This is a genomic window from Cellulomonas pakistanensis (assembly GCF_016862755.1).
GTDB lineage: Bacteria > Actinomycetota > Actinomycetes > Actinomycetales > Cellulomonadaceae > Cellulomonas > Cellulomonas pakistanensis.
Genome location: NZ_BONO01000022.1, coordinates 1 through 55,196 on the forward strand (window position 1 = coordinate 1; position 55,196 = coordinate 55,196).

Below are 55,196 nucleotides of genomic sequence, written 5' to 3' on the forward strand. Positions count from 1 at the left end.
GGCGGGCTGCGACAAGTCGCTGCCGGGCATGCTCATGGCGGCCGCCCGCCTCGACCTGTCGAGCGTGTTCCTGTACGCGGGGTCGATCATGCCGGGCTGGGTGAAGCTCGAGGACGGCACCGAGAAGGACGTCACGCTGATCGACGCGTTCGAGGCGGTCGGCGCGTGCTCCCGCGGCCTGATGTCGAAGGGCGACCTGGACCGCATCGAGCGCGCGATCTGCCCGGGCGAGGGCGCCTGCGGCGGCATGTACACCGCGAACACGATGGCGTCGGTCGCCGAGGCGATGGGCATGTCCCTGCCCGGCTCTGCCGCCCCGCCGAGCGCCGACCGCCGCCGGGACAACTTCGCCATGCGGTCCGGCGAGGCCGTCGTCGAGCTGCTCCGGAAGGGCATCACCGCCCGGCAGATCATGACCAAGGAGGCGTTCGAGAACGCCATCGCCGTGGTCATGGCGTTCGGCGGCTCGACCAACGCCGTGCTGCACCTGCTGGCCATCGCGCACGAGGCCGAGGTCGACCTCACGCTCGACGACTTCAAGCGGGTGGCCGCGAAGGTGCCGCACCTGGGCGACCTCAAGCCGTTCGGCCGGTACGTCATGGCGGACGTCGACCGGATCGGCGGCGTGCCCGTCATCATGAAGGCGCTGCTCGACGCGGGCCTGCTGCACGGCGACTGCCTCACCGTCACCGGGAAGACGGTGGCGGAGAACCTGGCCGACATCGCGCCGCCCGACCCGGACGGCAAGATCCTGCGCGCGCTCGACAACCCGATCCACCGCACCGGCGGGATCACGATCCTCGACGGGTCGCTGGCCCCCGAGGGCGCCGTGGTGAAGTCGGCCGGCTTCGACACCGACGTGTTCGAGGGCACCGCCCGGGTGTTCGAGCGCGAGCGCGCCGCCCTGGACGCGCTGGAGGACGGCACGATCCAGGCGGGCGACGTCGTGGTGATCCGGTACGAGGGCCCCAAGGGCGGCCCCGGCATGCGCGAGATGCTCGCCATCACCGGCGCGATCAAGGGCGCGGGGCTGGGCAAGGACGTCCTGCTGCTCACGGACGGCCGGTTCTCCGGCGGCACGACCGGCCTGTGCGTGGGGCACGTCGCGCCGGAGGCGGTCGACGCCGGGCCGATCGCGTTCGTGCGGGACGGCGACCGGATCCGGCTGGACGTCGCGAACGCGACGCTCGACCTGCTGGTGCCGGAGGAGGAGCTCGCGGCGCGCCGGGTCGGCTGGCAGCCGATGCCCCCGCGGTACACCCGCGGCGTGCTGGCGAAGTACGCCAAGCTGGTCCAGTCCGCGTCGACGGGCGCCGTGCTGATCTGACGCGCCGCCACTCACCTGCGCGAACGCGCACCCCGGCGGGCCCCGGCCGCTAGGGTCGCGTGGGGTGCCGGCCGGGCGCCCCGACGCGAGGGGGACGAGCGTGACCGAGCTGCCGCCGGCGGGGACCACCGCCGTCAGCACCCGCGGCCTGCGGAAGACCTACCGGCACCGCGGCCGGCAGGTCGTCGCCGTGGGTGGCCTGGACCTCGACGTGCCGCTGGGCGGCGTGCACGGGTTCCTGGGGCCGAACGGCGCGGGGAAGACGACGACGATCCGGATGCTGCTCGGGCTGATCCGCCCGGACTCCGGCGTCGTGCGCGTCCTGGACCGGCCGGTGCCGCAGGAGCTGCCCGAGGTGGTGGGCCGGGTCGGCGCCATCGTCGAGTCGCCGAAGTTCTTCCCCGCGTTCTCCGGCCGGCGGAACCTCGAGCTGCTCGCCGCCGCCATCGGGACGCCGCCGGCCCGGGTGGACCGCGTGCTCGCCGACGTGGGCCTGGCCGACCGGGCGTCGAGCCCGTTCCGGACCTACTCGCTCGGGATGAAGCAGCGGCTGGCGATCGCGTCGACGCTGCTCAAGGACCCGGACCTGGTGATCTTCGACGAGCCCACCAACGGCCTCGACCCGGCGGGCATCCACGAGGTGCGGCAGACGATGCGCGGCCTCGCGGCGGCCGGGAAGACGGTGCTCGTGTCCAGCCACATCCTGGCCGAGGTCGAGCAGGTGGCGGACACGGTGTCGATCGTGACGCAGGGCCGGCTGGTCGCGAGCGGCCGGGTCGCCGACCTGCTCGCGGCGGCCGGGGCGGGCGAGGCCCGGGTGGGCGTCGAGCGTCCGGACGAGGCGGCGGTGCTGCTCGCGGCGCGGGGCTGGGCCGTGCGCCCCGACGGCGCGGGCGGGCTGCTCGTCGGCGGCGCCGCCCCCGCCGACATCACGCGCGCGCTCGCGGACGCGGGGCTGTACCTGCACGAGCTCGCCCCGGGGCGCGCGGACCTGGAGCAGGTGTTCCTCGCGCTGACCGGCACGGGCGCGCAGGGCACCGCCGCCGCGCACCAGGGCCGGCCGGCGCCGCACGGACGGAGGGCCCGGGCGTGAGCGCCGTCGGGACGGCCGGGCTGATCCGGGTCGAGGCGCGACGGTTCCGCGCCCGCGCCGCGGTGCGCTGGCTGGCACTGCTCGCGGTGGTGGCCGCGCTCGTCGTGGTGACGACGGTGTTCGTCTCCGCGCGCCCGCCCTCGGAGCGGGCGATCGCCGATGCGGAGCAGCAGTACGCGTTCGCCCAGGAGGACTGGGCCGAGAACGGCGAGCAGTACGTCGAGGACTGCCGCGACGGCGAGGCCCTCGAGCGGGAGACGAACCCGGACGCCGACTGGGGCTGCGACGACATGGAGCCGCGCCCGGAGCTCTACCTGCCGGTCCAGCCCACCCTGGCCGACTCCGGCCCCGCCTGGCTGTCGGGGGCGACGACCTTCCTGATGCTGCTCGCGTTCGCCGCGGGGGTCACGTCCGTGACCGCCGAGATCGGCTCGGGCTCGCTCGGGACGTGGCTGACCTTCGTGCCGCGGCGCGGGCGCGTCTACGCGAGCAAGGTGGCGGTGGCCGCCCTGGGCGTGCTGCCGCCGACGGCGCTCGCGCTGGCGCTCACCGTCGGCGGGTCCTGGGCCGCGGCCACGGTGAACGACGCCGTCGGCGAGCTCACCACCGCCTGGTGGGCCGACCTCGGGTGGCAGGCGCTGCGCGCGCTGGCGGCCGCAGCGGTGCTGGGGGCGGTGGGCGCGGCCCTGGGCTTCCTCGCCCGCAGTGCCGCGGGCGCCCTGGGCATCGGGATCGGCTGGCTGCTGCTGGTCGACGGCGTGCTGACCGGGTTCCTGCCGCAGCTGACGCCGTGGACCGTGCGCGCCTCGCTGACCGCGTGGCTCGACGACGGCTACCTGTACTGGGTGCAGGTGCCGTGCGGGCCGGTCGACGGCGTCCCGCAGGTCGGCATCTGCTCCGCGGAGCGCACCGTGTCCATGCTGCACGGCGGCGTGCTGCTCGCAGTGGTCGCCACGGTGCTGGTCGCCCTCGGTGCGCTGGTGTTCCGGCGCCGCGACGTGGACTGACGTCCCCTGCGCGGGACGTTTCCCCGTGACAGGGTGGAGCGCATGGGCTGGACCGTCGAAGATGCGCCGTGGTGGACCCGAGCCGTCGTCTACCAGATCTACCCGAGGTCGTTCCAGGACTCGGACGGCGACGGGGTCGGCGACCTCCGCGGGATCATCTCCCGTCTCGACCACCTCAGCGCGCTGGGCGTGGACGTCGTGTGGCTGTCGCCGATCTACCGCTCGCCGCAGGACGACAACGGCTACGACATCAGCGACTACCAGGACGTCGACCCGTCGTTCGGCACGCTCGCGGACCTGGACGAGCTGATCGCCGGCCTGCACGAGCGCGGCATGAAGCTGCTCATGGACCTGGTCGTGAACCACACCTCCGACGAGCACCCGTGGTTCACCGAGAGCCGCAGCGGACCGGACAGCCCGAAGCGCGACTGGTACTGGTGGCGGCCGCCGCGCGCAGGGATGGCCCCCGGGCAGCCGGGCGCGGAGCCGACCAACTGGCACTCGTTCTTCTCGGGGTCGACCTGGGAGCTCGACGAGGCGTCCGGCGAGTACTACCTGCACCTGTTCAGCCGGAAGCAGCCGGACCTCAACTGGGAGAACCCGGAGGTCCGGCAGGCCGTCTACGCGATGATGCGCTGGTGGCTGGACCGCGGGGTCGACGGCTTCCGGATGGACGTCATCAACCTCATCTCCAAGGACACCACGCTGCCCGACGGGCCCGTGGTCGCGGGCGTGTGGGGCGACGGCAGCCCGCACTACACCGACGGCCCGCGGGTGCACGAGTACCTGCAGGAGATGCACCGCGAGGTGTTCGAGGGCCGCGCCGACCGGCTGCTGACCGTGGGGGAGACCCCGGGGGTCACGCTGGAGGAGGCGCGGAAGTACACCGACCCGGCGCGGCGCGAGGTCGACATGGTGTTCCAGTTCGAGCACGTCGGCCTGGACCACGGCCCCGGCGGCAAGTTCGACCCGAAGCCGCTGCGGCTCACCGACCTGAAGGCGACGTTCGGGCGCTGGCAGGCCGGGCTCGCGGACGCCGGGTGGAACAGCCTCTACTGGGACAACCACGACCAGCCGCGCGTGGTCTCGCGGTTCGGCGACGACGGCGAGCACCGCCGGGCGTCGGCGAAGGCCCTCGCCACGCTGCTGCACCTGCACCGCGGGACGCCGTACGTCTACCAGGGCGAGGAGCTCGGGATGACGAACGCGCACTTCACGCGGTTCGACCAGTACCGGGACATCGAGTCGGTCAACCACGTCGCGCAGGCCCGGACGCTGACGTCGGCGACGGACGAGCAGCTGCTCGCGGGGCTGGCGGCGATGAGCCGGGACAACGCCCGGACCCCGGTCCAGTGGGACGCCTCGCCGCACGCCGGGTTCACCACCGGCACGCCGTGGCTGGCGGTGAACCCGAACCACGTCGAGGTCAACGCCGAGGCCGAGCGCGCCGACCCGGACTCGGTGTTCCACCACCACCGGCGGCTGATCGAGCTCCGGCACGCCGACCCCGTCGTGGCGCTCGGCGACTTCACCATGCTGCTGCCCGAGGACGAGCAGGTGTACGCGTACACCCGCGCGCTGGACGGCGACGCGCTGCTGGTCGTCGTCAACGTGTCGGGGGAGGAGCGGGCCGTCGACCTCGGCGACGCGTGGCCGCTCGCCCACGACGGCGGCTGGGGCGACCTGGTGCTCGGCACGCACGCGGACGCCGGCGGGCCGACGACGCTGCGGCCGTGGGAGGCGCGGGTGGTGCGGCGGCGCTGAGGGCGCCAACCGGCGCGGGGCGGCTCGGCCCCGCGCCGGCGGCGACCCGGGTCAGCCCTGCACGTCCACCACGACGCGCACCGGGTCCTGCAGCAGGTACGCGCGGAACGGCCGCGGCTCGCCGGTCACGCCGACCAGCGCCTGCGACTGCCCCTCGAACGCGCCCAGGTACACGGCCTCCGCGACGGCGGTGCTTCCCGCGGCGGACAGCGGCTCGCCGATCGGCGCCTCGGTCAGCCCGGTCTCGTACGGCAGGACGGTGCCCTCGACGGTCACGCGCAGCACGGCGTCGCCGGCCACCTCGACGACCTCGTCGCTCGGGTCCGCCACGGCGGCGTCGGTGTACTCGACCCGCCACCCAGGGGTGCCGGTGCCGCCGAGCTCGAGCACGACGCGGTCGAAGCCGTCGTGGTGCCCGACGCGGACGTCGGTCACGGTCAGCGCGGCGTCGGCGGAGGCGTCCGCGGTGTCGGTGCTCGTGTCCGCGGGGAACGGCGGCGCGGCGGCGTCGGCCTGGGCGTCGTCGGCGCCGGTGCCGGGGGCCGCGGACGGGTCCGGCGACGCGGTCGTCGTCGGCTCGGGCTCCGGCGAGGCGGTCACGGTCGTCGTGGTGTCGTCCGAGGCCTCGTCGGCAGTGCCGCCGCAGGCGGCGACGAGGGCGAGCACCGCGACGGCGGTACCGGCGAGCAGCGGGCGGCGGACGGTGCGGGATCGCGTCATGGGCAGCACGCTAAGAGCGAGGGCCGCGCTGGACGGGGACGCGCGCGGCGCGCCCGGTCACGACTCGGTACCGATCACTTGCTGGACGCGTGCACCACGATGTGAGACGGCACCCCTCGGGCGTGACACCGCGGCAGGGGCGGCGTAGTGTCGCTCGCATGCGGACGAACCTCCTCCTCGTAGTACTTCCCGAGCGCGCCGGCTAGAGCCACGCACGGAAGGCTCGTCAGCGCGCGCACCCCTCGACCGGCCCGGATCCTCGGGCCCGAGGGGTTTTTTCGTGCCGACGCAGGCCTCGCGCGGCACCACGCGGCACCAGCCGCCGCAGCAGCACCCGCTCCACCCGCACAGACGCAGGAGACACCGATGGTCCAGGGCCCCCACCCGGCACCGCCCCGCAGGCCGGCCACGCCCGCAGCGCCCGCCGGCGCCCCCGAGCCGCGCGAGCCCGCGCGCCTCGCGGAGGCGGCCGCCGTGCGCGACGCGGCCCGCCCCCGTCCCGTCGTCACCGAGCAGGTCACCGGCGCGCAGTCGATCGTCCGTTCGCTCGAGGAGGCCGGCGCCGAGGTCGTCTTCGGCATCCCCGGCGGCGCGATCCTGCCGACGTACGACCCGCTGATGGACTCCACGAAGCTGCGGCACATCCTCGTGCGGCACGAGCAGGGTGGCGGCCACGCGGCGACGGGCTACGCGCAGGCCACCGGCAAGGTCGGCGTCACGATGGCCACGTCCGGCCCGGGCGCGACCAACCTGGTGACCCCGATCGCCGACGCCAACATGGACTCGATCCCGCTGGTGGCGATCACCGGCCAGGTCGGCGCGTCGCTGATCGGCACGGACGCGTTCCAGGAGGCCGACATCGTCGGCATCACGCTGCCGATCACCAAGCACAACTTCCTGGTGACCGACCCGGACGACATCCCGCGGACCATCGCGGAGGCGTTCCACATCGCCTCGACCGGCCGCCCGGGTCCGGTGCTCGTGGACATCGCGAAGTCGGCGATGCAGACGGACACCACGTTCACCTGGCCGCAGCAGCTGGACCTGCCCGGCTACCACCCGGTGACCAAGCCGCACGGCAAGCAGATCCGCGAGGCCGCCCGGCTGCTGGCCACGGCCCGCCGGCCGGTGCTGATGATCGGCGGCGGCGTGATCCGCTCCGGGGCGTCCACCGAGCTGCGCCGCCTGGTCGACGCGTCCGGCGCCGCCGCGGTCACCACGCTGATGGCCCGCGGCGCGCTGCCCGACACGCACCCGCAGCACCTCGGCATGCCCGGCATGCACGGCACGGTGGCCGCGGTCGCCGCGCTGCAGAAGGCCGACCTGGTCGTGGCGCTCGGCGCGCGGTTCGACGACCGCGTGACCGGCAAGCTGTCGTCGTTCGCGCCGAACGCGACGATCGTGCACGCCGACATCGACCCCGCGGAGATCGGCAAGAACCGCGCGGTGGACGTGCCGATCGTCGGCGACCTGCGCGAGGTCATCGCGGACCTGCTGCCCGAGCTCGCCCGCGAGCAGGCCCACCACGGCAAGCCGGACCTCGAGGCGTGGTGGAAGCAGATCGACTCGTGGCGCGAGACGTTCCCGCTCGGCTACGACGAGCCGACCGACGGTCACCTGGCGCCGCAGCACGTGATCTCCCGGATCGGCGAGATCTCCGGGCCGGAGTCGATCTTCGCCTCCGGCGTGGGCCAGCACCAGATGTGGGCCGCGCAGTTCATCAAGTACGAGCGCCCGAACTCCTGGCTGAACTCGGGCGGCCTCGGGACCATGGGCTTCTCGGTGCCGGCGGCGATGGGCGCGAAGGTCGGCGCCCCGGACCGCACGGTGTGGGCGATCGACGGCGACGGCTGCTTCCAGATGACCAACCAGGAGCTCGCCACCTGCACGATCAACGAGATCCCGATCAAGGTCGCGGTGATCAACAACTCCTCGCTCGGCATGGTCCGGCAGTGGCAGACGCTGTTCTACGAGTCCCGGTACTCGAACACCGACCTGCACACCGGCCACGGCACCATCCACGTCCCCGACTTCGTGAAGCTCGCCGACGCCTACGGCGCGGTCGGCCTGCGCTGCGAGACCGCCGCCGACGTGGACGCGACGATCAAGCGGGCGATGGAGATCGACGACCAGCCCGTCGTCGTGGACTTCACGGTGTCGCGCGACTCGATGGTGTGGCCGATGGTCGCCGCCGGCGTGAGCAACGACGACATCCAGTACGCCCGGGGCATCAGCCCGGCGTGGGACCGCGAAGACTGAAGCGGAGAGAGCAGATCATGAGCCGTCACACCCTCTCCGTCCTCGTGGAGAACAAGCCCGGCGTGCTGACCCGCGTCGCCGGCCTGTTCGCCCGCCGGTCGTTCAACATCCACTCCCTCGCGGTGGGCCCGACCGAGCACGACGAGATCTCGCGCATCACGGTCGTGGTCGACGTCGACGCCCTGCCGCTCGAGCAGGTCACCAAGCAGCTGAACAAGCTGATCAACGTGATCAAGATCGTCGAGCTCGAGGACGCCGCCTCCGTGCAGCGCGAGCTGCTCCTGGTCAAGGTCCGCGCCGAGGGCGCCGTCCGCACCCAGGTGCTCGAGGTCGTCGACCTGTTCCGCGCGCACGTCGTCGACGTCGTGCCGGACACCGTCACCATCGAGGCCACCGGGTCGCCGTCGAAGCTCACCGCGCTGCTCGCGGCGCTGGAGCCGTTCGGCGTCCGGGAGATCGTCCAGTCCGGCATCGTGGCCATCGGCCGCGGGCCCCGCTCCATCACGGACCGCGCGCTCGAGCGCGTCAGCCGGTCCGCCTGACCCCGGCTGCACCCCGCAGCGACCCGCACCACCCCGCACGACTCGCACACACAAGGAGAACCATCGTGGCTGAGCTGTTCTACGACGACGACGCCGACCTGTCGATCATCCAGGGCAAGAAGGTCGCCGTCATCGGCTACGGCAGCCAGGGGCACGCGCACGCGCTGAACCTGCGCGACTCGGGCGTGGACGTCACCGTCGGCCTCCGCGAGGGCTCGGCCTCCCGCGCCAAGGCGGAGAACGAGGGCCTCGCGGTCGCGACCGTGGCCGAGGCCGTCCAGGGCGCCGACGTCGTCGTCATCCTCGCGCCGGACCAGGTGCAGCGGCACATCTACCGCGACGAGATCGCCCCGAACCTGGCCGAGGGTGCGGCCCTGGTGTTCGGCCACGGCTTCAACATCCGGTTCGGCTACATCAAGCCCGAGGCCGGCCACGACATCGTCATGGTCGCGCCGAAGGGCCCGGGCCACCTCGTGCGCCGCGAGTACGTCGACGGCCGCGGCGTGCCGGTGATCGTCGCCGTGGAGCAGGACGCGTCCGGCTCGGCCTGGGACCTCGCGCTGTCCTACGCCAAGGGCATCGGCGGCCTGCGCGCCGCCGGCATCAAGACCACGTTCACCGAGGAGACCGAGACCGACCTGTTCGGCGAGCAGGCGGTGCTGTGCGGCGGCGTCTCCCAGCTGATCCAGTACGGCTTCGAGACCCTGACCGAGGCCGGCTACCAGCCCGAGGTCGCGTACTTCGAGGTGCTGCACGAGCTGAAGCTGATCGTCGACCTCATCTGGGAGGGCGGCATCACCAAGCAGCGCTGGTCCGTCTCCGACACGGCGGAGTACGGCGACTACGTCTCCGGTCCGCGGGTCATCACGCCCGACGTGAAGGAGAACATGAAGGCCGTCCTCGCGGACATCCAGAACGGCGCGTTCGCGGAGCGCTTCATCGCCGACCAGGACGCCGGCGCCCCGGAGTTCAAGGAGCTCCGCGAGAAGGGCCAGAACCACCCGATCGAGCCCGTGGGCCGCGAGCTGCGCAAGCTGTTCGCCTGGGTGAAGCCGTCCGACACGGACTACGTCGAGGGCTCCGCCGCGCGCTGACCTCACGCACGTCGCTCGGGCGCCGAGATAGGGCCTCCGCGCCGAGGTAGGACCGTTCCACGTCCTACCTCGGCGGAACGGACCTATCTCGGCGTCGTCGTTTCCCCGCACGTCCGGGAGGATGGGCCGCATGACCGACGACGCGACCGCCGCCGACAGCACGCACCCCGACGAGATCCTCGCGTTCTGGGAGGTCGCCCGGGTGCGCGCCGGGGTCGTCCGGTTCGCCGCGGTCACCGGGCCCGGCGTGGCGGGCACGCTGGTGCCGCCCTCGTGGTCGTTCGGGGACGACCCGGCCCTCGCCGACGAGCTGCTCGGCCTCGTGCTCGACGGCACCAAGACCGCCACGTCGACGGCGCTGGCGGAGTACGAGGCCGCCGACGAGCCGCTGCCGGTGAAGGGCGACCTGTCGATCGTCACCGACGGCGCCGGCCGCCCGGGCGCGCTCATCCGCACCACCCGCGTCGAGACGCTGCCGTTCGACCAGGTCGACGGCGGCTTCGCCGCCGCGGAGGGGGAGGGCGACCGCACGCTCGCGTCCTGGCGCGCGGAGCACGAGCGGTACTGGCGCCGGGTGCTCGCGCCGCTGGGCGCGGAGTTCGCCGCGACCATGCCGGTCGTGACGGAGCGGTTCGAGCTGCTCTACCCGCGGCCCGGCGACCGGTCGGCCGCACCTGCGCCGTCCGAGGCCTGAGACGACCGTCCCGGTTCGTAAGACGAGCACCTAGGGTGGCGGGCATGGCGCAGCGGATCAACCTGGCGGTCGTCGCGGGTGACGGCATCGGCACGGAGGTCGTGGAGCAGGGGCTCCTCGCCCTCGACGCGGCCCTGTCCGGCTCGGGCAGCACGGTCACCACGACCGACTACGACCTGGGCGCGCGCCGCTGGCACGCGACCGGCGAGACGCTGACCGACGCGGACCTCGAGGCGATCCGCTCGCACGACGCGATCCTGCTCGGCGCGATCGGCGACCCGAGCGTCCCGTCCGGCGTGCTGGAGCGCGGCCTGCTGCTCAAGCTGCGGTTCGCGCTGGACCACTACGTGAACCTGCGCCCCGCCAAGCTGTTCCCGGGGGTGGCCTCGCCGCTCGCGAACCCGGGGGAGGTCGACTTCGTGGTCGTCCGCGAGGGCACCGAGGGCCCGTACGTCGGCAACGGCGGCGCGATCCGCGTCGGCACCCCGCACGAGGTCGCCAACGAGGTCAGCGTCAACACCGCCTTCGGCGTCGAGCGGGTCGTGCGCGACGCGTTCGCCCGCGCGAACGCCCGGCCCCGCCGCAAGCTCACGCTCGTGCACAAGCACAACGTCCTCGTGCACGCCGGCCACCTGTGGCGCCGCACCGTCGAGGCCGTGAACGCCGAGTTCCCGGACGTGACGGTCGACTACCTGCACGTCGACGCCGCGACGATCTTCCTGGTCACCGACCCGGCCCGGTTCGACGTCATCGTGACCGACAACCTGTTCGGCGACATCCTCACCGACCTCGCCGGCGCGATCGTCGGCGGCATCGGCCTGGCCGCGTCCGCGAACATCAACCCGGACCGCACCGCGCCGAGCATGTTCGAGCCGGTGCACGGGTCCGCCCCGGACATCGCCGGGCAGGGCAAGGCCGACCCCACCGCGACGGTGCTGTCCGTCGCCCTGCTGCTCGACCACCTGGGCGAGCGCGACGCCGCCGCCCGGGTCGAGGCCGCCGTCGCGGCCGACGTGGCGGAGCGCGCCGGCCGAGTACGGTCGACGGCCGAGGTGGGCAAGGACCTCGCCGCGCGCATCGCCGGCTAGACCCGCCCGCGCGGAGCGCAGTGCCGCGCTACCCGCCGACCCACCGAAGGCCGTCGCCCAGGTACCGTCAGATCAGACTCCTGGTGAAAGGCCGCAACTCATGAGCACCTCCGACACGACCGACCTCGCCGCGACGTTCGAGGTCCGTCCCACCGACGCCCCGACGCCCGACGCCGAGCGGGAGTCGCTGCTCGCCACGCCGAAGTTCGGCACCGTGTTCACCGACCACATGGCGCGCGTCTCCTGGACGCAGGGCCTCGGCTGGCACGACCGCCGGGTCGAGAAGTACGGCCCGCTGCTGATGGACCCCGCGACCGCGGTGCTGCACTACGCCCAGGAGATCTTCGAGGGGCTCAAGGCGTACCGGCACGAGGACGGGTCCGTCTGGACGTTCCGCCCGTGGGCCAACGCCGAGCGCCTGCAGCGCTCCGCCCGCCGGCTCGCGCTGCCCGAGCTGTCGACCGAGGACTTCCTCGCGTCGGTGACCGCGCTCGTGCGGACCGACGAGGCCTGGGTGCCGTCGGGGGAGGAGACCAGCCTCTACCTGCGGCCGTTCATGTACGCGTCGGAGGCGTTCCTGGGCGTGCGGCCGTCGCTGCAGGCCGAGTACCTCGTGATCGCGTCGCCGGTCGGCTCGTACTTCGCGGGCGGCGTGAAGCCCGTGTCGATCTGGGTGTCCGAGGACTACGCGCGCGCCGCGGCCGGCGGCACGGGCGCGGCCAAGTGCGGCGGCAACTACGCCGCGAGCCTGCTCCCGCAGCAGGAGGCGCACGCGCACGGCTGCGAGCAGGTGTGCTTCCTCGACGCGGCCACCGGCACGCTGCTCGAGGAGCTCGGCGGGATGAACGTGTTCGTGGTGCACGCCGACGGCTCCGTGGCGACCCCGCGGCTGACCGGCTCGATCCTCGAGGGCGTGACGCGCTCCTCGATCCTGCAGCTGCTGACCGAGGACGGCCGCGAGGTCTCCGAGCGGGACATCCCGCTGGCCGAGCTGCTCGCCGGCCTGCGCGACGGCAGCGTCGCCGAGGTGTTCGCCTGCGGCACCGCCGCGGTCGTGACCCCGATCGGCCGCCTCGCGGGCGGCGACTTCGACGAGACGGTGGGCGACGGCAGCGCCGGCCCGGTCATGCAGAGCATCCGGCAGCGCCTCACCGACATCCAGTACGGCCGCGCCGCCGACCCGCACGGCTGGATGCACCGCCTGGTGTGACCCCGGGCGTCGGCCCCGTCCCGCACGGTGGACGGGGCTGACGCCGGGCGTGACGTGTGCCACGATGAGGCCATGTCCGCCCCGCGACCGATCGTCATCGCCTAGCGCGTCCGCCCCACCCCCGCGGACGCGCCGACCTCCCGAACCCGGGGGGTCTTTTTGTTGCTCGACCCTGCCCGCCCACCCGGCGCGCACCACCGGCAGCTCGCCTCGTCCCCTCGCCGAGAGAAGCACCCCCGTGACCGAGCCCACCGCCCCCGACGCCCCCGCCACGCTGCCCCGCGGCGGAGCGGCCCACCCCGCCGCCGGCGGGCCCGCGGCGTTCGACGTCTACGACACCACGCTGCGCGACGGCGCCCAGCAGGAGGGCATGAACCTGTCGGTCGCCGACAAGCTCGCGATCGCCCCGCTGCTGGACGAGCTCGGCGTCGGCTACATCGAGGGCGGCTGGCCGGGCGCGATCCCCAAGGACACCGAGTTCTTCGCCCGCGCGGCCAAGGAGCTCGACCTTCGGCACGCCGTGCTCGCGGCGTTCGGCGCGACCCGCAAGCCCGGCGTGCGCGCGTGGGACGACCCGCAGCTCCGGGCGCTGCTCGACTCCGAGGCGCCCGTCGTCACGCTCGTCGCCAAGTCCGACTCCCGGCACGTCGAGCGCGCGCTGCGCACCACCCGCGAGGAGAACCTCGCGATGGTGGCCGACTCCGTGCGGCTGCTCGCGGGCGAGGGCCGCCGGGTCGTCGTGGACGCCGAGCACTTCTTCGACGGGTTCCGGTTCGACCCGGCGTACGCGCGGGACGTCGTGCTCGCGGCGGTCGAGGCGGGCGCGGAGACGGTCGTGCTGTGCGACACCAACGGCGGCATGCTGCCGTCCCACGTCACCGAGGTCGTCCGCGACCTTCGCGCCGCGCTCGGCACCGCCGACCCGCTGACCCGGCTCGGCGTGCACGCGCACAACGACTCCGGCTGCGCGGTCGCGAACTCGCTCGCCGCCGTCGAGGCCGGCGCCGTGCACGTCCAGGGGACCGTCAACGGCTACGGCGAGCGCACCGGCAACGCCGAGCTGCTGTCCGTCGTCGCGAACCTCGAGCTGAAGACCGGCCGCAGCGTGCTGGTGCCCCCGGCGGACGGGGGCGGGCTCGCGGAGATGAGCCGGATCGCCCACCAGATCAGCGAGATCACCAACATCGCGCCCTTCGCCCGCCAGCCGTACGTCGGCGTCAGCGCGTTCGCGCACAAGGCCGGCCTGCACGCCTCGGCGATCCGGGTGGACCCCGACCTGTACCAGCACATCGACCCGCAGCAGGTCGGCAACGACATGCGGATGCTGGTGTCCGAGATGGCCGGCCGCGCGTCGATCGAGCTCAAGGGCCGCGAGCTCGGCTTCGACCTGGCCGGCCAGGACGAGGTGCTGACCCGGGTCACCAACCGGGTCAAGGACGCCGAGGCGCAGGGCTACACGTACGACGCCGCCGACGCGTCGTTCGAGCTGCTGCTCGCCGAGGAGGTCGACGGCGCCCGGCCGGCGTACTTCCGGGTCGAGTCGTGGCGGACGATCGTCGAGCGCGCGGGCTCCCGCGGCACGCCCGCCACCGCCGAGGCCACGGTCAAGCTGCACGCGGGCGGCGAGCGGATCGTCGCGACCGGCGAGGGCAACGGGCCGGTCAACGCCCTCGACCACGCCCTCCGGCTCGCGCTGCAGCGGGTGTACCCGGAGCTGGCCGCGTTCGAGCTCATCGACTTCAAGGTGCGCATCCTCGACGCGATGCACGGCACCGACGCGGTGACCCGGGTGCTGATCGAGACCTCCGACGGGCAGACCGCGTGGAGCACCGTCGGTGTGGGGCCGAACCTCATCGAGGCGTCGTGGGAGGCGCTGACGGACTCGGCGATCTGGGGCCTGCGGAACCGGGGGATCGCGCCGCGCTGACGGGGCGGACCCCGCCGAGTCTCCCTTCCGCGACTGCGCGACCGTCTCCCGCGAGAGGCGCGTCGTGCAGGCTCGCCGCCGCCGCCGCCCGCCACCGCCGCCGCCGTGCGCCGCCGCCGCCCGCCACCGCCTCGCGCCCGGGCGCGTCCCGCAATAGCGTGACCGCCACGGGACGTCCCGGGGGAGGGAGGCGCCGATGTCGGGGCCCGCACCTGCGCGGACGCCCGCGGCCGACCGCTCGCCGGCGTGGCCGTGGCTGCTGGTCCTCGTGCTCGCGGTGGCGGCCGGCGTGCTGCTCGCCTGGCGCCCGTGGGCCGCGTCCGGCGGCCCACGGCCCGACGTGACCCCGGCCGCGGCCACCTCCTCGCCGAGCCCGGCGGCCGAGCCGTCGCCGCCGGGCGGGACGACGGCGCCCGGGGCGTTCGACGGCGCCACCGCCGCCGCGCTGTTCCTCACCGACGCCGAGCTCGCCGAGGCGGTGCCGATGGCGGACGGCATGAGCCTGACCGACGTCGACGGGGCGCAGTGGGGCCTGCCCGTGCTGTCCACCGTGGACCCGCCGTCCTGCACGCCGGCCGTCACGATCGTCGACGAGGAACCCGCGGCCTACCTGCGCCGGTTCGCCAGCGACGACACCGTCACGGTGGTCCAGTCGGTCGCCGTGCTGCCGGACGCGGCGACGGCGCAGGAGGCGTTCGATGCGCTGGTGGAGACCCTCGGGTCGTGCGGCACGTACCAGCAGTCGAGCCCGGGGACCGACGGCGGTGCCTGGACGGCGGGACCGCCGACGACCGAGCGCGGGGCCGTGTCGACGGTGGTGCGCCGGCTGACCCTCACCGCCGAGGGCGCGTCGAGCCCCGAGGTCGAGGTGACCGCGCTCGCGGGCAACGCCCTCGTGACGACCAGCGCGTCGGGCGTCGACCCGGGCACCGACCCGGCGGACCCGACCGCGCTGGCTGGCGTGGCGCGGAGCAGCGCCGAGCGGGCGCTGGCCGGGCTGGGCTGAGCGCCCGCCCACCGGGCGCGCCCGCGCGACCGGGGTGGGCCGACCCGGCGCCCGCGGGCGAGGATGGCGCCATGAGCGAGACACGGACGGTGGCGGTGCTCGGCACCGGGATCATGGGCGCGGCGATGGCGCGGAACCTGCTCCGGGCGGGGCACGCGGTGCGGGTCTGGAACCGCAGCCGGGACAAGGCGGAGCCGCTGGCCGCCGACGGCGCCGCGGTCGCGGGCACGCCGGCCGAGGCGGTCGAGGGCGCCGAGGTGGTCCTGACGATGCTGCACGACGGGCCCGCCGTGGCCGAGGTGATCCGGCAGGCGGGTCCCGGGCTGCGCCCCGGCGTCGTGTGGCTGCAGTCGACGACCGTCGGGGTCGACGACACCCCGGCGCTCGCGGCCCTCGCCGGCGAGCTCGGCGTCACGTTCGTCGAGGCGCCGGTGTCCGGCACCCGGCAGCCCGCCGAGGCGGGGACGCTCGTGGTGATCGCGGCGGGGCCGACGGACGTCCGGGACGTGGTCGCGCCGGTGCTCGACGCGATCGGCGCGCGCACCGTGTGGACGGGCGAGGACGCCGCCGCCGGCTCCGCGACCCGGCTCAAGCTCGTGGTGAACAGCTGGGTGATCACGGTCGCGAACGCGGCGGGCGAGGTGCTCGCCCTCGCCGAGGCGCTCGGCGTCGAGCCGGACCGGTTCTTCGAGGTGCTCGACGGCGGCCCGCTCGACACGCCGTTCCTGCGGGTCAAGACCGACCTGGTCCGCGAGAACCGGCTCAGCCCGGCCGCGTTCGCCGTGGGCACGTCGGGCAAGGACGCGCGGCTCATCGTCGCGGCGGCGCGGGAGCGCGGGCTGCGGCTCGACGGGGCGGAGGCGTTCGCGGCGCGGCTGGACCGCGCGGCGGCGCAGGGGCGCACCGACGAGGACATGGCGGCGACGTACTACACGTCGACGGAGGGCTGAGCGGCTGCCCCCCCGGACGAGTGGAAGATCCGGCCCGACACGCCCCGGCGTGTCGGGCCGGATCTTCCACTCGACGGTTCCAAGGGGAGAAATCCGCGTGCACCTGCGCACCGCCGCCCCGTACCGTCGCCCGCATGGGAACGCTGATCAGCGCGGCCGCCGCGGCCGCCGCACGCCCCCGGTCCGCCTGAGCGCGGCCGGACGTCCGACCGGTCGCCGCCTCTGGATGCCCCGAGCACCCGGAGCCGGGCCGCACCCCACCCCGCCCCTCCGGGTGCTCCGTCCTGCCATGCGACTGGAGCACCTCCCGTGCGACACCCCCACGGCGGCCGGCACGAGCTCGGCCAGAACCTCCTGCACCACGCCCCGACCGTCGACGCCGTCGTCCGCCTGGTCGGTGCGACCGACGGACCCGTCCTGGAGATCGGCGCGGGCGAGGGCGCGCTGACCCGGCCCCTGGCGGGCCTCGGCCGCGACCTGCTCGCGGTCGAGGTCGACCCGCGGCGCGCCGATCGGCTCCGCGCCCGGGCGCCCGGCGTCGCCGTGCTGTGCGCGGACGCGCTGCGCGTGCCGCTCGACCGGCCCGTGGTGGTCGGCAACATCCCGTTCCACCTGACCACCCCGCTGCTGCGCCGGCTGCTGCACCACGGCCGGTGGCGGCACGCCGTGCTGCTCACCCAGTGGGAGGTCGCCCGCAAGCGGGCCGGTGTCGGCGGCCGCACGCTGCTCACGGCGCAGACCGACCCGTGGTTCGAGGTCGCCCTGCACGGCCGCGTGCCCGCGGACGCGTTCCGCCCGCGGCCGTCCGTCGACGGCGGGCTGCTGACCGTGGCCCGGCGTGAGCGGCCGCTCGTCGACCCGGAGCAGCGGCCGGCGTACCAGCGGTTCGTCGCCGCCGTGTTCACCGGCCCGGGGCGCGGCCTGGACCAGGTGCTCGCCCGCGCCGCAGGCGTGCCGGTCGGGACGGCCCGGCGGGCGCTGGCGGCCGCGGGCGTGCCGGCCCGCGCGCTGCCCCGGGACGTGCGGCCGGAGCAGTGGGCGCGGCTGTGGCAGGCGCTGGGTGGGGTCGAACCCCGGCGACCGCGCCGGTGAGGGGCCTAGGATCGGGATCGTGCGTGGCGAGTACAAGGTCCCCGGCGGCAAGCTCGTGGCAGCGGACGTGGAGGTGGCAGGCGGCGCGCTCACCGAGGTGAGCGTCAGCGGCGACTTCTTCCTCGAACCCGACGCCGCCCTCGCGGTCATCGACGAGTCCCTGCGCGGCCGGCCCGCCGACGCGCGGGTCGCCGACCTGACGACGGCGATCGAGGACGGCCTGCGCCGCGCCGAGGCCGACGGCCGGTTCGACGCGCCGGTGCAGATGGTCGGGTTCAGCGCGGAGGCGGTCGCGATCGCGGTGCGCCGCGCGCTGGGCCACGCGACGTCCTGGCAGGACCACACGTTCGAGGTCATCCACCCCGGCCCGCTGCCGCCCGCGGTGCTGGGTGCGCTCGACCAGGTGCTGACCGAGGAGCTCGCCGCGGGCCGCCGGGGGCCGACGCTGCGGTTCTGGGAGTGGGACGAGCGCGCCGTGTTCATCGGCTCGTTCCAGTCGCTGCGCAACGAGGTCGACCCGGAGGGCGTCGCGAAGCACGACGTCACCGTCGTCCGGCGGATCTCCGGCGGCGGCGCCATGTTCATGGAGGCCGGCAACTGCATCACGTTCTCGCTCGTGGTGCCGGCGTCGCTCGTCGACGGGCTGTCGTTCGAGCAGTCCTACCGGTTCCTCGACGACTGGGTGATCGGCGCGCTCGGCGACGTCGGCGTCCGGGCGACGTTCTCCGGGCTGAACGACATCGCCTCCCCGGCGGGCAAGATCGCCGGCTCGGCGCAGAAGCGGCTGGCCGGCGGCGCCGTGCTGCACCACATGACGATGGCCTACGACATCGACGCCGACAAGATGCTCGAGGTGCTGCGGATCGGCCGCGAGAAGCTCTCCGACAAGGGCACGACCAGCGCGAACAAGCGGGTCGACCCGGTGCGGTCGCAGACGGGCCTGCCGCGCGAGCAGGTCATCGACGCGTTCATCGCGCACTTCCGGTCCCGGTACCGGACGGTCGACGGCGAGCTGCGCCCGGAGGAGCTCGAGCGGGCGCAGCAGCTCGTCGAGGAGAAGTTCGGCAACCCGGAGTGGACCGCCCGCGTCCCGTGACGACCAGGGTCGCCTCGGGGACGTCCCCGATGCGCGGGGCGTCGCCGGTACGCCAGGCTGGTGCCGTGAAGATCCTGCTCAACCTCATCTGGCTGCTGTTCGGCGGGCTGTGGCTCGCGCTCGGCTACGTGCTCGCGGGGATCATCTGCTGCGTGCTGATCGTGACGATCCCGTTCGGCGTCGCGTCGTTCCGCATGGCGTCGTACGCGCTGTGGCCGTTCGGCCGCACGATCGTCGACCGGCCGACCGCCGGCGCGATGTCGACGATCGGCAACGTCATCTGGATCCTGGTGGCCGGCTGGTGGCTCGTCATCGGGCACCTCACGACGGCGCTGGCGCAGGCGATCACGATCGTCGGCATCCCGCTCGCCGTCGCGAACCTCAAGATGATCCCGGTGTCGCTGGTGCCGCTCGGCAAGGAGATCGTGCCGACCGACCGGGCGTTCACCGCGTACGGGCACTGACCCGGTAGGACCGTCGGCGAGGTCAGCCCGCCGCGGACCGCAGCACCGCGACGAGCGCGGCGACGCCGAGCACCGTCGTCGCGGCGGCCGTGGTGCCGAGCGCCGCCCCGCCGGGCGTGCGGGCGCCGAGCGGGACCGGAGCGCCCGGGCCGCGGTCGGGGTGCGCGTCGTCGACGACCCCCGCCCACGACGCCGCGCGACGCACGCCGGCCCGGTCCAGGGCGAGCGCGCCGAGCAGCCCGGCGGCGACGAGCACCCAGACCAGCGGCCCGGACCACGGCTCCAGCACCCGGCCGGCGACCAGCGAGCCGACGGCGACGGACAGCGAGGTCCGGCGCCAGGCCAGCGCGGTGCGCTCGGGCTGCGCCCCGGGCGGCGGGGCGGCGGCGTGGGCGGACCCGGGCCCCGCCCCGGCGCCATCGGCCCCGCTCACCGCACCAGCAGCCCGACGAGCACCAGGACCCCCGCCAGCGCCACCCCGGCGGCGAGCGGCCCGCTGAACGCCGGCGCGGGCAGCGGCCGCCGCTCGCGCAGCGCCCGCTCGGCGCGCGCCCAGCCGACCCACGCCTGCACCGGCGCGAGGATGCCGAGCGCGATGAGCAGCACCGCGGCCGCGAGGCGCAGGTGCGGCTCGACGGGCAGGTGCAGCGCCTCCAGCGCGACGCCGCCGGCCAGCAGGGCGAGCGCGGTCCGGACCCAGGCGAGGAAGGTCCGCTCGTTCGCGAGCGAGAACCGGCCGTCGGGCTCGGTGCCGCGGGCGTAGACGCGCCGCGGGAACCGGCGGTCGGGCGATGTGGTCACGCGGCCGGGCCCGGGTCCGCGGCGGGCGCCGGGTCCGCAGTCGGCGCCGGGCGCGCCCCGAACACCGCCGTCCCGACCCGGACCATCGTCGCGCCCTCCGCGACGGCGGCCTCCAGGTCCCGGCTCATGCCCATCGACAGCTCGACCGCGTCGGCCGTGCCGGCCTCGCCGCTCCCGGCCACCTTGTCCCGCAGGTCGCGCAGCGCGGCGTAGCCGGCCCGGACGACGCGCTCGTCGGGGGAGTTGGCGCCGACGGTCATGAACCCGCGCAGCCGCAGCCGGTCGTGCCCCGCGACGGCGCGCACCACGTCGAGCGCGTCCTGCGGGGCGGCGCCGTGCTTGGTCGGCTCCCCGGAGACGTTCACCTGCACCAGCACGTCGAGGGTGCGGTCGGCGTCGGCGCACCGGCGCGCGAGCCGCTCCGCCAGCGCGGGGGAGTCGACGCTCTGCACGCAGGTGGCCCAGCGCAGGGCGGCGTTCACCTTGTTGGACTGCAGCGGGCCGATCAGGTGCAGCTCGGGCGCGAGGTCCGCGAGCCCGGGCGCCTTGGCGACGAGCTCCTGCACCCGGTTCTCGCCGAGCAGCACCCGCCGGGCCGCGCCGGCCGTGGTGGCGGCGCCGGCGATGTCGGCGAGCACGGCGGCCCGCACGGTCGCGGCGTCCTGCGTCTTGGTGGCCAGCAGCAGCCGCACGGAGCCCGCGGGCCGGCCGGCGGCGGACTCCGCGGCGGCGATCCGGGCGCGGACCCGCGCCAGCCGCTCCGCCAGCTCGGTGGCCCCCGTGGTCATGTGCCCGACCCTAACCGGTGGCCGCGGCGCGCCCGTCCGCGGCCCGCGCGGGGTCCGGGTCGCCCGCGGCCGCCGCGTACCGGCCCGCCAGCTCCCGGGCCGCGGCCCGCAGCTCCGGCGGCCCGACGACCGTCATCGGCACGTCGAACAGCCCGAACCACGCCGCCAGCCCGCCCCAGGACCACGCCCCGGCGACGACCCGCGACCGCCGCTCGTCGAGCGGCTCCACCACGTCGGCCGGCCCGGCCCAGCGCGCGACGACCGGCGCCGGCGCCTCGAGCACGGCCTCGCCGCGGCACGGCTGGTACCCACCCGCGAGCTGCCGCTGCAGGTACGCGGCGACGTCGGGCGCCGGGAGGGTGCGGCGCTCGAACCGCGGCCCGGTCGGCGTGCGCGGGTGCAGCCGGTCGACGCGGAACGTGCGCCAGTCGGCGCGGTCGAGGTCCCACGCGACCAGGTACCAGCGCCGGCCCCGGGTGGCCAGGTGGTGCGGCTCGACGCGGCGGGGCGGGCCGTCGGCCGTCGTGCTGCCGTCGCCCGACCGGTAGTCGAACCGCAGCACCTCCCGCGCGCGGATCGCGGCGCCGACGACCATGAGCCGCTCGGTGTCGACGTGCTCCTCCTCGGGGTCGGCGGGCCGGCGCACCGCGACCAGGTCCAGCCCCTCGACCCGCGCCCGCAGCCGGGCGGGCAGCACCTGGCGCAGCGTCGCGAGCGCGCGGGCCGCGGCGTCGTCCAGGCCGTCGACGCCGGTCGTGGCGGTCTGCAGCGCGACGGTGAGGGCGACCACCTGCTCGTCGTCGAGCATGAGCGGCGGCATCGCGGTCCCGGCGGCCAGCCGGTAGCCGCCGTCGGGCCCCTTCGTCGCGTGGACCGGGTAGCCGAGCGCGCGCAGCCGGTCGACGTCCCGGCGCACCGTCCGCGGGCTCACGCCCAGCCGGTCCGCCAGCACGAGGCCGGGCCAGTCGCGCCGGGTCTGCAGCAGGGAGAGCAGCGCCAGCAGCCGCGACGAGGGCGTCGTCGCGGCGTCGTCGGCCAGGTCCGGGATCGCCGTCATGAGATCCAGTCTGCTCCCGGTAGCGGACGGGATCTGACCGCTACCCGGACGACGGTGGTGCCATGACGACCAGAGGGGAACCCGCCATGATCCGCACCAGGGGACTGACCAAGGACTTCGCCGGGGGGAAGGGGCCGACCGTGCACGCGGTGCGCGGCCTCGACCTGGACATCGCGCCCGGGGAGCTCGTCGCCGTGCTCGGCCCGAACGGCGCCGGCAAGACCACCACGATCCGGATGCTCACCACGCTCATCGCGCCGACGGCCGGCACGGCGCAGGTCGCCGGGTCGGACATCGCCCGCGAGCCCGGGACCGTGCGCCGCCGGATCGGCTACGTCGGCCAGGGCAACGGCGCGGGCCACTCCCAGCGGGCGCTGGACGAGCTGGTCGTGCAGGGGACGATCTACGGCCTCGACCGGCGGGACGCGCGCCGGCGGGCCGCCGAGCTCATGGCCCAGCTGGACCTCGAGCCGCTCGCGCGCCGCAAGGTCTCGGACCTGTCCGGCGGGCAGCGCCGCCGGCTCGACGTCGCGCTCGGGCTCGTGCACGCGCCCCGGCTGCTGTTCCTCGACGAGCCGTCGACCGGGCTCGACCCGCACAACCGCGCCAACCTGTGGGAGCACATCCTCCGGCTGCGCGAGCGGCACGAGATGACCGTCGTGCTCACCACGCACTACCTGGACGAGGCCGACCAGATGGCCGAGCGCGTCGTGGTGGTCGACGACGGGCGGATCATCGCCGACGACACCGCGGCCGCGCTCAAGCACACGCTCGCGGGGGACCGGCTGGTGCTCGCCGCCGCGGCTCCCGGGGACGCCCCCGCGCTCGCGGAGCTCGTCGCCCGGGCGCCCGGCGCGCGGGACGTCGAGGTCGACGGGGCCGAGGTCCGCGCCCGCGTGGCGGACGCCCCGACCGCGCTGCCCGCCGTGCTCGCCGAAGCGGCCGCGCGCGGCCTCGCCGTCGCCCGGGCGGAGGGGCACCAGCCCACGCTCGACGACGTGTTCCTGACCCTCACCGGCCGCAGCCTCCGTGAGGAGGGCGCGCGGCCGTCCGACGCCGAGGAGGTGGCGGCATGACCGCCATGACCGCCCGCACCGCACCCGCCGAGACGCTGCCCGCCCGCGAGGCCGCCCGCTCCTGGTGGGGCGACGCCTGGCTGGTGATGTCCCGCGAGCTCCTGCCGACCGTGCGGGACCCGTTCTCCGTCGTGTTCGGGCTCATCCAGCCGGTGGTGTTCCTCGGGCTGTTCGGCCCGCTGCTCGCCGGCTCCGTGGGCGACGGGCTGCCCGGCGGGGACGTGTGGGCGTGGTTCGTGCCCGGGATCCTCGTGATGACGACCCTGTTCGGCACGTCGACCACCGGCGCGAACCTGCTGTTCGAGATGCAGACCGGCGCGCACGAGCGGCTGCTCGTCACGCCGCTGGCCCGGTCCGCGCAGCTGGTCGGTCGGTCCTGGAAGGAGATGGTGCCGATCGTCGCGCAGTCGGTGGTCGTGGTCGCCGTCATGCTGCCGTTCGGGTTCTCGTTCAGCCCGGCCGGCGCGGTCCTGGGGCTGGTCCTGCTCGCGGTGTTCGGCGTCGGGATCGGGTCGCTGTCCTACGCGCTGGCGATCGCCGTCCGGAAGCAGGACTGGATGTTCTGGGCGGTGCAGCAGACGCTGCTGTTCCCGCTGCTGATCCTGTCCGGGATGCTGCTGCCGCTCGAGACCGGGCCGCGGTGGATGCAGGTCGCCGCGGACGTGAACCCGCTGCGGTACGTGGTGGACGCCGAGCGCGCGCTGTTCGCCGGGGACCTCGCGTCCGCGACGGTGGCGTGGGGCGCGGTGGCGGCGGTGGCGACCGCGGCGCTCGGGCTGCTGGTCGGCGTGCGGACGCTGGCGCGCAGCGCACGGTAGGGGATCGCGGGCGGGCGGCGGCGGCGTCAGCCGCGGGCGATGTCCGCCACCGTCGCCGCCGTGAGCCGGATCAGGTCGTCCGGGGCCAGCTCGACGTCGAGGCCCCGGCGACCGCCGGACACGAACACGGTGTCGAACAGCTGCACGGTCTCGTCGACGACGGTCGGGTGCGGGGTCTTCTGGCCGAGCGGGGAGATGCCGCCGACGACGTACCCGGTCGCGCGCTCGGCGGCGGCCGGGTCCGCCATGACGGCCTTCTTGCCGCCGACCGCCTGGGCCAGCGCCTTGAGGTCGAGCTTCCCGGCGACGGGCACGACGGCGACGGTGAGCGTGCCGTCGACCGACGCCATGAGGGTCTTGTAGACCTGCTCGGGGTCGATGCCCAGCACCTCGGCGGCCTCCAGGCCGTAGCCGACGGTGCTGCGCGGGTCGTGCTCGTAGGCGTGCGCGGTGTGCGGTACCCCGGCGGCGGCCAGCGCGACCAGCGCGGGCGTCCCGGACGGCGGCTGCTTGCGGCTCACGGGCCCAGCCTAGGGGCGGTGCTGCTAGCGTCGGGGCAGCACGGGAGTCCGGTGAGCCGGGCTGAGAGGGAGTACTCGAACTCCGACCGTAGAACCTGATCTGGATCATGCCAGCGCAGGGAGCGACATCTCGCAGGATGCCGGGCACCCGTCCGCCGTCCTCCCGTGCTGAGACCGACCAGCACAGGAGGACGCATGATCCCGACACCCTCGACGCAGCCCGGGCCCGCCGGGGCGGCCGACCTGGTGGCCGACCCGCTCCGCTTCGGGGTCGGCGCCCGCGTGACCGTGGCGGTGATGTCCGACCGGTACGCCGAGGTGATCCTCGGGGCGCTGGCGGGCGTCGCGACCGACGGGCTCGTGGTGGACACGGGCGACGTGAGCACCTACGTCGGCGGCCACGAGGCGGACCTGCTGCGGTACCTCACCGACCTGGTCGACGCGGTGGCCGCCACCGGCGAGCACGCGGCCGTCACGCTGCACCTGTCCCGCGGCTGCCCGGGCGAGGTCGTGTGCGAGCTCCCCGGTGGCGCGGGCCCGCGCGCGGTGGCGCTGCCCCCGGGCCGGCGCACGGGCCGCTCCGGGGCGGCGGAGTGGGCGCTCTACCCGCTGGCCGACGACGTCCGGGCCGGGGTCGAGCCCGACCACATGCGCGACATCGAGGCGGCGATCGACCTGGCGCGGACGACCGGGACGTTCCGCGGCTCCGAGCACTTCGTGACCCGGCTCGAGGGCGACGTCGGCGCGCTCGTCGAGACGGTCGTCGGCGCCTGGGCGCGGGTCGGCCGCGGCGTGCAGCACGTGACCAGCCACGTCACGGTCTCGCTCAACAGCCCGACCCGGTCCCGTGGCTGACGGCGTCGGGGGCGGGCGGCGGCGCGAGCCGCTCGCGCTGAAGGACATCGTGCTCATGGTGGTGCTGGGCGTGGTGTTCGGGTTCCTGTACTGGGCGCTCGTGCAGGCGTGGAACGGCCTCGCGGTGCTCATGGGCCCGGCGGGCGACCTCGCGCAGCACGTGCTGCTCGGCGGCTGGCTGCTCGTGGCGCCGATCGCGATCGCGATCATCCGGCGGCCCGGCGTGGGGGTGATCGCCGAGGTGCTGGCCTCCGTCGTCGAGGTGGTGTTCCTCGGGTCGCCGGTGGGGCCGCTGCTGCTCGTCGCGGCGCTGCTGCAGGGCCTGGGCAGCGAGATCCCGTTCGCGCTCGGCCGGTACCGGCGGTTCGGCTGGGCCCGGTTCGCCGTCTCGGGGCTGCTCGGCGCGACGCTCGTGTTCGCGTGGTCGGCGTTCCGGTTCGGCTGGTTCGGGCAGGACGTGCTCGTGCTGCGGCTGGTGCTGCAGGCCGCGTCGGGCGTGGTCCTGGGCGGGCTGCTGGCGAAGGTGGTCGTCGACGCCCTCCACCGCACCGGGGTGCTGGACGGGTTCGCGATCGGGCGCGCGGCGGCGGCCGAGCGCCCGGTGGTCCAGCGCCGTGCTGGCTGAGGGCGGCGCCGCGGGTGCCGTGCTGCAGGTGACCGGCCTCGAGGCGGTCCTGGACGGCGGCGCGGGCGTGGGCCCGGTCGACCTGCGGCTCGCCCCGGGGGAGCAGGTGCTCGTGCTCGGGCCGTCGGGGGCCGGCAAGTCGACGCTGCTGCGGTGCCTGCACGGCGCGGTGCCGCACGCCGTGCCCGCCCGGGTGTCGGGGGAGGTCGTCGTCGCCGGCCGCGCGGTCGCGGAGCACGGCGTCGCGGCGCTCGCGGACGTGGTCGGCGTGCTCGCCCAGGACCCCGAGACCGGCGTGTGCCTGTCCGACGTCGCGGACGAGGTGGCGTTCCCGCTAGAGAACCTCGGGACGCCGCCCGCCGCGATCGGCCCGGCGGTCGCCGCGGCGCTCGGCGCGGCGGGCGCCGCGCACCTGGCGGGCCGGCGCACGGACGCGCTGTCCGGCGGCGAGCTGCAGCGGGTCGCCCTGGCCGCGGCCGTGGTGGCCCGGCCCCGGCTGCTGCTGCTCGACGAGCCGACGTCCCTGCTGGACGCGGACGGCGTGGCGGCGGTGCGGGCGGCGCTGGCGGCGGCCCGGGAGTCGACCGGGGCGGCCTGCGTGCTGGTCGAGCACCGGCTGGACGCGCTCGCCGGGGACGCCGGCGTCGCCGGGCTGCCGGGCAGGTGGGTCGTGCTCTCGGCCGACGGCCGGGTCACGCACGACGGCCCGGCGGCGCAGGTGGCGCGGGACGCCGGGCCGGAGTTGCTCGCGCGCGGGTGCTGGCTGCCGGAGGACGTGGAGCTGGCGGCGGCGCTCGGGGGAGCGGTCGCAGGGCCCGGGCTGCGCGACCGGGTGCTCGCCCTGGCTTCGACGGCCCCGCCGGCGCGCGGCGCCGGGTGCGACGGGGTCACCGGCCCGCGGCGGGAGGTGCTGCTCGCGGCGCGGGGCCTGGCAGTCGGCCGGGGACCCCGCGGCCGGCGTGGGCGGCGCGGGCCGGCGCCGGAGCCGGTGCTCCGCGGCGTCGACCTCGAGCTCCGCGCGGGCGAGGTGGTGGCGCTCGTCGGCGCGAACGGCGCGGGCAAGTCCACCCTCCTCACCTCCCTCGCCGGCCTGCTGCCGCCGCTCGCCGGCACCGTCGCGGGCGTGCGTCCCGGGCTCGTGGTGCAGAACCCCGAGCACCAGCTCGCGGGGCGCACGGTGGCGGCGGAGGTCGCCGTCGGTCTCCCGCCCGGACCGGCGACGGACGCGCGGGTGGCCGCGGCGCTCGCGCGGTTCGGGCTGGCGGGGCTCGCGGACCGGGACCCGCACCGGCTGTCCGGCGGGGAGCAGCGGCGGCTGAGCCTGGCGGCCATGCTCGTCCACGACCGCCCCGTCCTGCTGGCGGACGAGCCGACGTTCGGGCTCGACCGGCACGGGACGGCGGCCGTGCTGGGCGTGCTGGCCGACGAGGCCCGCGCCGGGCGCGCCGTCCTGCTCACCTGCCACGACCTGCGCGCGGTGGCGTCCGTCGCCGACCGGGTGCTGGTGATCGCGGACGGCCGGCTGGTCGCGGACGTGGACCCGCTCGGGTTGGTGCGGGACCCGCGGCTCCTCGACGCCGCGCGGCTGCGCCCGTCGCGGCTGCTGCGCTGGCTCGCCGTGGCGGTGGCCGATGCCGGGCGGCTGCGGGACGCGCTCGCGGCGCTGGACGCCCGCGGGGGGTTCGCGGCCCGGGATCCCGGTGCGGCCCGGGCGACTCCCGCGGCCGCCGATCCCGGCGTGGCGCCGGTGGCGGGCGAGCCCGGCGTGGCGCCCGCGGCCGGCGCACCCGGCGCTGCGCTCGCGGCCGGCCCGGCGGAGGTGCCGGCCCCGTGACCCCGCTGGAGGCCCGGAACCCGACGGTGAAGCTGCTGCTGCTCGTCGCCGTGTCGCTCGTGACGCTCGCCCTGCTGGACCCGGCGACCCTGGTGCTGCTGTACCTGCTCGGGCTGGCCGCGGCCCGGTGGGGCGCCGGCGTCGGCCCGCGGCGGCTGCTGCTCGCCCAGGTGCCGTTCTGGTCGTTCGGCGTCGGCGTCCTGCTGGTCAACGCGCTCAGCCGCCCGGGCGAGGCCCTCGTCGCGGGCGGGCCGTTCCGCGTGACGCACGAAGGGCTGGTCGTCGGCGCGGCGCTCGCGCTGCGCGGCCTGGTGATCGGCGTCGGCACCGTCGCGTTCCTCGCCAGCACACCGCCGCGCGACCTGATGGTCAGCCTGACCCGGCACGCCCGGCTCAGCCCGCGGTACGCCTACGCGCTGCTCGCCGGGCACCGGATGCTCGCCGGGCTGCCGCGGCAGTGGGCGACGATCCGGGCGGCGCAGCGGGTGCGCGCTCCGCTGGGGCGCGACGGCCGACCGCGGGACGGCTGGCGCGCGTGGGCGCGGTCCGCGTTCGCGCTGCTGGTGGCCTCGATCCGCGCGTCCGAGCGGGTGGCGCTCGCGCTGGAGTCGCGCGGCCTGTCCGCCGGGCCGCGCAGCGTCTGGCGCCCGGTGCCGCTCGGCGCGGGGGACGCCGCGCTGGCGGGCGGCGTCGTCGGCGTCCTGGCGCTGGTGCTCGCGGCGGGCGCCGTGCTGGCGCCCGCGGGCGGGTGGTGGTGAGGAGCGGCGTCGGCGAGACCCGTCGGCGAGACCCACTGATCCGGTCGAGACCGTCGATCGCGGGCGTGGGCCTCGGTCGGATCAGTGGGTCTCGACGAGCGGACCGGGCCGGTCAGACCGCGAGGCCGACCAGCGAGCCCACGCCGTAGGTGATCGCCATCGCGAGGCTGCCGCCCACCACGTTGCGCAGGACCGCGCGCCCGGCCGGCGCCCCGCCCAGGCGGGCGCTCACCGTGCCCGTCACCACGAGCGCCGCCACGACCGCGGCGAACGTCGCGACGACCCGCGCCTCGCCGCCCCACGGCCCGAGCATCGCGAGCAGCGGCACGAGGCCGCCGACGACGAACGCGACCAGCGACGCCAGCGCCGCGTGCCACGGGTTGGTGAGCGCCTCCTCGGCGTCGCGCACGCCGTGCGCCCGCAGCACCCGCTCGGCGTCGCGCTGGCTGCTGACGGAGACGTACTCGCCCGCGGCCATCGACAGCGCGCCCGCGACGAGGGCGGCGACGCCCGCGACGGCGAGGGTCGCGAGCCCGGTCGCCGCGCCCGCGACGCCGACGACGGTGGCCGCGACGGAGACGATGCCGTCGTTCGCGCCGAGCACGCCCGCACGCAGCCAGTTGAGCCGCTCGGCGGTCGGCAGGTCGACGGCGCCGACCCCGGCGGGGGCCGGGTCGCCGACGGGAGGGGGACCCGCGACGGCCCGGCGCTGGGGGCCGCGCCCCGCGTCCTCCGCGGACCCGCCGCGGGCCGTCGGGGCGGCGGTGCGGTCATGGTCCAGGAGGTGGGTCGACAGGGCGCTCATGGCATCCACGGTAGGCCGCTCGGGCGCCGGTGTCATCACAGGAAAGGCTGCCCTGACCTGCGTAAACGCAGGTATGGCTACCCTCACCGGGGCGGTGCTGTCAGAAAGCCGCAGGTCAGAGCGGCCCCACCGCGAGCACGCGCAGCACGACCTCGCCGGCGGCGTCCGACGCGGGCAGGTCGACCAGGGCGTCGATGCGCCAGTCGTGGTCGCCGGCGGGGTCGTCGAGCAGCTGCCGGACGAACCACAGGTCGCCCCGGGCGCCCGCCTCGCCGTGCCCGGCCGGCCGCTCGTCGACCTGGAACAGCGCCGGTCCGCGGGCCGCGGGGCCGGTGAGGATCTCGTCGTGGTCGTCGTAGAACGGGTCGAGCGCGTCGCCCCACCGGTCGGCGGTCCACGGCGCGTCCGACGCGTCCTGGTCGCCCAGCGCCGCCAGCGCCGGGTACGCCTCGCGCGCGGCCAGGTCGACCCGGCGGAACAGCGCGCCGCGGACCAGCGCCCGGAACACCCGCTTGTTGACCGTGATCGGCGGCGGGGCGTCGTCCTCGGGGCGCGACTCCGTGACCGTGGCGTCGTCGAGGTCCTCCGGGTGCGCCAGGCGCTCCCACTCGTCGAGCAGGCTGGAGTCCGTGCGGCGCACCAGGTCGCCGAGCCACTCGACGATCTCGTGCAGCTCCTCGGTCCGCAGGTCGTCCGGCACGGTCTGCCGCAGCGCCCGGAACGCGTCCGCGAGGTAGCGCAGCAGCACGCCCTCCGTGCGGTCGAGCTGGTAGAGCGACACGTACTCGGCGAACGTGGCGGCCCGCTCGTGCATGTCGCGCACGACGGACTTCGGGGACAGCTCGTGGTCGGCGACCCACGGGTTGGTCTGCTTGTAGATCTGGAACGAGGCGCCCAGCAGCTCGGCGAGCGGCTTCGGGTACGACACGTCCTCGAGCAGCGCCATCCGCTCCTCGTACTCGATGCCGTCGGCCTTCATCGCCGCGACGGCCTCGCCGCGGGCGCGGTTCTCCTGCGCCGCGAGCACCTGGCGGGGGTCGTCCAGCGTCGCCTCGATGACCGACACCACGTCGTGGGCGTAACCGGGGTCCTCGCGGTCGAGCAGGTCGAGCGCCGCGTAGGCGAACGGGGACAGCGGCTGGTTGAGCGCGAAGGTCGGCGGCACGTCGAGGGTCAGCCGCACCGTCCGGCGCAGCCGCTCCGGACCGGGACCGTCCTCGACGACCCGCTCGACGACGCCGGCCGTGCGCAGCGACCGGTAGATCGCGATCGCCTGCCGCACGAGCCTGCCGCGCGACGCCTCGGGCTCGTGGTTGTCGAGCAGCAGGTGCTTCATGGTCTCGACGGGGTCGCCGGTCGGTCGGGCGAGCACGTTGAGCACCATCGCGTGCGAGACGCCGAACGACGACGTCAGCGGCTCGGGCTCGGCGTCGCGCAGTCGCTCGAACGTCTTGTCCGTCCAGTTGACCATCCCGGGCGGCGCCTGCTTGCGGACGATCTTCTTGAGCTTCTTCGGGTCGTCGCCGGCCTTCTGCAGGGCCTTGCGGTTCTCGATGACGTGCTCGGGCGCGAGCACGAGCACCTCGCCCGTGGTGTCGAACCCGGCGCGGCCGGCGCGCCCGGCGATCTGGTGGAACTCGCGGGCGGACAGGTGCCGCATCCGCGTGCCGTCGTACTTCACCAGCGAGGTGAGCAGCACCGTGCGGATCGGCACGTTGATCCCGACGCCCAGGGTGTCGGTGCCGCAGACGACCCGGAGCAGGCCCTTCTGGGTCAGCCGCTCGACCACCCGGCGGTACTTGGGCAGCATGCCCGCGTGGTGCACGCCGACGCCGTGCCGCAGCAGCCGGGACAGCGTCCTGCCGAACCCCGGGCCGAACCGGAAGTCGCCCAGCTCCTCGGCGATGTGGTCGCGCTGCTCGCGGGAGGCGAGCGTCATCGACAGCAGCGCCTGGGCGCGCTCGACGGCCTCCTTCTGCGTGAAGTGCACGACGTACACGGGGGAGCGGCCGGTCTGCACCAGCATCTCCAGCAGCTCGTGCAGCGGCTCGACCTCGTAGGTGAACGTCAGCGGCACCGGCCGCTCGGCGCCCGCGACGACCGCCACCGGCACGTCGGTGCGGCGCTCCAGGTCGTCGACGAAGAACGACACGTCGCCCAGCGTCGCCGACATCAGCAGGAACTGGGCCCGCGGCAGCTCGAGCAGCGGCACCTGCCACGCCCACCCGCGCTGGGGGTCGGCGTAGAAGTGGAACTCGTCCATCACGACCTGGCCGACGTCCGCGCCCGGCCCCTGCCGCAGCGCCTGGTTCGCCAGGATCTCCGCGGTGCAGCAGATGATGGGCGCGTCCGGATTCACCGCCGAGTCGCCGGTCATCATCCCGACGTTCGCGGACCCGAACGCCTCGACGAGCGCGAAGAACTTCTCGCTCACCAGCGCCTTGAGCGGGGCGGTGTAGTACGTGCGCCGGCCCTGCGCGAGCGCGACGAAGTGCGCGGCGGTCGCGACGAGCGACTTCCCGGAGCCGGTCGGCGTCGACAGGATGACGTGCGAGCCGGTCACCAGCTCCAGCAGCGCCTCGTCCTGGTGCGGGTACAGCGCGAGGCCCTGGTCCGCGGCCCAGCCGGTGAACGCCTCGTACAGCGCGTCGGGGTCCTGGGGATTCGCGGGGACGCGGTCGGCGAGGGTCCGGCGGTCGGTGGGGGGCACCGGCCGATCCTTCCACGCCCGCGCCGGCCCTACAGTGGGCGACCATGAGCGACGCCCCCAGCAGCACCCCGCCCGCCGTCGAGATGTGGACGGACGGCGCCTGCAAGGGCAACCCCGGTGTCGGCGGCTGGGGCGCGCTGCTCCGGTCGAACGGGCACGAGCGCGAGCTGTTCGGTGGCGAGGCCGTCACCACGAACAACCGCATGGAGCTCACGGCCGTCATCGAGGGCCTGCGGGCGCTGAACCAGCAGTGCCGCGTCGACCTGCACGTCGACTCGCAGTACGTCATGCAGGGCGTGACCAAGTGGATCGCCGGCTGGAAGCGCAACGGCTGGCGCACGGCCGACAAGAAGCCGGTGAAGAACCAGGACCTGTGGCAGGCGCTCGACGAGCAGGTCGCCCGGCACGCCATCTCCTGGCACTGGGTGAAGGGCCACGCCGGCGACCCGGGCAACGAGCGCGCGGACCAGCTGGCGAACAAGGGCGTCGACGAGGTCCGCGCCGGCTGACGCGCGCCTCCCGGAGCACGAGACACGTCGAGGGTGCCCTCACCGAGGGCACTGCGGGCGTGTCTCGTGCACCCGCGCGTCTGCCGCGAGTGGTCTGGACCAGTTACAGTCGGTCCCGTGCCCAACGCCGGGCACGATCCCGCTCGCACCGGAGGTCAGGCATGGAACGGTCCGTCGTCGTCGCCATCGCGGAGGGCCTGCACGCCCGCCCCGCCGCCCTGTTCGTCGCGGAGGCCGGCAAGCAGCCGGTGCCGGTCACGGTGCGCAAGGGCGACGCCGCCCCGGTGCAGGCGAACAGCATCCTCGGCGTCATGACCCTCGGCGCCGCCGCGGGCGAGACGGTCGTGCTCGCGACGGAGGCCGACGGCCCCGACGCCGAGGCGAGCCTGGACGCGCTGGAGCAGTTCCTGCAGCAGGTCGAGATCGCCTGATCCCGCGCCGCACGACGAGGGCCCGCGCACCGGATCGGTGCGCGGGCCCTCGTCGTCGTGCGGCGGGGCTGACCCCGGCGTCAGGCGGGGGAGTCGCCCGAGGGGTGGCCGCCCGGGCGCCGGCCCGGGTCGTCCGCGCGGGACTCGACCGCGGCGGCCGGCACGGAGGCCGTCGCCGGCACCTCCGCCGGGGTGTCCGCGCCGTCCGCGGTGACCGCGTCGCCCGCGCCCTCGGCCACGGGGTCGTCCTCGCGGCCCGGGGTCTCGAAGTTGAACTTCAGGATCATGAACCGGAACAGGAAGTAGTAGACGACCGCGTAGGCCAGGCCGATCACGATGATCAGCAGCGGCTGCTCGGCGATCCGGAAGTTCAGCAGGTAGTCGATGGCTCCGGCGGAGAACCCGAACCCGCTGCGGATGTCGAGCGCGTTGACCAGCGCCAGCGAGGTGCCGGTGAGGACGGCGTGGATCGCGTACAGCGGGTAGGCGACGTACACGAACGCGAACTCGAGCGGCTCGGTGACGCCGGTGACGAACGCGACGAGCGCGGCCGAGCCCATGATGCCGGCGATGACCTTGCGGTTCTTCTTCTTGGCGGTGTGCACGATCGCGAGGGCGGCGGCCGGCAGGGCGAACATCATGATCGGGAAGAAGCCGGTCATGAAGGTGCCCGCGGTGGGGTCGCCGTGCAGGAACCGGGCGATGTCGCCGTTCCACACCTCGCCGTCGGCCTCGTAGGAGCCGAACTGGAACCAGGGCAGCGAGTTCAGCAGGTGGTGCAGGCCGAACGGGAGCAGCAGGCGGTTCAGCGTGCCGAACACGAACCCGCCGATGATCGTCGAGCCGGTGACCCACTCGCCGACCGCGGTGAAGCCCGCGTCGAACGCCGGGTAGATGAGGGCCGCGACGACGGCGATGAGCACGGCGACGCCGGCGGTGATGATCGGGACGAACCGGCGGCCGCCGAAGAACGCCAGGTACGGCGGCAGCTTGATCCGGTAGAACTTCTGGTAGAGCAGGGCGGCGGTGAGGCCGATGACGATGCCGCCCAGCACGCCGTAGTTGATGAGCTCCTGGTCCTCTCCCTCCGCGGCCCGCTCGAGGATGTACGGGGACAGCGCGTCGGTGACGCCCGTGAAGACCAGGTAGCCGATGACGGCCGCCAGGGCGGTGGAGCCGTCGGACTTGCGGGCGTAGCCGATGGCGACGCCGAGCGCGAACAGCAGCGGCAGGTTGCCGAGCAGCGCGTTGCCGGCCGCGGCGAGCACGTCGGCGACGGGGAGCAGCCAGTCGGCGCGGGCGCCCAGGCCGTCGGCGCCGAGCATGTCCGCCTGGCCGAGCCGCAGCAGCAGCGCGGCGGCGGGGAGCGAGGCGATCGGGAGCATGAGGGATCGACCCACGCGCTGCAGCTGCGCGAGTCCGGGGATGCCCCGCTTCGGGGTATCGACCGTGGTGGCGGTCATGGTCACTCCTCGGGAGTCGGGTCGCGAGGGGCCCCGGACGGGGCCGCCCACGGGTCGGGGGGAGGTGTGGGCACGCGGTGCGCTTCGGTGCGGGACGTGCGTGGTCGCCGTCGAGCCGGCAAGTTGTCTGGACCAGTTGCGGTCAGAGTGGTCTAGACCGGAGTATGTGTCAAGGACCACATGCGCGCCCCGGTTCACCCCCGCGGGCCCGGCGGTGGTGCGGCCGACGGCGACCGAGGTGGGAGGGTGAGCGCGTGCACGCGAAGCAGTCCCCGCCCGCCGACGCGCTCCCGTCCGCCCGCGGCGGGCACAAGTACCAGGCGGTCCGGAGCTACCTGGCCGCCCTGGTGCAGACGGAGCTCCGGGTCGGCGACGCGATCCCCTCGGAGCGGGCCCTGTGCGAGCGGTTCGGCGTCTCCCGGATGACGGTGCGCCAGGCGGTCGACGCGCTGGTCGGCGAGGGCGTGCTGGTGCGGGAGCAGGGACGCGGCACGTTCGTCGCCCCGCAGCGCATGGACTTCGAGATGCGGCTGACGACGTTCGGCGAGGAGATGCGCCGCCGCGGGATGCGCCCCGAGACGCGGGTGCTCGGCATGGGCACGGTTGCCGCGTCCGCCGAGGCCGCGGACGCGCTGGGTACGGAGCCCGGCGCGCCGCTGCACCACCTGCGCCGCGTCCGGTACGCCGACGGCTCGCCGATGAGCATCGAGCAGCACTGGGTGTCGGTCGCCCTGGTCCCGGACCTGCTCGCCGCGGGCCACCCGCCGAGCATGCACGACGCCCTGCGGGCCGTCGGCCTCGACCCGTCGTGGGGCGAGGAGACGCTGACCGCCGCGGAGGCGACGGACGAGGAGGCGGCGCTGCTCGACCTGCGCGGGACCCGGGCGGTGCTGCGCGCGACCCGCCGGACGTTCAGCGCGGACACGCCCGCGATGTACTCGAACGCCTGCTACCGCGGCGACCGGTACAGCGTGTGGGTGCCGCTGAGCGCCCCGGCGCCGGCCCTGGTGCCGCGGCTGCGGGAGCACGACGACGAGCGCGAGGCCGTGGCGGCCACCGTGCACGACGGGAGGACGGGATGAGCGCGAACGGCGCCGGCCAGGCCGCGGCGATCCTCGCCGGCCTGGGCGGGGTGGGGAACATCGACGAGATCGAGCCGTGCACCACGCGGCTGCGCTCGCTGGTCAAGGAGCCGTCGCGCGTGGACGCCGCCGCCCTGCGCGCCGCCGGCGCGTTCGGCGTGATGATGTCGGGCCGGGTCGTGCAGGTCGTGATCGGCCCGAGCGTCGACACCCTCGCGTCCGACCTGGAGGACCTCATGTGACGACCCGGCCCCGCCCGGGCCGCCGCACGAGCCACGACCCCGCCGCCCGCACCGGCGGGAGCCACGAAGGGAAGAGAACCATGAGCAAGGCAGAGCAGATCCTCGCGGGCCTCGGCGGCGACGCGAACATCGTCGACCTGGAGCCGTGCATCACCCGCCTGCGCGTCGAGGTCGAGGACCCGGCCAAGGTGACCGAGTCCGTGCTGAAGGCCGCCGGCGCCATCGCGGTGATGCAGCAGGGCACGGTCGTCCAGGTCATCGTCGGCCCCGAGGCGGACACGCTGGCCTCGGACATCGAGGACCTGCGCTGATGACGCTGACCGTCCTCGCGCCGGTCGCGGGGGTCGTGCACGCGCTCGCGGACGTCGACGACCCCGTGTTCGCGCAGGAGATCGTCGGCCCCGGGCTCGCCGTCCAGCCGGACGCGGAGTCCGGCGCCGGCCGGTCCGTCGTCGCCCCGGTCGCCGGCACCGTCGCCAAGCTGCACCCGCACGCGTTCGTGCTGCTCGCGGAGGGCGGTCGCGGCGTGCTGGTGCACCTCGGGATCAACACCGTCCAGCTCGGCGGCGAGGGCTTCACGCTGCACGTCGCCGAGGGGGACGCGGTCGAGCAGGGGCAGATCCTGGTCGAGTGGGACCCGGCGGCGGTCGAGGCCGGCGGCCGGTCGGCGATCTGCCCGGTCGTCGGGCTGGAGGCGCAGCCGGACTCGCTCACGCGGCTGGCCGAGCCCGGCACCCGGGTGGTGGCGGGCGACCCGCTGCTGTCCCTGGCCTGAGCCGCGCCGACCCCGGCGCCGCGCCCCGGGCCGGGACCCCGCGCGGGGTCCCGGCCCGGGTCCTGCGTCCGCGCGCGCCCCGCGGCCGGATACTGGGCCGCATGCTGCCCCGCCCGCGCACCCGCGACCTGCTGCGGTCCCTGCCCGCGCTCACCGGCGACCTGCCCGAGGTCGACCCGTACGCGCTGCCGGCCGACCCGGTCGAGGCGTTCGAGGGCTGGTTCGCCGCCGCCGTCGCGGCCGGGGTGCCCGAGCCGCACGCGCTGACGCTCGCGACCGTCGGCCCGGACGGCGCGCCGCACGCGCGCGTCGTGCTGCTGGCGGACGTCGCGGACGGCGCGTGGGTGTTCGCGGGGGACGCCCGCGCGGGCAAGGCGCAGGACCTCGCCGGCGAGCCGCGCGCGGCGCTCACGTTCTACTGGCAGCCGCTCGGCCGGCAGGTCCGGGTGTCCGGCCGGGCCCGCGCGCTGGACGCGGCCGCGTGCGCCGCGGACTTCCTGCGCCGGTCGCCCAGCGCGCGCGCCGCGGCGTTCGCGTCCCGGCCGGGGGAGCGGCTGCTCTCGTCCGAGGAGCTGCACGCCGCCGTGCAGCAGGCGCGGGCGCGGGTCGACCGGGAGCCCGGGCTGGTGCTGCCCACCTGGCAGCTCTGGGCCGTCGAGCCCGACGAGGTCGAGCTGTGGCAGGGCGACTCGGACCGGGCGCACCTGCGGGTCCGGTACGCCCGCGCCGGCGACCGGTGGGACCGGCACCTCGACTGGCCGTGAACCGGCCGCCGGGGCGGCGGGTGCGGCGCGCCCGCCCGCTCAGTCACGCGCGGCCGGCACCGCGTCCCGCGGCGGCAGCACGTCCGGGGAGACGTCCGCGGCCCGCGCGGCGAGCCCGTGCAGCAGCCGCTCCAGCGGGCCCCGCCCGAGCGCCGCGCGCCACGTCCAGCACGCCAGCACGGTGACGACGAGGAACGCGAGCCACGTCCCGGCCTGCGGCTGCCACACCACGGACTCGCCGAGCAGCGCGATCACGACCAGCTGCCCCGTGTAGGCGGTCAGCGCCAGCGCGCCGGTCGCGGCGACCGGAGCGACGAGCGCGGGCACGGCGTCGGCCACGATCAGGCAGAGCGCCAGCACGGCGAGCCCCACGCCGGTGTTCGCCACGACCTCGAGCCCGGAGGACGAGTGCGGCTCGGTGGTGACGAGCGCGACCAGCGCCGGGTCGCCGGCCAGCGCGCGGGTCAGCAGGGCGGAGGCCAGGTGCGCGACGACGGCCAGCGCGGCGCCCGCGCCGAGCAGCCGCAGCCGCACCCGCCGGTCCCGCAGGTCCATCCGCCCGACCGCGAGCCCCACCAGCACGTACGCGAACCACACGACCGCCGGGTAGAAGTCGCCCACGAGCAGGTCGGTGAACCCGCGCCCGGGCAGGCGGCCGAGCACGTCCTGCAGCGCGACGTGGAGCACCGGCCCGAGCGCCGCCACGGCGACCGCCCCGCCGAGCAGCCGCCGCGGGTCGGCGCCGAGCAGCGGCGTCGCGCACGCGAACAGCACCGCGTAGGTCGGCAGGATCACCGCGATCGGCGTGCCGAGCAGGATCACCGCGACGCCGATGCCGAGCACGAGGAACGCCCGCACCAGGATCTTGGCCCGCGCCTGCACCCGCCGGACGCCGGCCACCGGCGCCGACCCGCCGGAGATCAGGGCGACCGAGATCCCGGACAGCAGCACGAACAGGGCCGCGGACCGGCCGTCGACCACCTGCGCGAGGGACCAGGGCAGCGGGTCGCCCGGCTCGCCGGGGCCGACGTGCGCGGTGAGCATGCCCAGCACCGCCAGGCCGCGGGCGACGTCCACCCCGGTGATCCGCTGCATGGCGGCCACGCTAGCGGGCCGCTTCTGCGTCCGGGGCGCGACTGAGGCCGCATCGTCTCGCGCGCCGGGACGACTCGTACCGCTGGCTGGAATGCGCTCCCGCGACCGGGCTACGGTCGGCGCGTGACCCACACGCACCAGGCCGACGTCTACACGCACGGCCACCACGACAGCGTGCTGCGCTCCCACCGGTGGCGCACCGCGGAGAACTCGGCGGCCTACCTGCTGCCGGCCCTGCAGCCCGGCCAGAGCCTGCTCGACGTGGGCTGCGGCCCCGGCACGGTGACCGTCGACCTCGCGTCCCGGGTCGCGCCCGGCGCCGTCGTCGGCCTCGACCGCTCGGAGCGGGTCCTCGAGCTCGCGCGCGAGGAGGCCGCCGCCGCGGGCGCGGACAACGTGACCTTCCAGGTCGGCGACGCCTACGCGCTGCCGTTCCCGGACGCGTCGTTCGACGTCGTGCACGCGCACCAGGTGCTCCAGCACCTCACCGACCCGGTCGCCGCCCTCCGCGAGCTGCGCCGCGTCGCCCGCCCCGGCGGCGTCGTGGCCGTGCGGGACGCCGACTACGCGGGCATGACGTGGTTCCCGGCGTCGCCCGTGCTGGACGAGTGGTCCGCGCTGTACCACGAGGTCACCCAGGCCAACGGCGCCGAGGCCGACGCCGGCCGCCGCCTGCACTCCTGGGCGCTCGCCGCCGGGTTCGACCCGGACGGCCTGGTCCCGACCGCCGGCGTGTGGAGCTACGCCACGGACGAGGACCGCGCGTGGTGGGCCGACCTGTGGGCCGAGCGCTGCGTGTCCTCGGACTTCGCCCGGCAGGCCGTCGAGCACGGGCTGGCCGACGAGGTCGGGCTCGAGCAGCTCGCGGCGGGCTGGCGCGAGTGGGGGACCGCGCCGGACGGCTGGTTCGCGGTGCTGCACGGCGAGGTGCTCGCCCGGGTCTGACCCCGGCGCGCGGTTAGGGTGGGCCCGTGCGCATCGCCAGGTTCACCACCGGAGACGACCCCCGCTACGCCCTCGTCGAGGGGGAGCCGGGTCAGGAGCAGCTCGTCGTCATCAGCGGCGACCCGATCTACACCCCGGTGCAGCCCACCGGCGAGCGGATCCCGCTCGGCGACGGCGTGCGGCTGCTCGCCCCGGTGATCCCGCGGTCCAAGATCATCGGCGTCGGCCGCAACTACGTCGACCACGCCGCCGAGATGGGCAACGAGGTGCCGGCGTCCCCGCTGCTGTTCCTCAAGCCCAACACGGCGGTCGTCGGCCCGGACGACCCGATCGTGCTGCCGGACTGGACCGAGGAGGTCTCGTACGAGGCCGAGCTCGCCGTCGTGATCGGCAAGGTCACCAAGGACGTCTCGCCCGAGCACGCCCTCAGCAAGGTGTTCGGCTACACCGTCGCGAACGACGTCACCGCCCGCGACGCCCAGCGCTCCGACTCGCAGTGGACCCGCGCCAAGGGGTTCGACTCGTCCTGCCCGATCGGCCCCTGGGTCGTGCCGGGGCTCGACGTCGAGGACCTGGCCGTGCGGTCGCGGGTCAACGGCGAGGCGAAGCAGGACGGCCGGACGTCGCAGATGGTGTTCGACGTCGCGGCGCTCATCTCGTACATCTCCGAGGTGTTCACGCTGCTGCCCGGCGACATCATCCTGACGGGCACGCCCGCCGGCGTCGGCCTGCTGGCCGAGCGGGACGTCGTCGAGGTCGAGGTCGAGGAGATCGGCACGCTGCGCAACCCGGTGCTGCGCCGGTCCTGAGCCGGGGCTAGGGTCTGCGGGTCCCGACCCGCACGACGACAGGAGCGGACGGTGGATCTGCAGTCCGTGCTCGACCGCACCACCGACACCCTCTACACCTACTGGCTCGTCTACGTCCTCGTCGGCGTCGGCCTGTGGTTCACGGTGCGCACCGGCGTCGTGCAGGTGCGGATGTTCCCGGCGATGCTGCGCCAGGTCGCCGCGTCGCGCTCCGGCGCCGAGGGCGGCATCTCGTCGTTCCAGGCGTTCGCCGTCGGCCTGGCGTCCCGGGTCGGCACCGGCAACATCGCCGGCGTGGCGGTCGCGCTGACGCTCGGCGGGCCGGGCGCGGTGTTCTGGATGTGGGTGGTGGCCGCCGTCGGCATGGCGACCGCCCTGGTCGAGGCGACCCTGGCCCAGGTGTTCAAGGTCCGCGACCCCGACGGGTCCTACCGGGGCGGCCCCGCGTACTACATCCAGCGCGGGCTCGGCTCGCGGCGCTGGGGGATCGTGTTCGCGGTGCTGCTCGTGTTCACGTTCGGGTTCGCCTTCAACATGGTCCAGGCCAACACGATCGCCACCACGCTCGACTCCTCGCACGGGATCCCCGTCGGCTGGACCGCGGTGGGGCTCGTGGTGCTGGCGGCGCCGGTGCTGTTCGGCGGCGTGCGGCGCGTCGCCCGGGTCGCGGAGATCATGCTCCCGCTGATGGCCGGCGCCTACCTGCTGCTCGCGCTGGTGATCGTGGCGCTCAACGTCACGGCGGTCCCCGACGTGCTGAGCCAGATCGTGCGCGGCGCGTTCGGGCTGGACACCGCGCTCGCGGGCACCGCCGGGGGCATCCTCGCGGCGGTGCTGAACGGCGCCCGGCGCGGGCTGTTCTCCAACGAGGCGGGCATGGGCTCGGCCCCGAACACCGCGGCGACCGCCACCGTCACCCACCCCGTGAAGCAGGGCCTGGTGCAGTCGCTCGGCGTGTTCGTCGACACGATGCTGGTCTGCTCCGCAACCGCGTTCATCGTGCTGTGCGCCGGCCCCGAGGTGTACGTCCCGGGCAGCACCGAGCAGAGCGCCGGGGCCGCGCTCACGACCGACGCGGTCGCCCACGAGCTCGGCGGCTGGACCGTCGGGCTGATGACCGCGATCGTGTTCGTCTTCGCGTTCAGCTCCGTCCTCGGCAACTACGCCTACGCCGAGGTGAACCTCACGTTCCTGCGGATCCGGGGCCGGGCGCTCAACGCCCTGCGCACCGGCGTGCTCGCGGCGGTCGGCATCGGCTCGCTGTCGGCGCTCAGCACCGTGTGGGCGGTCGCGGACATCGCGATGGCGCTCATGGCGACCGTCAACCTGGTCGCGATCCTGCTGCTGTCCCGGTGGGCGCTCGGCGCGCTCGCCGACTACCGGCGGGTCGTCGCGGCCGGGCGGGACGACCGGTTCGTCGGGCACGGCAACCCGCTGCTGCCCGGCGACGTGCCGGGCGACGTGTGGGCGCCGGGTGCGCGCGACCGGGTCGAGGCGCCCGTCGCCTGACCGCCGCCGGGTGCGACGGGCGCCGGGCGGGCCGCGACCCGCGCGCTCGCTAGGGTGGAGCGCGTGAGTGCTGCTGCCCCCGCGACGCCCGTGCGCGTCCGCTTCTGCCCGTCCCCGACCGGTACCCCGCACGTCGGCCTGATCCGCACCGCCCTGTTCAACTGGGCGTACGCGCGGCACGTCGGCGGCACGTTCGTGTTCCGGATCGAGGACACCGACGCCGCGCGCGACTCCGAGGAGTCCTACCAGCAGCTGCTGGACGCGCTCCGCTGGCTCGGCCTGGACTGGGACGAGGGCGTCGAGGTCGGCGGCCCGCACGCGCCGTACCGGCAGTCGCAGCGGATGGACCTGTACGCGGACGTCGCGCGCCGACTCGTCGAGGGCGGCTACGCCTACGAGTCGTTCTCGACGCCCGAGGAGGTCGAGGCCCGGCACCGCGCGGCCGGCCGCGATCCGAAGCTCGGCTACGACGGCGTCGACCGCCACCTCACCGAGGAGCAGAAGGCCGCCTACCGCGCCGAGGGCCGCGAGCCCGTGCTGCGCCTGCGCATGCCGGACGAGGACGTCACGTTCACCGACCTGGTCCGCGGCGAGATCACGTTCGCGGCCGGGTCGATCCCCGACTACGTGATCGTCCGCGGCAACGGCCAGCCGCTCTACACGTTGGTCAACCCGATCGACGACGCGCTCATGGGCATCACGCACGTGCTGCGCGGCGAGGACCTGCTGTCGTCCACCCCGCGGCAGGTCGTGCTGTACCGCGCGCTGCTCGAGCTCGGCGTCGCCTCCGTCATGCCGCAGTTCGGCCACCTGCCGTACGTCATGGGCGAGGGCAACAAGAAGCTGTCGAAGCGCGACCCCGAGTCGAACCTGTTCCTGCACCGGGAGCGCGGTTTCACGCCCGAGGGCCTGCTCAACTACCTGGCGCTGCTCGGCTGGTCGATCGGCCCGGATCGGGACATCTTCTCGGTCGCCGAGCTGGTCGAGGCGTTCGACGTCGCCGACGTGAACCCGAACCCCGCGCGGTTCGACCTGAAGAAGGCCGAGGCGATCAACGCCGAGCACGTCCGGCTGCTCGACGCCGACGACTTCCGCGACCGCCTGGTGCCGTACCTGCACGCCGCGGGCCTCGTGCCGGCGGACTCGTACGCCGACCTCTCGGCCGAGCACCGCGCGCTGCTGGACGCCGGGGCGCCGCTGATCCAGACCCGCGTGACGCTGCTCGGCGAGGCCGTCGGCATGCTCGGCTTCCTGTTCACGGCCGACGACGCGCTCGTGGTCGAGGACGACGCCCGCGGCGCGCTCAAGGAGACCGCCGCGCAGGTGCTCGACGCCGCCGCGGAGGCGCTGTCCGCGCTGCCCGAGGACGGGTTCACCACCCAGGCCGTGCAGGACGCCCTGCAGGCCGCCCTGGTCGACGGGCTGGGCATCAAGCCGCGGTTCGCGTTCACGCCGCTGCGCGTGGCCGTGTCCGGGCGCCGGGTGTCGCCGCCGCTGTTCGAGTCGCTGGAGATCCTGGGCCGCCCCTCCACGCTCGCCCGGATCGCCGCGCTGCGCGCGTCGCTGTGACGCTCGGAGTCCCCGGGGAGGGGCGCGCGGTCGACGGCGTGCTGTTCGACGTCGACGACACCCTGGTCGACACGCACGGGGCGTTCGCGCAGGCGCTCGCCGCCGTGTCGCGCGAGTGGCTGCCGGGGCTCGACCCGGAGCGGGACGGCGAGGTGCTGGACCACTGGCGCGCGGACGCGGAAGGCCGGTACCGCCGGTACACGCGCGGCGAGGCCACCTACCGCGAGCAGCGCATGGGCCGGGCCAACGACCTGCACGCCGTCTTCGGCGGGCCGGTGCTGGACGACGAGGCGTACGACCGGTGGAACGCCCTGTTCGAGGAGCGGTTCACCGGCGCCTGGGCGGCGCACGCGGACGCCGCGGGCGTGGTGCGCCGGCTGCTCGACGCGGGGATCAAGGTCGGCGCGCTGACCAACGCCGCGACCGAGTACCAGGTGCGCAAGCTCACCCGCGCGGGGCTGGCGGCCGACGTGCCGCTGCTCGTCGGCGTGGACACCCTCGGGTTCGGCAAGCCCGACCCGCGGGTGTTCGCCGAGGCGTGCCGCCGGCTGGGCACGTCGCCCGGGCGGACGGCGTACGTCGGGGACGAGCTGGACGTCGACGCGCGCGCCGCCGCGGCGGCCGGCCTGCGAGGCGTCTGGCTGGCCCGGCCGGGGCTGGTGGCGAAGCATGCGAACGCCGCCCAGGCGCTGCCGACGGACGTCGTCATCGGGTCGCTGGACGAGCTCCCGGGCGTGCTGGGGCTCTGATCCGCCCGGCGCCGTGACGCCCGCGACCCGCTGTGACGCGGGTCGCGGGCGGCCGGTTTGGAGCGGGGGAGTTCCTCCGGTAATGTTCTCGGTCGGCACGGCGTCCAGAACGCCGGTCCTCCAACCCGCTCGTCCGGCGCCCCGTGCGCCGGTCCGTGCAGGCCGTGGGGCCGGGGAATTGGTCGGAAGCGCCATTGGGGTATGGTGTAATTGGCAGCACGAGTGATTCTGGTTCACTTAGTCTAGGTTCGAGTCCTGGTACCCCAGCAAGGTTCTGGAAAGCGGTCCGGAAGGGCCGATTTGAAAGAGCCGAGCAGGATGCAGTAGAGTAAGTCCCGGTCAAGCCGCCCCGGCGGTGAGATCAGCTAGGCCCCCATCGTCTAGTGGCCTAGGACGCCGCCCTCTCACGGCGGTAACAGGGGTTCGAATCCCCTTGGGGGTACAACACGAGAGGCCGGTCGCCGGAAGGCGGCCGGCCTTTCTGCCGTCCCGGAGTGCGCGCGGCCGGCGTCGTGCCGAGGTCGTCACATCGGCGCGAGGTCGTCATTCGTTGCTGACGACCTCGCGAGTATCTGACGACCTCGCGAGCGCGGGCGTCGTGCGTGGCGAGGTCGTCGGTTCCGTCCGCGCGACGGGTGGCGGAGCGCCCGACCTCGGGCGCAACCCACGACCTCGCGCGCCACCGGCCGGCGCCGCGGCGACGCGGCCGCCGGTGAGGCAGCGAGGCGGCCACCCCCCCCCCGGGGGGGAGCGGCGGCCTCGTGGCAGCGGGTCGGGCGTGCCGTGCGCCTCACTCCGCCGTGCGGCGCAGGACCTCGGTCAGGCGGTTGGCCGCCGACACCACCGCGGCGGCGTGCAGGCGGCCCGGCTGGCGGCTCAGGCGCTCCACGGGGCCGGAGATGGACACCGCGGCCACCACGCGCCCGGACTGCCCGCGCACGGGCGCGGAGACGGACGCGACGCCGACCTCGCGCTCGGACACCGACTGCGCCCAGCCGCGGCGGCGGACGCCGGACAGGATCGTCGCGGTGAACTTCGCGCCCTGCAGTCCGCGGTGCAGTCGGTCCGGCTCCTCCCAGGCGAGCAGGATCTGCGCGGCGGACCCGGCCGCCATCGTCAGCGTCGCGCCGACGGGGATCGAGTCGCGCAAGCCGATCGGGCGCTCGGCGGCGGCCACGCAGATGCGCTGGTCGCCCTGGCGGCGGTAGAGCTGCGCGCTCTCGCCGGTGTGGTCGCGCAGCGCCGCGAGCACGGGGCCCGCCGCGGCGAGCAGCCGGTCCTCGCCGGCCGCGCTGGCCAGCTCGGTCAGCCGCGGTCCCAGGACGAACCGGCCCTGCATGTCGCGCCCCACCAGGCGGTGGTGCTCGAGCGCGACGGCCAGCCGGTGGGCCGTCGGGCGGGCAAGATGGGTCGCGTTGACCAGCTGCGCGAGGGTGGCGGGTCCGGCCTCGAGGGCGTTGAGGACCGAGGCGGCCTTGTCCAGCACGCCGACTCCGCTAGAGTTGTCCATAGGTCGATATTGCCGTCTCGCACACTGAGACGCAAGTCGGCACCCAGACGGACCCGGCGGCCCCCACCGCCGGGACAGCGGAGAGGACGGCGACATGGCCGGCACACTGGCGGAGAAGGTGTGGGAGAACCACATCGTGCGGCGCGGCACCGACGGCGCACCGGACCTGCTCTACATCGACCTGCACCTCGTGCACGAGGTGACGAGCCCCCAGGCGTTCGAGGGCCTGCGGCTCGCGGGCCGCCCGGTCCGCCGGCCGGACCTCACCCTCGCCACCGAGGACCACAACACCCCGACGCTCGACATCGACCGGCCGATCGCGGACACCACGTCGCGCACGCAGATCGAGACGCTGCGGAACAACGCGAAGGAGTTCGGCGTCCGGCTGCACTCCCTCGGCGACGCCGACCAGGGCATCGTGCACCAGGTGGGCCCGCAGCTCGGCCTGACCATGCCGGGCCTGACGGTCGTCTGCGGCGACTCGCACACGTCCACGCACGGCGCGTTCGGCGCGCTCGCGTTCGGCATCGGCACGTCCGAGGTCGAGCACGTGCTCGCCACCCAGACGCTGCCGCTCGCCCCGTTCAAGACGATGGCGATCACCGTCAACGGCGCCCTGCCGATCGGCGCGACCGCCAAGGACATCATCCTGGCCGTCATCGCGAAGATCGGCACCGGCGGCGGCCAGGGCTACGTCCTGGAGTACCGCGGCGAGGCCATCCGGTCCCTCTCCATGGAGGGCCGCATGACGATCTGCAACATGTCGATCGAGGCGGGCGCGCGCGCCGGCATGATCGCCCCCGACCAGACGACCTTCGACTACCTGCAGGGCCGCCCGCACGCCCCCGAGGGCGCCGACTGGGACGCCGCCGTCGCGTACTGGGAGACCCTGCGCAGCGACGACGACGCCACGTTCGACGCCGAGGTGGTCCTGGAGGCGGCGGACCTCGAGCCGTTCGTCACCTGGGGCACGAACCCCGGCCAGGGCCTGCCGCTGTCGGGCAGCGTCCCGGTGCCGGAGGAGATCGCCGACGCCAACGAGCGGGTCGCCGCCGAGCGGGCCATCGAGTACATGGGCCTCACCCCGGGCCAGCCGCTGCGGGAGATCGCCGTCGACACGGTGTTCATCGGCTCGTGCACCAACGGCCGGATCGAGGACCTGCGCGCCGCCGCCAAGCTCATGCAGGGCCAGTCGAAGGCCGACTCGGTCCGTGTCCTGGTCGTGCCGTCGTCCGCCCGCGTGCGGCTGCAGGCCGAGGCCGAGGGCCTCGACAAGATCTTCCTCGACTTCGGCGCGGAGTGGCGCAACGCCGGCTGCTCGATGTGCCTGGGCATGAACCCGGACCAGCTGGCGCCGGGGGAGCGCTCGGCGTCCACGTCGAACCGCAACTTCGAGGGCCGGCAGGGCAAGGGCGGCCGCACGCACCTGGTGTCCCCGCTGGTCGCCGCCGCCACGGCCATCCGCGGCACCCTGTCGTCCGTCTCCGACCTCGGCCCCGACGTCGCCGTGCCGGACGGCTCGCCGCTGGACCTCCAGCCGGCCTGAGCCGACGCCCCGACGCCCCCTCGACACCAGGAACGAGAGCCCTCATGGAGAAGTTCACCCAGCACACCGGCGTCGGCGTCCCGCTGCGCCGCAGCAACGTCGACACCGACCAGATCATCCCCGCCGTCTACCTCAAGCGCGTGACCCGCACGGGCTTCGAGGACGCGCTGTTCGCGGCGTGGCGCGGCGACCCGTCGTTCGTCCTGAACCAGGACGCGTACCGGACCGGCTCGGTGCTGGTGGCCGGCCCCGACTTCGGCACCGGCTCGTCCCGGGAGCACGCCGTCTGGGCGCTCAAGGACTACGGCTTCAAGGTCGTCCTCGCCTCGCGGTTCGCCGACATCTTCCGCGGCAACTCGGGCAAGCAGGGCCTCGTGGCCGCCCAGCTGGCGCAGGAGGACGTCGAGCTCATCTGGAAGGTCCTCGAGACCGCCCCCGGCACCGAGGTGACCGTCGACCTCGAGGCGCGGACCGTCACCTGCGACGACGTCGTGGTGCCGTTCCAGATCGACGACTACACCCGCTGGCGCCTCATGGAGGGCCTGGACGACATCGGCCTCACCCTGCAGCACGAGGACGAGATCACCGCGTTCGAGGCGACCCGTGACGCGTGGCGCCCGAAGACGCTGCCGGCCAAGCACCTGCCGCCGGTGGAGATCAAGGCCGCCCGCCCGGTCGAGCTGAGCCTGGGGCGGCGCCCCGGCCTCTGAGCCCCGCCGATCCTCTCCGCCGAGACCCACTGATCCGGCCGAGACCACCCGTCGCGAGCGGGGGTCTCGCGCGGATCAGTGGGTCTCGGCGCGGACCCGCCCGGGTCGCGCAGCGTCCTGCGCGGCCCGGGCGTCCCCTTTGTGGAGGTTTGGCGCATGCTGTGCGGGACGCGCGGCGCGGGTGCGTGACCCCGCCGGGGCGTGCGCCACCATGGGGGGATGACCGATCTCCTCTACGTCCACGGCGGCACGCCCCTCTCGGGCGAGATCACCGTGCGGGGCGCCAAGAACTTCGTCTCCAAGGCGATGGTGGCGGCCCTGCTGGGCGAGACCCCGAGCGAGCTGCGCAACGTCCCGCAGATCCGCGACGTGGGCGTCGTCACCGGCCTGCTGGAGCTGCACGGCGTGCGGGTGTCCGCCGACCCCGAGGCCGGCGTCCTGCGCCTCGACCCCACCGACGTCGAGTCCGCGCACGTCGCCGACATCGACGCGCACGCCGGGTCCAGCCGCATCCCGATCCTGTTCTGCGGCCCGCTGCTGCACCGGCTCGGCGAGGCCTTCATCCCCGACCTGGGCGGCTGCCGGATCGGCGACCGGCCGATCAACTACCACCTGGACATCCTGCGGCAGTTCGGCGCCGTGGTGGACAAGCGCGAGAACGGCATCCACATCCGCGCCCCGCGCCGCCTGCAGGGCACGAAGATCACGCTGCCGTACCCGAGCGTCGGCGCGACCGAGCAGCTGCTGCTGACCGCCGTGCGCGCCGAGGGCATGACGGAGCTGACGAACGCGGCGATCGAGCCCGAGATCATGGACCTGATCAACGTCCTGCAGAAGATGGGCGCGATCATCTCCGTCGACACCGACCGGGTCATCCGGATCGAGGGCGTCGACCGGCTCGTCGGGTTCCAGCACACCGCGCTGGCGGACCGGATCGAGGCCGCCTCCTGGGCGTCGGCGGCGCTGTCGACCGGCGGCGACGTCTACGTGCGCGGCGCGACCCAGCCGGAGATGACCGCGTTCCTCAACACGTTCCGCAAGGTCGGCGGCGAGTTCGCGATCGACGACGAGGGCATCCGGTTCTTCCACCCGGGCGGCGACCTGAAGTCGATCGTCCTGGAGACCGACGTGCACCCGGGCTTCATGACGGACTGGCAGCAGCCGCTCGTCGTCGCGCTGACGCAGGCCAAGGGCCTGTCGATCGTGCACGAGACGGTCTACGAGAACCGGTTCGGGTTCACCGACGCGCTGCGCGGCATGGGCGCGACCATCCAGGTCTACAAGGAGTGCCTGGGCGGGCGGCCGTGCCGGTTCGGCCAGCGGAACTTCTCGCACTCGGCGGTCATCTCGGGCCCGACCCCGCTGACCGCCGCCGACATCGAGGTCCCGGACCTGCGCGGCGGGTTCAGCCACCTCATCGCGGCGCTGACCGCGCAGGGCACGTCCGCCGTGCGGGGGATCAGCCTGATCGACCGGGGCTACGAGAACTTCACCGCGAAGCTCGAGGCGCTCGGCGCCAAGTTCGACCGCGACTGACGCCGCCCCGACGACGCCCGCCCGGCCCCCGGCCCGGCGGGCGTGGTCGTCCCCGGGCGCGCGAAGTGGGGGTTTACAACGGAGGAAGGGCTTCGCTACACAGGAGCCACGGTTATCCGTTGTAACGGCCGGGTGGCGCTCAGCCGCCGCCCCCTGGCCCCGATGGCGAAGGAGCCACCGTGAGCCAGTCCTCCCGTACCCCCGCGCGCCCGCAGCCCGGTCCGACCGGGTCGTCCGGCCTGTCGCGCCTGTCCCGCCGCGGCTTCCTCGCCGGGCTCGGCGCCGTCGGCCTGGGCGCCGGCGTCGCCGCCTGCTCGAGCGGCAGCCCCTCGCCCGCCGGCACCGGGGGGTCCGGCGGCGGCGCCGTCGACCTCGCGTTCTGGAACGGCTTCACCGGCGGCGACGGCCCGGTGATGCAGGACCTCGTCGACCGGTTCAACGCCGAGCACGAGGACATCGCGGTCAAGATGACCACGATGGAGTGGGCCGACTTCCACGCCAAGCTGCCGGCCGCGCTCACGTCCGGCCAGGGCCCGCACATCGCGATCCAGCACCTCGACTCGCTGCCCACCTCGGCCGCCCGCGGCCTGCTGCTCCCGCTCGACGACCTCGCGTCCGACCTGGACCTGACCGCCGACGACTTCATCCGGCCGGTCTGGGACGCCGGGATCTACGACGGCGCGCGCTACGGCATCCCGCTGGACGTGCACCCGCTCGGGTTCTTCATGAACACGACCGTGATGGCCGACGCCGGGCTCGACCCGGCCGACCCGCCGATGGACCGGGAGTCGTACGAGGCGGCGCTCGACGCGCTGCTCGCGAACGGGGTCGCCGGGCACTGGATGAGCCCGCACACGTTCACCGGCGGCCAGACGCTGCAGTCGCTGATCTGGCAGTTCGGCGGCGACCTGCTGGACGCGGACGGCGCGACGGCGGCCTGGGCGCAGGACGAGGGCGTCGAGGCGCTGTCCTGGATGGTCGACGCCGTGCACCGGGGCTGGAGCGCGCGCGACGTGGGGCAGGACGCCGACATCATCGCGCTGCAGAACGGGCAGGCCGCGTTCAACTGGAACGGCATCTGGTCCATCAACACGCTGGACGAGATCAGCGGGCTCGCGTGGGACGTGCGGCGGCTGCCGCGGATCGGGAGCGTCGACGCCGCCTGGGCGGGCTCGCACAACTTCGTGCTGACCAAGCAGAAGGGGACGACCGACGCGCAGCTCGAGGCCGCGCAGGTGTTCGTGAACTGGGTGTCGCAGCAGTCGGCCGCGTGGGCGGTCGGCGGGCAGGTGCCGGCGCGGACGTCGGCGCGCGAGTCGGCCGAGTTCACCGCGCTGGCCCCGCAGGCGGCGATCGCCGAGCAGGCCGAGGACCTCCGGTTCCCGCCGTCGATCCCCGGCATCGGCGACGCGATCGGCGAGCTGTACACCGCGCTGAATGAGGCCGTGCTGCTCACCAAGGAGCCGCGCGAGGCGCTCGAGGACGCCGCCGCGCGCGCCGACCAGGTCCTGGCCGACAACCGCGACCGCTACGGCGCATGAGCGCCGCGACCGCGCCGGTCGCCCCCGCGCCGCGGCCGCCGGGTGCGGCCGGTCCCGCCCCGGGCGGGCGCCGCCGGCCGCTGCGCCGCGGCGCGTGGTGGACGCCGTACGTGTTCCTCGCGCCGTTCGCGGCGATCTTCGGCACCTTCGTCGCGTTCCCGGCGGTCCGCGGGATCTGGATGTCCCTGCACGACTGGGACTACCTCATGCCGAGCAAGCCGTTCGTGGGCCTCGGCAACTACGCGGACCTGTTCGACCCGACCAGCGTGGTGTTCCAGAAGTTCTGGGACGGCATGGCGGCCACCGGCGTCTTCGTGGTCGCGTCGGTGCCGGTGCTGCTCACGGTGCCGCTGCTGCTGGCGATGGCGCTCAACCGCAAGTTCCCGGGCCGCACGTTCCTGCGGGCGGTGGTGTTCCTGCCCTACGTGCTGGGCGTGGCCGTGGTCGGCGTGCTGTTCCGGTTCGTGCTCGACCCGAACCTGGGCGTCCTCAACCACCTGCTCCACGTGACCCGGCTGGACCGGCTGCTGCACGCGCTCGGCGCGGGCGACCCGGTGCCGTGGCTGACCGCCCAGCCGTGGGCCTGGATCTCGCTGGTCGGCGTGACGGTCTGGTGGACCCTCGGGTTCAACATGATCATCTACCTGGCCGGCCTGCAGGACGTCCCGCCGGAGCTGTACGACGCGGCGAAGGTCGACGGCGCCTCGGCCCGGCAGCGGTTCCGGCACGTCACTCTGCCCGGGCTCCGGCCGGTGCTGGCGTTCGTGCTGACCATGACCGTGCTGGCCTCCGCGAACATGTTCGGTCAGTCCGACCTCATGACCAACGGCGGGCCGGGGACCTCCACCCGCACCGCGCTCATGGTGATCCTGGACACCGGGCTCGGGCAGTACAAGATGGGCGCGGCGGCCGCGATGGGCTACCTGCTGTCGATCGGCCTGGGCATCGTGTCGATCGTCAACTTCGTGGCGCTGCGCGAGCGCGGCGGCACCCGGCGTCCGCGGCGCGCGCGGAGGGCGTCGTGAGCGCCCCGGGCGGCGGCGCGCGTCGCACCACGGCGGCGCGCCGGGGCCTGGGCTCCGGCGTGACCTGGGCTCTGGTGGTCGTGCTGGCGGCCACGTTCATCGGCCCGCTGACCTGGATGGGCCTCACGTCCCTGAAGTCCTACGGCGAGGCGACCTCCTCCCCGCCCACGCTCTGGCCCGCCGAGATCGACCTGTCGGCCTACGAGCGGCTGCTGAGCCTCGACGGGCAGTACCCGGTGCTGCGCTGGTTCCTCAACTCGCTCCTGGCGAGCAGCCTGCACACGGTCCTGGTGCTCGCGGTGGCCTCGACCGCCGCCTTCGCGCTGGCCCGCATGCGGTTCCGGGGGCGCGGGCTGATCTTCGGCGTGATCGTCTCGACGCTGTTCCTGCCAGCGTTCGTGTTCCTCATGCCGAACTACCTGACGATCGACGCCCTCGGCTGGATCGACTCGGTGTGGGCCCTGGTGGTGCCCGGCGCGGCCGGGGCGTTCGGGGTGTTCTTCCTGCGGCAGTTCTTCGTCGGGCTGCCCGTGGAGCTGGAGGAGGCGGCCGCGCTCGACGGCGCCAACCAGTGGGGCGTGTTCACCCGGGTCGTGCTGCCGAACACCCGGCCGGCGCTCGCGACGCTCGCCGTGCTGGCCTTCCTCGGCAACTGGAACGACTACATCTGGCCGGTCTACGTGCTGTTCAGCCCGGAGCGGCTGACGCTGCCGGCCGGGCTCAAGCTGCTGCAGGGCGCGTACGTCACCGACTTCCCGTCGATCATGGCCGGCGCCGTGGTGGCCTCCGTGCCGGTGATCGTGCTGTTCGTCCTGACGCAGCGGTTCATCATCGAGGGCGTCGCGCGCAGCGGGCTGAAGGGGTGAGCGGCGTGACCCGGAACCCCGGCCCGTCGCGCCCGTCCAGTCCGCCCCGCCCGCGGCCCGCGCGCACCGCCGCGGCCGGCCTCGTCGTCCTGCTGCTCGCCGCGTGCGGCGGCCCGGCCGGCGACCCCGACCCCGACCCCGCGACGACCGAGCAGGAGAGCGACGTGGCCCTCACCAACCCCGTGCACGACGGCAACCTGCCCGACCCCTTCGTGCTCCGCGCCGAGGGCGCCTGGTACGCGTACGGCACGCAGGGCCGGCTCGGCACGATGCCGGTGCTGCGCTCGGACGACCTGGTGCACTGGGAGGTGGTCGGCGACGCGATGCCCACGCTCGCGCCCTGGACCGGCGCGGGCCGGCACTGGGCGCCCGAGGTCGTCGAGCTCGGCGGGCGGTACGTCGCGTACTACACGGCGATGGAGCGCGAGACCCAGCAGCAGTGCCTCGGGGTCGCGTTCGCGGACGCGCCGACCGGCCCGTTCGTCGACGAGGCGGAGCAGCCGTTCGTGTGCGAGCACGACGAGGGCGGGTCGATCGACGCCTCGCCGTTCGTCGCCGCGGACGGGACGCCGTACCTGCTCTGGAAGAACGACGGCAACCACGTCGGCGTGCGGTCCTGGATCCGGGTGCAGCAGCTCGCCCCGGACGGCACCGCGCTGGTGGGGGACGCGCCGGTCGACCTGATCACGCACGACCAGCCGTGGGAGGGGCACCTCGTCGAGGGGCCGACGGTCGTGGAGCGGGGCGGCCGGTTCCACCTGCTGTACTCGGCGAACGACTACGGGTCGGCGGACTACGGCGTCGGCTGGGCGGTCGCCGACGCGCTCACGGGTCCCTGGACCAAGCCGCTCGACGCGCCGCTCATGCGGTCCTCGCCCGACGCGGCGGGCCCCGGGCACGGCTGCGTCGTCACCGCCGACGACGGCGCGACCTGGTACGTGCACCACGCCTGGCCGCCGGACGCGGTGGGCGCGGCCTACCCGGGGCGGCAGATGTGGCTCACCCCGCTCGACTGGGACGCGGACGGCACGCCGGTGCTCGACGGGCCGTCGGCCACGGTGGACCGGCTGCCGTGACCGTCACGCTCCGCGACGTCGCCGCGAACGCCGGGGTGTCGTTCAAGACGGTGTCCAACGTCGTGAACGGCCACCCGCACGTGAGCGAGGTGACCCGCGCCCGGGTGCTCGCGGCGATCGAGGTGCTCGGCTACCGGCCCAACCAGACGGCTCGCAGCCTGCGGCACGGGCGGTCCGGGATCCTCGCGCTGGCCGTGCCCGAGCTGACGTCGCCGTACTTCGCGGCGCTCGCCTCCGCCGCGGGGCGCGCGGCCAAGGAGCACGGCCGCGTCCTGGTCATCGAGGAGACCCGCGGCGACGTCGAGGGGGAGCGGGTGGCGCTCGTCGACCTCACCTCCCGGCTGGTGGACGGCGTGATCCTGTCGCCGCTGGTGACGCCGCACGCGACCGTGGTCGAGCGGATCGGCCGGACGCCGCTGGTCATGCTCGGCGAGCACCGGTACGACGTGGCCGCCGACCACGTCGCGATGGACAGCGTCCGCGCGGCGCGCGAGCTCACGGAGCACCTGCTCGCCACCGGCCGCACCCGGATCGCCGTGCTGGGCCGGCAGGAGCCCGGCAGCACCGGCGGCGAGCGGTGGCGCGGGCACGTCCGGGCGCTCGCGGCGGCGGGGCTCCGGCCCGACGAGGCGCTCGTGCCGCGCGTGCGCGCGTACCGCCGGGAGGACGGCGTCCGCGCCGTGCGCGACCTGCTCGGCGCGGGGGTCCGGCCCGACGCGGTGCTGTGCTTCAACGACCTGCTCGCGCTCGGGGCCCAGCACGCCCTGCGCACCGCCGGCCTCGACGTGCCCGGGGACGTCGCGGTCGCCGGGTTCGACGACGTGGAGGAGTCCCGGTACGCCGGGCTCACCACGGTCGCGCCCGACCTCGGCCTGCTGGCCCGGGAGGCCGTGCGGCTGCTCGTGCGGCGGGTGGAGGACCCCGCGGTCGCGCCGGCGCAGGTCGAGGTGCCGTTCCGCGTCGTGGTGCGCGCCAGCACCGTCGGCCCGGTCGACACCCCCGGTTGCGGTCCCGGGCCTGGCCCCTAGCGTGGGGCGCGGGTCCAGCGTCGGGCCTGGCGGGAGTCGGGCACCGGGGCGTCGACCGCGGTGCCGGGAGGGAGCGGTCGCCATGGCGACTGGCGAGACCGGGTTCGACGACGTCACCTTCGACCTCATCTCCGTGCAGTACCACTCGCTCAAGGCGGGCCACGACTACGGCCAGTACGTGCGGGACGCCCGCAACGCCGGCGAGGACGAGATCGCGGAGTTCTTCGAGCGCGTCATGGCGGAGGACTCCGCCCGGGCGCAGCAGTGCCACGCCTTCCTGGCGCGCCTCACGCGGGACGGCACGGACGCCACCTCGCCGCAGGGCGACGCGGGCTGAGGTCCACGCGGGTCCGGCCGACCCGCGCGCGCAGGGGGCGCGCGGGCCGGCCGGGCCGCGGTGGACCGCGCGGTCGGCGGCGGCCCGTCGGCTCAGCG

The 55,196-nt window shown here is 75.0% G+C and carries 55 protein-coding genes, 2 tRNA genes and 1 riboswitch (1 of these 58 running past the window's edge); of the genes, 45 read left to right on the forward strand and 12 right to left on the reverse strand.

The features are described 5' to 3' along the window. The 4 genes from Cpa01nite_RS13835 to Cpa01nite_RS13850 form a co-directional block, all read left to right on the forward strand. Window positions 1–1,327: dihydroxy-acid dehydratase (locus tag Cpa01nite_RS13835; RefSeq protein WP_203669342.1), on the forward strand; the 1,327-nt coding region annotated here is incomplete at its 5' end. A gap of 100 nt (window positions 1,328–1,427) precedes the next feature. Next, complete coding sequence (locus Cpa01nite_RS13840) at window positions 1,428–2,420, forward strand: ATP-binding cassette domain-containing protein (RefSeq protein ID WP_203669343.1); 993 nt, start codon at window positions 1,428–1,430, stop codon at window positions 2,418–2,420. Further along, complete coding sequence (locus Cpa01nite_RS13845; protein ID WP_203669344.1) at window positions 2,417–3,427, forward strand: ABC transporter permease subunit; 1,011 nt, start codon at window positions 2,417–2,419, stop codon at window positions 3,425–3,427. Before Cpa01nite_RS13840 ends, Cpa01nite_RS13845 begins: the two co-directional genes overlap by 4 nt. Window positions 3,428–3,469: 42 nt before the next feature. After that, window positions 3,470–5,191, forward strand: a complete 1,722-nt coding sequence (locus Cpa01nite_RS13850) for a glycoside hydrolase family 13 protein (RefSeq protein WP_203669345.1) — start codon at window positions 3,470–3,472, stop codon at window positions 5,189–5,191. Window positions 5,192–5,242: 51 nt separating this feature from the next. Here Cpa01nite_RS13850 and Cpa01nite_RS13855 read toward each other — a convergent pair whose 3' ends face one another. After that, complete coding sequence (locus Cpa01nite_RS13855) at window positions 5,243–5,911, reverse strand: AMIN-like domain-containing (lipo)protein (protein WP_203669346.1); 669 nt, start codon at window positions 5,909–5,911, stop codon at window positions 5,243–5,245. A 366-nt stretch (window positions 5,912–6,277) separates the two neighbouring features. Between Cpa01nite_RS13855 and Cpa01nite_RS13860 the strand changes: the two genes are divergently transcribed. From Cpa01nite_RS13860 to Cpa01nite_RS13915, 12 genes are all read left to right on the forward strand, one after another. Next, window positions 6,278–8,170 carry an acetolactate synthase large subunit gene (locus Cpa01nite_RS13860; RefSeq protein ID WP_203669347.1) on the forward strand — a complete coding sequence of 631 codons (1,893 nt, stop codon included), beginning with the start codon at window positions 6,278–6,280 and terminating at the stop codon, window positions 8,168–8,170. Between the two features lie 17 nt (window positions 8,171–8,187). Next, a complete protein-coding gene (gene ilvN / locus Cpa01nite_RS13865) occupies window positions 8,188–8,712 on the forward strand; it encodes an acetolactate synthase small subunit (protein ID WP_203669348.1) in 525 nt (174 codons plus the stop codon). 65 nt (window positions 8,713–8,777) lie between these two features. Next, window positions 8,778–9,806, forward strand: a complete 1,029-nt coding sequence (gene ilvC, locus Cpa01nite_RS13870; RefSeq protein ID WP_203669349.1) for a ketol-acid reductoisomerase — start codon at window positions 8,778–8,780, stop codon at window positions 9,804–9,806. A gap of 130 nt (window positions 9,807–9,936) precedes the next feature. Continuing rightward, window positions 9,937–10,500, forward strand: coding sequence for an ASCH domain-containing protein (locus Cpa01nite_RS13875; protein WP_203669350.1), 564 nt, complete (start codon window positions 9,937–9,939; stop codon window positions 10,498–10,500). A gap of 44 nt (window positions 10,501–10,544) precedes the next feature. Continuing rightward, window positions 10,545–11,588, forward strand: coding sequence for a 3-isopropylmalate dehydrogenase (locus Cpa01nite_RS13880; protein ID WP_203669351.1), 1,044 nt, complete (start codon window positions 10,545–10,547; stop codon window positions 11,586–11,588). 100 nt (window positions 11,589–11,688) lie between these two features. Beyond that, the gene (locus Cpa01nite_RS13885; RefSeq protein WP_203669352.1) at window positions 11,689–12,798 is read left to right on the forward strand and encodes a branched-chain amino acid aminotransferase; all 1,110 of its coding nucleotides are present in this window, start codon (window positions 11,689–11,691) and stop codon (window positions 12,796–12,798) included. Between the two features lie 274 nt (window positions 12,799–13,072). Next, a complete protein-coding gene (gene cimA / locus Cpa01nite_RS13890) occupies window positions 13,073–14,725 on the forward strand; it encodes a citramalate synthase (protein ID WP_203669413.1) in 1,653 nt (550 codons plus the stop codon). 196 nt (window positions 14,726–14,921) lie between these two features. Next, window positions 14,922–15,731, forward strand: a complete 810-nt coding sequence (locus Cpa01nite_RS13895) for a sensor domain-containing protein (RefSeq protein WP_203669353.1) — start codon at window positions 14,922–14,924, stop codon at window positions 15,729–15,731. A gap of 71 nt (window positions 15,732–15,802) precedes the next feature. Then, the gene (locus tag Cpa01nite_RS13900; protein WP_203669354.1) at window positions 15,803–16,681 is read left to right on the forward strand and encodes an NAD(P)-dependent oxidoreductase; all 879 of its coding nucleotides are present in this window, start codon (window positions 15,803–15,805) and stop codon (window positions 16,679–16,681) included. Window positions 16,682–16,990: 309 nt separating this feature from the next. Next, entirely contained in the window at window positions 16,991–17,773 is a 783-nt protein-coding gene (gene erm / locus Cpa01nite_RS13905) for a 23S ribosomal RNA methyltransferase Erm (RefSeq protein WP_203669355.1), read from the forward strand. A 19-nt stretch (window positions 17,774–17,792) separates the two neighbouring features. Then, window positions 17,793–18,869, forward strand: a complete 1,077-nt coding sequence (lplAB, locus tag Cpa01nite_RS13910; RefSeq protein WP_203669356.1) for a lipoate-protein ligase LplAB — start codon at window positions 17,793–17,795, stop codon at window positions 18,867–18,869. A gap of 65 nt (window positions 18,870–18,934) precedes the next feature. Continuing rightward, a complete protein-coding gene (locus Cpa01nite_RS13915; protein ID WP_203669357.1) occupies window positions 18,935–19,333 on the forward strand; it encodes a YccF domain-containing protein in 399 nt (132 codons plus the stop codon). A gap of 22 nt (window positions 19,334–19,355) precedes the next feature. On the opposite strand, the gene Cpa01nite_RS13920 is transcribed toward Cpa01nite_RS13915, so the two are convergent. The 4 genes from Cpa01nite_RS13920 to Cpa01nite_RS13935 are packed head-to-tail and all read right to left on the reverse strand — an operon-like array spanning window position 19,356 to window position 21,979. Continuing rightward, a complete protein-coding gene (locus tag Cpa01nite_RS13920) occupies window positions 19,356–19,766 on the reverse strand; it encodes a DUF202 domain-containing protein (protein ID WP_203669358.1) in 411 nt (136 codons plus the stop codon). Next, window positions 19,763–20,134, reverse strand: coding sequence for a YidH family protein (locus Cpa01nite_RS13925; protein ID WP_203669359.1), 372 nt, complete (start codon window positions 20,132–20,134; stop codon window positions 19,763–19,765). Before Cpa01nite_RS13925 ends, Cpa01nite_RS13920 begins: the two co-directional genes overlap by 4 nt. Beyond that, a complete protein-coding gene (locus tag Cpa01nite_RS13930) occupies window positions 20,131–20,922 on the reverse strand; it encodes a YggS family pyridoxal phosphate-dependent enzyme (protein ID WP_203669360.1) in 792 nt (263 codons plus the stop codon). The genes Cpa01nite_RS13925 and Cpa01nite_RS13930 overlap by 4 nt, the downstream gene beginning before the upstream one ends. A gap of 10 nt (window positions 20,923–20,932) precedes the next feature. Next, entirely contained in the window at window positions 20,933–21,979 is a 1,047-nt protein-coding gene (locus Cpa01nite_RS13935; RefSeq protein ID WP_203669361.1) for a helix-turn-helix transcriptional regulator, read from the reverse strand. 86 nt (window positions 21,980–22,065) lie between these two features. Between Cpa01nite_RS13935 and Cpa01nite_RS13940 the strand changes: the two genes are divergently transcribed. Next, the gene (locus Cpa01nite_RS13940) at window positions 22,066–23,055 is read left to right on the forward strand and encodes an ABC transporter ATP-binding protein (protein WP_203669414.1); all 990 of its coding nucleotides are present in this window, start codon (window positions 22,066–22,068) and stop codon (window positions 23,053–23,055) included. Then, window positions 23,052–23,873 (forward strand): ABC transporter permease, encoded by an 822-nt coding sequence (locus tag Cpa01nite_RS13945; protein ID WP_203669362.1) that lies wholly within the window; start codon window positions 23,052–23,054, stop codon window positions 23,871–23,873. Before Cpa01nite_RS13940 ends, Cpa01nite_RS13945 begins: the two co-directional genes overlap by 4 nt. 26 nt (window positions 23,874–23,899) lie before the next feature. Here the strand turns inward: Cpa01nite_RS13945 and ybaK are convergent, their stop codons facing one another. Beyond that, window positions 23,900–24,394, reverse strand: a complete 495-nt coding sequence (gene ybaK, locus Cpa01nite_RS13950; RefSeq protein ID WP_203669363.1) for a Cys-tRNA(Pro) deacylase — start codon at window positions 24,392–24,394, stop codon at window positions 23,900–23,902. A gap of 30 nt (window positions 24,395–24,424) precedes the next feature. Next, window positions 24,425–24,533, forward strand: a riboswitch (TPP riboswitch). Between the two features lie 56 nt (window positions 24,534–24,589). On the opposite strand from ybaK, the gene Cpa01nite_RS13955 reads away from it, so the two are divergent. The 4 genes from Cpa01nite_RS13955 to Cpa01nite_RS13970 are packed head-to-tail and all read left to right on the forward strand — an operon-like array spanning window position 24,590 to window position 28,466. Next, window positions 24,590–25,249, forward strand: coding sequence for a YkoF family thiamine/hydroxymethylpyrimidine-binding protein (locus Cpa01nite_RS13955; RefSeq protein ID WP_203669364.1), 660 nt, complete (start codon window positions 24,590–24,592; stop codon window positions 25,247–25,249). Continuing rightward, window positions 25,242–25,874 (forward strand): ECF transporter S component, encoded by a 633-nt coding sequence (locus tag Cpa01nite_RS13960; protein ID WP_239068784.1) that lies wholly within the window; start codon window positions 25,242–25,244, stop codon window positions 25,872–25,874. Before Cpa01nite_RS13955 ends, Cpa01nite_RS13960 begins: the two co-directional genes overlap by 8 nt. Further along, the gene (locus tag Cpa01nite_RS13965; RefSeq protein WP_203669365.1) at window positions 25,864–27,708 is read left to right on the forward strand and encodes an ABC transporter ATP-binding protein; all 1,845 of its coding nucleotides are present in this window, start codon (window positions 25,864–25,866) and stop codon (window positions 27,706–27,708) included. Before Cpa01nite_RS13960 ends, Cpa01nite_RS13965 begins: the two co-directional genes overlap by 11 nt. Continuing rightward, window positions 27,705–28,466, forward strand: coding sequence for an energy-coupling factor transporter transmembrane component T family protein (locus Cpa01nite_RS13970; RefSeq protein ID WP_203669366.1), 762 nt, complete (start codon window positions 27,705–27,707; stop codon window positions 28,464–28,466). Before Cpa01nite_RS13965 ends, Cpa01nite_RS13970 begins: the two co-directional genes overlap by 4 nt. 112 nt (window positions 28,467–28,578) lie before the next feature. Here the strand turns inward: Cpa01nite_RS13970 and Cpa01nite_RS13975 are convergent, their stop codons facing one another. Then, window positions 28,579–29,271, reverse strand: a complete 693-nt coding sequence (locus tag Cpa01nite_RS13975; RefSeq protein ID WP_203669367.1) for a VIT1/CCC1 transporter family protein — start codon at window positions 29,269–29,271, stop codon at window positions 28,579–28,581. A gap of 115 nt (window positions 29,272–29,386) precedes the next feature. Beyond that, window positions 29,387–31,981 (reverse strand): DEAD/DEAH box helicase, encoded by a 2,595-nt coding sequence (locus Cpa01nite_RS13980; RefSeq protein ID WP_203669368.1) that lies wholly within the window; start codon window positions 31,979–31,981, stop codon window positions 29,387–29,389. 44 nt (window positions 31,982–32,025) lie between these two features. On the opposite strand from Cpa01nite_RS13980, the gene rnhA reads away from it, so the two are divergent. Together rnhA and Cpa01nite_RS13990 are read left to right on the forward strand one after the other, a co-directional pair. Further along, window positions 32,026–32,490 carry a ribonuclease HI gene (gene rnhA, locus Cpa01nite_RS13985; RefSeq protein ID WP_147796023.1) on the forward strand — a complete coding sequence of 155 codons (465 nt, stop codon included), beginning with the start codon at window positions 32,026–32,028 and terminating at the stop codon, window positions 32,488–32,490. A gap of 161 nt (window positions 32,491–32,651) precedes the next feature. Further along, window positions 32,652–32,921: an HPr family phosphocarrier protein gene (locus tag Cpa01nite_RS13990; protein ID WP_203669369.1), complete on the forward strand. Its 270-nt coding sequence runs from the start codon at window positions 32,652–32,654 to the stop codon at window positions 32,919–32,921. 80 nt (window positions 32,922–33,001) lie between these two features. Here the strand turns inward: Cpa01nite_RS13990 and Cpa01nite_RS13995 are convergent, their stop codons facing one another. Further along, window positions 33,002–34,384, reverse strand: a complete 1,383-nt coding sequence (locus Cpa01nite_RS13995) for a PTS transporter subunit EIIC (RefSeq protein ID WP_203669370.1) — start codon at window positions 34,382–34,384, stop codon at window positions 33,002–33,004. A gap of 254 nt (window positions 34,385–34,638) precedes the next feature. Here Cpa01nite_RS13995 and Cpa01nite_RS14000 point away from each other — a divergent pair, with 254 nt between their 5' ends. The 5 genes from Cpa01nite_RS14000 to Cpa01nite_RS14020 all read left to right on the forward strand — a co-directional run bounded on the left by Cpa01nite_RS14000 (window position 34,639) and on the right by Cpa01nite_RS14020 (window position 37,247). Beyond that, entirely contained in the window at window positions 34,639–35,466 is an 828-nt protein-coding gene (locus Cpa01nite_RS14000) for a GntR family transcriptional regulator (RefSeq protein ID WP_239068785.1), read from the forward strand. Further along, on the forward strand, window positions 35,463–35,708 hold the full coding sequence (locus tag Cpa01nite_RS14005; RefSeq protein WP_203669372.1) for a PTS sugar transporter subunit IIB: 246 nt from the start codon (window positions 35,463–35,465) through the stop codon (window positions 35,706–35,708). The genes Cpa01nite_RS14000 and Cpa01nite_RS14005 overlap by 4 nt, the downstream gene beginning before the upstream one ends. Continuing rightward, on the forward strand, window positions 35,705–36,019 hold the full coding sequence (locus Cpa01nite_RS14010) for a PTS sugar transporter subunit IIB (protein WP_275406256.1): 315 nt from the start codon (window positions 35,705–35,707) through the stop codon (window positions 36,017–36,019). Before Cpa01nite_RS14005 ends, Cpa01nite_RS14010 begins: the two co-directional genes overlap by 4 nt. After that, complete coding sequence (locus tag Cpa01nite_RS14015; protein ID WP_203669374.1) at window positions 36,019–36,483, forward strand: PTS sugar transporter subunit IIA; 465 nt, start codon at window positions 36,019–36,021, stop codon at window positions 36,481–36,483. Before Cpa01nite_RS14010 ends, Cpa01nite_RS14015 begins: the two co-directional genes overlap by 1 nt. Before the next feature lie 101 nt (window positions 36,484–36,584). Then, window positions 36,585–37,247, forward strand: coding sequence for a pyridoxine/pyridoxamine 5'-phosphate oxidase (locus Cpa01nite_RS14020; RefSeq protein WP_203669375.1), 663 nt, complete (start codon window positions 36,585–36,587; stop codon window positions 37,245–37,247). 39 nt (window positions 37,248–37,286) lie between these two features. On the opposite strand, the gene Cpa01nite_RS14025 is transcribed toward Cpa01nite_RS14020, so the two are convergent. Beyond that, complete coding sequence (locus Cpa01nite_RS14025; RefSeq protein ID WP_203669376.1) at window positions 37,287–38,342, reverse strand: heparan-alpha-glucosaminide N-acetyltransferase domain-containing protein; 1,056 nt, start codon at window positions 38,340–38,342, stop codon at window positions 37,287–37,289. Between the two features lie 123 nt (window positions 38,343–38,465). Here Cpa01nite_RS14025 and Cpa01nite_RS14030 point away from each other — a divergent pair, with 123 nt between their 5' ends. The 7 genes from Cpa01nite_RS14030 to Cpa01nite_RS14060 all read left to right on the forward strand — a co-directional run bounded on the left by Cpa01nite_RS14030 (window position 38,466) and on the right by Cpa01nite_RS14060 (window position 44,365). Beyond that, the gene (locus Cpa01nite_RS14030) at window positions 38,466–39,287 is read left to right on the forward strand and encodes a methyltransferase domain-containing protein (RefSeq protein WP_203669377.1); all 822 of its coding nucleotides are present in this window, start codon (window positions 38,466–38,468) and stop codon (window positions 39,285–39,287) included. Between the two features lie 26 nt (window positions 39,288–39,313). Continuing rightward, window positions 39,314–40,096, forward strand: coding sequence for a fumarylacetoacetate hydrolase family protein (locus Cpa01nite_RS14035; RefSeq protein ID WP_203669378.1), 783 nt, complete (start codon window positions 39,314–39,316; stop codon window positions 40,094–40,096). A gap of 51 nt (window positions 40,097–40,147) precedes the next feature. Continuing rightward, window positions 40,148–41,605: an alanine/glycine:cation symporter family protein gene (locus Cpa01nite_RS14040; RefSeq protein ID WP_203669379.1), complete on the forward strand. Its 1,458-nt coding sequence runs from the start codon at window positions 40,148–40,150 to the stop codon at window positions 41,603–41,605. A gap of 63 nt (window positions 41,606–41,668) precedes the next feature. Beyond that, window positions 41,669–43,174: a glutamate--tRNA ligase gene (gene gltX, locus Cpa01nite_RS14045; RefSeq protein ID WP_203669380.1), complete on the forward strand. Its 1,506-nt coding sequence runs from the start codon at window positions 41,669–41,671 to the stop codon at window positions 43,172–43,174. Further along, window positions 43,171–43,923: an HAD family hydrolase gene (locus tag Cpa01nite_RS14050; protein WP_203669381.1), complete on the forward strand. Its 753-nt coding sequence runs from the start codon at window positions 43,171–43,173 to the stop codon at window positions 43,921–43,923. Before gltX ends, Cpa01nite_RS14050 begins: the two co-directional genes overlap by 4 nt. Window positions 43,924–44,118: 195 nt before the next feature. Beyond that, window positions 44,119–44,190, forward strand: a tRNA-Gln gene (locus Cpa01nite_RS14055). A gap of 102 nt (window positions 44,191–44,292) precedes the next feature. After that, window positions 44,293–44,365 (forward strand) — tRNA-Glu (locus Cpa01nite_RS14060). 348 nt (window positions 44,366–44,713) lie between these two features. Here the strand turns inward: Cpa01nite_RS14060 and Cpa01nite_RS14065 are convergent. Beyond that, the gene (locus Cpa01nite_RS14065) at window positions 44,714–45,433 is read right to left on the reverse strand and encodes an IclR family transcriptional regulator (RefSeq protein WP_154728344.1); all 720 of its coding nucleotides are present in this window, start codon (window positions 45,431–45,433) and stop codon (window positions 44,714–44,716) included. Between the two features lie 94 nt (window positions 45,434–45,527). Here Cpa01nite_RS14065 and leuC point away from each other — a divergent pair, with 94 nt between their 5' ends. The 9 genes from leuC (at window position 45,528) to Cpa01nite_RS14110 (ending at window position 55,098) form a co-directional block, all read left to right on the forward strand. Then, complete coding sequence (gene leuC, locus Cpa01nite_RS14070; RefSeq protein WP_203669382.1) at window positions 45,528–46,979, forward strand: 3-isopropylmalate dehydratase large subunit; 1,452 nt, start codon at window positions 45,528–45,530, stop codon at window positions 46,977–46,979. Between the two features lie 44 nt (window positions 46,980–47,023). Next, window positions 47,024–47,689: a 3-isopropylmalate dehydratase small subunit gene (leuD, locus tag Cpa01nite_RS14075; protein WP_203669383.1), complete on the forward strand. Its 666-nt coding sequence runs from the start codon at window positions 47,024–47,026 to the stop codon at window positions 47,687–47,689. A 219-nt stretch (window positions 47,690–47,908) separates the two neighbouring features. Continuing rightward, a complete protein-coding gene (murA, locus tag Cpa01nite_RS14080; protein WP_203669384.1) occupies window positions 47,909–49,225 on the forward strand; it encodes a UDP-N-acetylglucosamine 1-carboxyvinyltransferase in 1,317 nt (438 codons plus the stop codon). Between the two features lie 179 nt (window positions 49,226–49,404). Then, window positions 49,405–50,766 carry an ABC transporter substrate-binding protein gene (locus tag Cpa01nite_RS14085; protein WP_203669385.1) on the forward strand — a complete coding sequence of 454 codons (1,362 nt, stop codon included), beginning with the start codon at window positions 49,405–49,407 and terminating at the stop codon, window positions 50,764–50,766. Beyond that, window positions 50,763–51,791 (forward strand): carbohydrate ABC transporter permease, encoded by a 1,029-nt coding sequence (locus Cpa01nite_RS14090; RefSeq protein ID WP_203669386.1) that lies wholly within the window; start codon window positions 50,763–50,765, stop codon window positions 51,789–51,791. Before Cpa01nite_RS14085 ends, Cpa01nite_RS14090 begins: the two co-directional genes overlap by 4 nt. Further along, complete coding sequence (locus Cpa01nite_RS14095) at window positions 51,788–52,657, forward strand: carbohydrate ABC transporter permease (RefSeq protein WP_239068786.1); 870 nt, start codon at window positions 51,788–51,790, stop codon at window positions 52,655–52,657. The genes Cpa01nite_RS14090 and Cpa01nite_RS14095 overlap by 4 nt, the downstream gene beginning before the upstream one ends. Window positions 52,658–52,662: 5 nt before the next feature. Further along, window positions 52,663–53,733, forward strand: coding sequence for a glycoside hydrolase family 43 protein (locus Cpa01nite_RS14100; protein WP_203669387.1), 1,071 nt, complete (start codon window positions 52,663–52,665; stop codon window positions 53,731–53,733). Continuing rightward, window positions 53,730–54,761, forward strand: coding sequence for a LacI family DNA-binding transcriptional regulator (locus Cpa01nite_RS14105; protein ID WP_203669388.1), 1,032 nt, complete (start codon window positions 53,730–53,732; stop codon window positions 54,759–54,761). The genes Cpa01nite_RS14100 and Cpa01nite_RS14105 overlap by 4 nt, the downstream gene beginning before the upstream one ends. An 82-nt stretch (window positions 54,762–54,843) precedes the next feature. Next, window positions 54,844–55,098: an acyl carrier protein gene (locus Cpa01nite_RS14110; RefSeq protein ID WP_203669389.1), complete on the forward strand. Its 255-nt coding sequence runs from the start codon at window positions 54,844–54,846 to the stop codon at window positions 55,096–55,098. A gap of 92 nt (window positions 55,099–55,190) precedes the next feature. Here Cpa01nite_RS14110 and Cpa01nite_RS14115 read toward each other — a convergent pair whose 3' ends face one another. Then, window positions 55,191–55,196 carry the final stretch of an ANTAR domain-containing protein gene (locus tag Cpa01nite_RS14115; protein ID WP_203669390.1) on the reverse strand. 810 nt of this gene lie beyond the right edge of the window, so the window shows 6 of its 816 coding nt (coding positions 811–816); the start codon falls outside the window, past its right edge; it ends in the stop codon at window positions 55,191–55,193.

Excerpts from the sequence above, each read along its gene's own strand:
- Cpa01nite_RS13850 (WP_203669345.1), top strand. The coding sequence starts at position 3,470 with ATGGGCTGGACCGTCGAAGATGCGCCGTGGTGGACCCGAGCCGTCGTC.
- Cpa01nite_RS13855 (WP_203669346.1), bottom strand. The coding sequence starts at position 5,911 with ATGACGCGATCCCGCACCGTCCGCCGCCCGCTGCTCGCCGGTACCGCC.
- Cpa01nite_RS13860 (WP_203669347.1), top strand. The coding sequence starts at position 6,278 with ATGGTCCAGGGCCCCCACCCGGCACCGCCCCGCAGGCCGGCCACGCCC.
- ilvN (WP_203669348.1), top strand. The coding sequence starts at position 8,188 with ATGAGCCGTCACACCCTCTCCGTCCTCGTGGAGAACAAGCCCGGCGTG.
- Cpa01nite_RS13875 (WP_203669350.1), top strand. The coding sequence starts at position 9,937 with ATGACCGACGACGCGACCGCCGCCGACAGCACGCACCCCGACGAGATC.
- Cpa01nite_RS13880 (WP_203669351.1), top strand. The coding sequence starts at position 10,545 with ATGGCGCAGCGGATCAACCTGGCGGTCGTCGCGGGTGACGGCATCGGC.
- Cpa01nite_RS13885 (WP_203669352.1), top strand. The coding sequence starts at position 11,689 with ATGAGCACCTCCGACACGACCGACCTCGCCGCGACGTTCGAGGTCCGT.
- Cpa01nite_RS13895 (WP_203669353.1), top strand. The coding sequence starts at position 14,922 with ATGTCGGGGCCCGCACCTGCGCGGACGCCCGCGGCCGACCGCTCGCCG.
- Cpa01nite_RS13900 (WP_203669354.1), top strand. The coding sequence starts at position 15,803 with ATGAGCGAGACACGGACGGTGGCGGTGCTCGGCACCGGGATCATGGGC.
- Cpa01nite_RS13930 (WP_203669360.1), bottom strand. The coding sequence starts at position 20,922 with ATGACCACGGGGGCCACCGAGCTGGCGGAGCGGCTGGCGCGGGTCCGC.
- Cpa01nite_RS13935 (WP_203669361.1), bottom strand. The coding sequence starts at position 21,979 with ATGACGGCGATCCCGGACCTGGCCGACGACGCCGCGACGACGCCCTCG.
- Cpa01nite_RS13940 (WP_203669414.1), top strand. The coding sequence starts at position 22,066 with ATGATCCGCACCAGGGGACTGACCAAGGACTTCGCCGGGGGGAAGGGG.
- Cpa01nite_RS13945 (WP_203669362.1), top strand. The coding sequence starts at position 23,052 with ATGACCGCCATGACCGCCCGCACCGCACCCGCCGAGACGCTGCCCGCC.
- Cpa01nite_RS13955 (WP_203669364.1), top strand. The coding sequence starts at position 24,590 with ATGATCCCGACACCCTCGACGCAGCCCGGGCCCGCCGGGGCGGCCGAC.
- Cpa01nite_RS13975 (WP_203669367.1), bottom strand. The coding sequence starts at position 29,271 with ATGAGCGCCCTGTCGACCCACCTCCTGGACCATGACCGCACCGCCGCC.
- rnhA (WP_147796023.1), top strand. The coding sequence starts at position 32,026 with ATGAGCGACGCCCCCAGCAGCACCCCGCCCGCCGTCGAGATGTGGACG.
- Cpa01nite_RS13990 (WP_203669369.1), top strand. The coding sequence starts at position 32,652 with ATGGAACGGTCCGTCGTCGTCGCCATCGCGGAGGGCCTGCACGCCCGC.
- Cpa01nite_RS13995 (WP_203669370.1), bottom strand. The coding sequence starts at position 34,384 with ATGACCGCCACCACGGTCGATACCCCGAAGCGGGGCATCCCCGGACTC.
- Cpa01nite_RS14005 (WP_203669372.1), top strand. The coding sequence starts at position 35,463 with ATGAGCGCGAACGGCGCCGGCCAGGCCGCGGCGATCCTCGCCGGCCTG.
- Cpa01nite_RS14015 (WP_203669374.1), top strand. The coding sequence starts at position 36,019 with ATGACGCTGACCGTCCTCGCGCCGGTCGCGGGGGTCGTGCACGCGCTC.
- Cpa01nite_RS14020 (WP_203669375.1), top strand. The coding sequence starts at position 36,585 with ATGCTGCCCCGCCCGCGCACCCGCGACCTGCTGCGGTCCCTGCCCGCG.
- Cpa01nite_RS14025 (WP_203669376.1), bottom strand. The coding sequence starts at position 38,342 with ATGCAGCGGATCACCGGGGTGGACGTCGCCCGCGGCCTGGCGGTGCTG.
- Cpa01nite_RS14065 (WP_154728344.1), bottom strand. The coding sequence starts at position 45,433 with ATGGACAACTCTAGCGGAGTCGGCGTGCTGGACAAGGCCGCCTCGGTC.
- leuC (WP_203669382.1), top strand. The coding sequence starts at position 45,528 with ATGGCCGGCACACTGGCGGAGAAGGTGTGGGAGAACCACATCGTGCGG.
- leuD (WP_203669383.1), top strand. The coding sequence starts at position 47,024 with ATGGAGAAGTTCACCCAGCACACCGGCGTCGGCGTCCCGCTGCGCCGC.
- murA (WP_203669384.1), top strand. The coding sequence starts at position 47,909 with ATGACCGATCTCCTCTACGTCCACGGCGGCACGCCCCTCTCGGGCGAG.
- Cpa01nite_RS14090 (WP_203669386.1), top strand. The coding sequence starts at position 50,763 with ATGAGCGCCGCGACCGCGCCGGTCGCCCCCGCGCCGCGGCCGCCGGGT.
- Cpa01nite_RS14110 (WP_203669389.1), top strand. The coding sequence starts at position 54,844 with ATGGCGACTGGCGAGACCGGGTTCGACGACGTCACCTTCGACCTCATC.